The 57,671-nt window shown below is 49.6% G+C and carries 60 protein-coding genes and 1 pseudogene (2 of these 61 cut by a window edge); 36 read left to right on the plus strand and 25 right to left on the minus strand.

What is annotated here, in order from left to right:
- On the plus strand, positions 1-199 hold the 3' end of the coding sequence (locus R3B84_14285; protein ID MEZ6141736.1) for an SLBB domain-containing protein. 542 nt of this gene lie to the left of the window's left edge; only the last 199 of its 741 coding nucleotides appear in the window; its start codon lies beyond the left edge, outside the window; its stop codon occupies positions 197-199.
- Between the two features lie 9 nt (positions 200-208).
- Here R3B84_14285 and R3B84_14290 read toward each other — a convergent pair whose 3' ends face one another.
- A complete protein-coding gene (locus R3B84_14290) occupies positions 209-1,612 on the minus strand; it encodes a 3' terminal RNA ribose 2'-O-methyltransferase Hen1 (GenBank protein ID MEZ6141737.1) in 1,404 nt (467 codons plus the stop codon).
- Positions 1,613-2,069: 457 nt separating this feature from the next.
- Between R3B84_14290 and R3B84_14295 the strand changes: the two genes are divergently transcribed.
- The gene (locus R3B84_14295; protein ID MEZ6141738.1) at positions 2,070-2,960 is read left to right on the plus strand and encodes a hypothetical protein; all 891 of its coding nucleotides are present in this window, start codon (positions 2,070-2,072) and stop codon (positions 2,958-2,960) included.
- 248 nt (positions 2,961-3,208) lie between these two features.
- Here the strand turns inward: R3B84_14295 and R3B84_14300 are convergent, their stop codons facing one another.
- From R3B84_14300 to R3B84_14315, 4 genes are all read right to left on the minus strand, one after another.
- The gene (locus tag R3B84_14300) at positions 3,209-4,303 is read right to left on the minus strand and encodes a hypothetical protein (protein ID MEZ6141739.1); all 1,095 of its coding nucleotides are present in this window, start codon (positions 4,301-4,303) and stop codon (positions 3,209-3,211) included.
- 140 nt (positions 4,304-4,443) lie between these two features.
- Positions 4,444-4,902 carry a hypothetical protein gene (locus tag R3B84_14305; GenBank protein ID MEZ6141740.1) on the minus strand — a complete coding sequence of 153 codons (459 nt, stop codon included), beginning with the start codon at positions 4,900-4,902 and terminating at the stop codon, positions 4,444-4,446.
- A gap of 165 nt (positions 4,903-5,067) precedes the next feature.
- On the minus strand, positions 5,068-5,622 hold the full coding sequence (locus R3B84_14310; protein ID MEZ6141741.1) for a hypothetical protein: 555 nt from the start codon (positions 5,620-5,622) through the stop codon (positions 5,068-5,070).
- A gap of 137 nt (positions 5,623-5,759) precedes the next feature.
- Positions 5,760-6,182, minus strand: coding sequence for a hypothetical protein (locus tag R3B84_14315; protein MEZ6141742.1), 423 nt, complete (start codon positions 6,180-6,182; stop codon positions 5,760-5,762).
- A gap of 180 nt (positions 6,183-6,362) precedes the next feature.
- On the opposite strand from R3B84_14315, the gene R3B84_14320 reads away from it, so the two are divergent.
- Both R3B84_14320 and R3B84_14325 read left to right on the plus strand, forming a co-directional pair.
- Positions 6,363-6,812 carry a hypothetical protein gene (locus R3B84_14320; GenBank protein ID MEZ6141743.1) on the plus strand — a complete coding sequence of 150 codons (450 nt, stop codon included), beginning with the start codon at positions 6,363-6,365 and terminating at the stop codon, positions 6,810-6,812.
- The gene (locus tag R3B84_14325; protein MEZ6141744.1) at positions 6,787-7,761 is read left to right on the plus strand and encodes a transposase; all 975 of its coding nucleotides are present in this window, start codon (positions 6,787-6,789) and stop codon (positions 7,759-7,761) included. The genes R3B84_14320 and R3B84_14325 overlap by 26 nt, the downstream gene beginning before the upstream one ends.
- Positions 7,762-7,808: 47 nt before the next feature.
- Here the strand turns inward: R3B84_14325 and R3B84_14330 are convergent, their stop codons facing one another.
- A complete protein-coding gene (locus tag R3B84_14330) occupies positions 7,809-7,988 on the minus strand; it encodes an aldehyde dehydrogenase family protein (GenBank protein ID MEZ6141745.1) in 180 nt (59 codons plus the stop codon).
- Positions 7,989-8,095: 107 nt separating this feature from the next.
- Positions 8,096-10,785 (minus strand): annotated as a pseudogene (locus R3B84_14335) (proline dehydrogenase family protein).
- Positions 10,786-10,871: 86 nt separating this feature from the next.
- On the opposite strand from R3B84_14335, the gene R3B84_14340 reads away from it, so the two are divergent.
- From R3B84_14340 to R3B84_14350, 3 genes are all read left to right on the plus strand, one after another.
- Entirely contained in the window at positions 10,872-11,717 is an 846-nt protein-coding gene (locus R3B84_14340; GenBank protein ID MEZ6141746.1) for a serine/threonine-protein kinase, read from the plus strand.
- A gap of 74 nt (positions 11,718-11,791) precedes the next feature.
- On the plus strand, positions 11,792-13,000 hold the full coding sequence (locus R3B84_14345) for a DUF3754 domain-containing protein (GenBank protein ID MEZ6141747.1): 1,209 nt from the start codon (positions 11,792-11,794) through the stop codon (positions 12,998-13,000).
- Positions 13,001-13,069: 69 nt separating this feature from the next.
- Positions 13,070-13,510: a VOC family protein gene (locus R3B84_14350; protein MEZ6141748.1), complete on the plus strand. Its 441-nt coding sequence runs from the start codon at positions 13,070-13,072 to the stop codon at positions 13,508-13,510.
- A 42-nt stretch (positions 13,511-13,552) separates the two neighbouring features.
- Here the strand turns inward: R3B84_14350 and scpB are convergent, their stop codons facing one another.
- Both scpB and R3B84_14360 read right to left on the minus strand, forming a co-directional pair.
- On the minus strand, positions 13,553-14,260 hold the full coding sequence (gene scpB, locus R3B84_14355; protein ID MEZ6141749.1) for an SMC-Scp complex subunit ScpB: 708 nt from the start codon (positions 14,258-14,260) through the stop codon (positions 13,553-13,555).
- Positions 14,261-14,267: 7 nt separating this feature from the next.
- A complete protein-coding gene (locus R3B84_14360; GenBank protein MEZ6141750.1) occupies positions 14,268-14,663 on the minus strand; it encodes a hypothetical protein in 396 nt (131 codons plus the stop codon).
- Positions 14,664-14,751: 88 nt separating this feature from the next.
- Between R3B84_14360 and R3B84_14365 the strand changes: the two genes are divergently transcribed.
- Both R3B84_14365 and R3B84_14370 read left to right on the plus strand, forming a co-directional pair.
- Positions 14,752-15,690: a hypothetical protein gene (locus R3B84_14365; protein MEZ6141751.1), complete on the plus strand. Its 939-nt coding sequence runs from the start codon at positions 14,752-14,754 to the stop codon at positions 15,688-15,690.
- Between the two features lie 4 nt (positions 15,691-15,694).
- Entirely contained in the window at positions 15,695-16,285 is a 591-nt protein-coding gene (locus R3B84_14370; GenBank protein MEZ6141752.1) for a sigma-70 family RNA polymerase sigma factor, read from the plus strand.
- 6 nt (positions 16,286-16,291) lie between these two features.
- On the opposite strand, the gene R3B84_14375 is transcribed toward R3B84_14370, so the two are convergent.
- The 3 genes from R3B84_14375 to R3B84_14385 all read right to left on the minus strand — a co-directional run bounded on the left by R3B84_14375 (position 16,292) and on the right by R3B84_14385 (position 20,349).
- Complete coding sequence (locus tag R3B84_14375) at positions 16,292-17,413, minus strand: WD40 repeat domain-containing protein (GenBank protein ID MEZ6141753.1); 1,122 nt, start codon at positions 17,411-17,413, stop codon at positions 16,292-16,294.
- A 490-nt stretch (positions 17,414-17,903) separates the two neighbouring features.
- On the minus strand, positions 17,904-18,875 hold the full coding sequence (locus tag R3B84_14380; protein MEZ6141754.1) for a prolyl oligopeptidase family serine peptidase: 972 nt from the start codon (positions 18,873-18,875) through the stop codon (positions 17,904-17,906).
- A gap of 40 nt (positions 18,876-18,915) precedes the next feature.
- Positions 18,916-20,349, minus strand: a complete 1,434-nt coding sequence (locus R3B84_14385; protein ID MEZ6141755.1) for an alkaline phosphatase D family protein — start codon at positions 20,347-20,349, stop codon at positions 18,916-18,918.
- Positions 20,350-20,472: 123 nt separating this feature from the next.
- On the opposite strand from R3B84_14385, the gene pabB reads away from it, so the two are divergent.
- Genes pabB through R3B84_14405 form a run of 4 tightly spaced genes read left to right on the plus strand, consistent with a single transcriptional unit; the run spans position 20,473 to position 23,388 of the window.
- Positions 20,473-21,921, plus strand: a complete 1,449-nt coding sequence (gene pabB / locus R3B84_14390; protein MEZ6141756.1) for an aminodeoxychorismate synthase component I — start codon at positions 20,473-20,475, stop codon at positions 21,919-21,921.
- Positions 21,918-22,076, plus strand: a complete 159-nt coding sequence (locus R3B84_14395) for a hypothetical protein (GenBank protein MEZ6141757.1) — start codon at positions 21,918-21,920, stop codon at positions 22,074-22,076. Before pabB ends, R3B84_14395 begins: the two co-directional genes overlap by 4 nt.
- Complete coding sequence (locus tag R3B84_14400) at positions 22,019-22,504, plus strand: DUF447 family protein (GenBank protein ID MEZ6141758.1); 486 nt, start codon at positions 22,019-22,021, stop codon at positions 22,502-22,504. Before R3B84_14395 ends, R3B84_14400 begins: the two co-directional genes overlap by 58 nt.
- A complete protein-coding gene (locus R3B84_14405) occupies positions 22,501-23,388 on the plus strand; it encodes a hypothetical protein (protein MEZ6141759.1) in 888 nt (295 codons plus the stop codon). Before R3B84_14400 ends, R3B84_14405 begins: the two co-directional genes overlap by 4 nt.
- Positions 23,389-23,491: 103 nt before the next feature.
- On the opposite strand, the gene R3B84_14410 is transcribed toward R3B84_14405, so the two are convergent.
- Positions 23,492-24,526, minus strand: coding sequence for a helix-turn-helix domain-containing protein (locus tag R3B84_14410; GenBank protein MEZ6141760.1), 1,035 nt, complete (start codon positions 24,524-24,526; stop codon positions 23,492-23,494).
- A gap of 148 nt (positions 24,527-24,674) precedes the next feature.
- On the opposite strand from R3B84_14410, the gene R3B84_14415 reads away from it, so the two are divergent.
- From R3B84_14415 to R3B84_14450, 8 genes are all read left to right on the plus strand, one after another.
- The gene (locus R3B84_14415; protein MEZ6141761.1) at positions 24,675-24,953 is read left to right on the plus strand and encodes a hypothetical protein; all 279 of its coding nucleotides are present in this window, start codon (positions 24,675-24,677) and stop codon (positions 24,951-24,953) included.
- Positions 24,860-25,132 carry a helix-turn-helix domain-containing protein gene (locus R3B84_14420; protein MEZ6141762.1) on the plus strand — a complete coding sequence of 91 codons (273 nt, stop codon included), beginning with the start codon at positions 24,860-24,862 and terminating at the stop codon, positions 25,130-25,132. The genes R3B84_14415 and R3B84_14420 overlap by 94 nt, the downstream gene beginning before the upstream one ends.
- Entirely contained in the window at positions 25,113-25,619 is a 507-nt protein-coding gene (locus R3B84_14425) for a transposase (protein MEZ6141763.1), read from the plus strand. The genes R3B84_14420 and R3B84_14425 overlap by 20 nt, the downstream gene beginning before the upstream one ends.
- Before the next feature lie 58 nt (positions 25,620-25,677).
- Positions 25,678-25,803, plus strand: a complete 126-nt coding sequence (locus R3B84_14430) for a hypothetical protein (GenBank protein MEZ6141764.1) — start codon at positions 25,678-25,680, stop codon at positions 25,801-25,803.
- Between the two features lie 22 nt (positions 25,804-25,825).
- A complete protein-coding gene (locus R3B84_14435; protein MEZ6141765.1) occupies positions 25,826-26,773 on the plus strand; it encodes a sulfatase-like hydrolase/transferase in 948 nt (315 codons plus the stop codon).
- The gene (locus R3B84_14440; protein MEZ6141766.1) at positions 26,766-27,521 is read left to right on the plus strand and encodes a sulfatase-like hydrolase/transferase; all 756 of its coding nucleotides are present in this window, start codon (positions 26,766-26,768) and stop codon (positions 27,519-27,521) included. Before R3B84_14435 ends, R3B84_14440 begins: the two co-directional genes overlap by 8 nt.
- 412 nt (positions 27,522-27,933) lie before the next feature.
- On the plus strand, positions 27,934-28,302 hold the full coding sequence (locus R3B84_14445; protein MEZ6141767.1) for a hypothetical protein: 369 nt from the start codon (positions 27,934-27,936) through the stop codon (positions 28,300-28,302).
- Between the two features lie 36 nt (positions 28,303-28,338).
- Positions 28,339-29,220 (plus strand): SMP-30/gluconolactonase/LRE family protein, encoded by an 882-nt coding sequence (locus R3B84_14450; GenBank protein MEZ6141768.1) that lies wholly within the window; start codon positions 28,339-28,341, stop codon positions 29,218-29,220.
- 60 nt (positions 29,221-29,280) lie between these two features.
- Here the strand turns inward: R3B84_14450 and R3B84_14455 are convergent, their stop codons facing one another.
- Complete coding sequence (locus R3B84_14455; protein ID MEZ6141769.1) at positions 29,281-29,913, minus strand: hypothetical protein; 633 nt, start codon at positions 29,911-29,913, stop codon at positions 29,281-29,283.
- 167 nt (positions 29,914-30,080) lie between these two features.
- Between R3B84_14455 and R3B84_14460 the strand changes: the two genes are divergently transcribed.
- On the plus strand, positions 30,081-30,908 hold the full coding sequence (locus R3B84_14460) for a sugar phosphate isomerase/epimerase family protein (protein MEZ6141770.1): 828 nt from the start codon (positions 30,081-30,083) through the stop codon (positions 30,906-30,908).
- 85 nt (positions 30,909-30,993) lie between these two features.
- Here R3B84_14460 and R3B84_14465 read toward each other — a convergent pair whose 3' ends face one another.
- The 6 genes from R3B84_14465 to nagB form a co-directional block, all read right to left on the minus strand.
- Positions 30,994-31,266: a redoxin family protein gene (locus R3B84_14465; protein MEZ6141771.1), complete on the minus strand. Its 273-nt coding sequence runs from the start codon at positions 31,264-31,266 to the stop codon at positions 30,994-30,996.
- A 430-nt stretch (positions 31,267-31,696) separates the two neighbouring features.
- Positions 31,697-33,139 (minus strand): hypothetical protein, encoded by a 1,443-nt coding sequence (locus R3B84_14470; GenBank protein ID MEZ6141772.1) that lies wholly within the window; start codon positions 33,137-33,139, stop codon positions 31,697-31,699.
- Between the two features lie 278 nt (positions 33,140-33,417).
- Positions 33,418-34,608 carry a DUF1080 domain-containing protein gene (locus R3B84_14475; GenBank protein ID MEZ6141773.1) on the minus strand — a complete coding sequence of 397 codons (1,191 nt, stop codon included), beginning with the start codon at positions 34,606-34,608 and terminating at the stop codon, positions 33,418-33,420.
- A gap of 168 nt (positions 34,609-34,776) precedes the next feature.
- Positions 34,777-35,790: a hypothetical protein gene (locus R3B84_14480; GenBank protein ID MEZ6141774.1), complete on the minus strand. Its 1,014-nt coding sequence runs from the start codon at positions 35,788-35,790 to the stop codon at positions 34,777-34,779.
- A 208-nt stretch (positions 35,791-35,998) separates the two neighbouring features.
- The gene (locus tag R3B84_14485) at positions 35,999-36,463 is read right to left on the minus strand and encodes a DUF2203 family protein (GenBank protein ID MEZ6141775.1); all 465 of its coding nucleotides are present in this window, start codon (positions 36,461-36,463) and stop codon (positions 35,999-36,001) included.
- A 126-nt stretch (positions 36,464-36,589) separates the two neighbouring features.
- Positions 36,590-38,509, minus strand: a complete 1,920-nt coding sequence (nagB, locus tag R3B84_14490) for a glucosamine-6-phosphate deaminase (protein ID MEZ6141776.1) — start codon at positions 38,507-38,509, stop codon at positions 36,590-36,592.
- A 174-nt stretch (positions 38,510-38,683) separates the two neighbouring features.
- On the opposite strand from nagB, the gene R3B84_14495 reads away from it, so the two are divergent.
- The 5 genes from R3B84_14495 to R3B84_14515 all read left to right on the plus strand — a co-directional run bounded on the left by R3B84_14495 (position 38,684) and on the right by R3B84_14515 (position 42,663).
- On the plus strand, positions 38,684-40,051 hold the full coding sequence (locus R3B84_14495) for a DUF4832 domain-containing protein (protein MEZ6141777.1): 1,368 nt from the start codon (positions 38,684-38,686) through the stop codon (positions 40,049-40,051).
- A gap of 43 nt (positions 40,052-40,094) precedes the next feature.
- Entirely contained in the window at positions 40,095-40,610 is a 516-nt protein-coding gene (locus R3B84_14500; GenBank protein ID MEZ6141778.1) for a dual specificity protein phosphatase, read from the plus strand.
- Between the two features lie 250 nt (positions 40,611-40,860).
- Entirely contained in the window at positions 40,861-41,223 is a 363-nt protein-coding gene (locus tag R3B84_14505; protein ID MEZ6141779.1) for a hypothetical protein, read from the plus strand.
- Between the two features lie 77 nt (positions 41,224-41,300).
- Positions 41,301-41,603: a hypothetical protein gene (locus tag R3B84_14510; GenBank protein MEZ6141780.1), complete on the plus strand. Its 303-nt coding sequence runs from the start codon at positions 41,301-41,303 to the stop codon at positions 41,601-41,603.
- A 148-nt stretch (positions 41,604-41,751) separates the two neighbouring features.
- Positions 41,752-42,663, plus strand: coding sequence for an LCCL domain-containing protein (locus R3B84_14515; GenBank protein MEZ6141781.1), 912 nt, complete (start codon positions 41,752-41,754; stop codon positions 42,661-42,663).
- 12 nt (positions 42,664-42,675) lie between these two features.
- Here the strand turns inward: R3B84_14515 and pyrF are convergent, their stop codons facing one another.
- From pyrF to R3B84_14530, 3 genes are all read right to left on the minus strand, one after another.
- The gene (gene pyrF / locus R3B84_14520; protein MEZ6141782.1) at positions 42,676-43,581 is read right to left on the minus strand and encodes an orotidine-5'-phosphate decarboxylase; all 906 of its coding nucleotides are present in this window, start codon (positions 43,579-43,581) and stop codon (positions 42,676-42,678) included.
- A gap of 49 nt (positions 43,582-43,630) precedes the next feature.
- Positions 43,631-44,224 carry a hypothetical protein gene (locus R3B84_14525; GenBank protein ID MEZ6141783.1) on the minus strand — a complete coding sequence of 198 codons (594 nt, stop codon included), beginning with the start codon at positions 44,222-44,224 and terminating at the stop codon, positions 43,631-43,633.
- Between the two features lie 192 nt (positions 44,225-44,416).
- Positions 44,417-44,809, minus strand: a complete 393-nt coding sequence (locus R3B84_14530) for a hypothetical protein (protein ID MEZ6141784.1) — start codon at positions 44,807-44,809, stop codon at positions 44,417-44,419.
- Positions 44,810-44,980: 171 nt separating this feature from the next.
- Here R3B84_14530 and R3B84_14535 point away from each other — a divergent pair, with 171 nt between their 5' ends.
- Positions 44,981-45,868 carry a hypothetical protein gene (locus tag R3B84_14535; protein MEZ6141785.1) on the plus strand — a complete coding sequence of 296 codons (888 nt, stop codon included), beginning with the start codon at positions 44,981-44,983 and terminating at the stop codon, positions 45,866-45,868.
- On the opposite strand, the gene R3B84_14540 is transcribed toward R3B84_14535, so the two are convergent.
- A complete protein-coding gene (locus tag R3B84_14540; protein MEZ6141786.1) occupies positions 45,822-46,394 on the minus strand; it encodes a hypothetical protein in 573 nt (190 codons plus the stop codon). The genes R3B84_14535 and R3B84_14540 overlap by 47 nt on opposite strands.
- A 97-nt stretch (positions 46,395-46,491) precedes the next feature.
- On the opposite strand from R3B84_14540, the gene R3B84_14545 reads away from it, so the two are divergent.
- From R3B84_14545 to R3B84_14580, 8 genes are all read left to right on the plus strand, one after another.
- Positions 46,492-47,904, plus strand: coding sequence for a DUF1501 domain-containing protein (locus tag R3B84_14545; GenBank protein ID MEZ6141787.1), 1,413 nt, complete (start codon positions 46,492-46,494; stop codon positions 47,902-47,904).
- A gap of 31 nt (positions 47,905-47,935) precedes the next feature.
- Entirely contained in the window at positions 47,936-49,897 is a 1,962-nt protein-coding gene (locus R3B84_14550) for an FG-GAP-like repeat-containing protein (protein ID MEZ6141788.1), read from the plus strand.
- Positions 49,898-50,133: 236 nt separating this feature from the next.
- Entirely contained in the window at positions 50,134-50,769 is a 636-nt protein-coding gene (gene pdxH / locus R3B84_14555) for a pyridoxamine 5'-phosphate oxidase (protein MEZ6141789.1), read from the plus strand.
- Positions 50,770-50,822: 53 nt separating this feature from the next.
- Positions 50,823-52,028 carry a polysaccharide pyruvyl transferase family protein gene (locus R3B84_14560; protein MEZ6141790.1) on the plus strand — a complete coding sequence of 402 codons (1,206 nt, stop codon included), beginning with the start codon at positions 50,823-50,825 and terminating at the stop codon, positions 52,026-52,028.
- Positions 52,029-52,181: 153 nt separating this feature from the next.
- Positions 52,182-54,650, plus strand: a complete 2,469-nt coding sequence (locus R3B84_14565; protein MEZ6141791.1) for a hypothetical protein — start codon at positions 52,182-52,184, stop codon at positions 54,648-54,650.
- Positions 54,647-55,561: a hypothetical protein gene (locus R3B84_14570; protein ID MEZ6141792.1), complete on the plus strand. Its 915-nt coding sequence runs from the start codon at positions 54,647-54,649 to the stop codon at positions 55,559-55,561. The genes R3B84_14565 and R3B84_14570 overlap by 4 nt, the downstream gene beginning before the upstream one ends.
- A 101-nt stretch (positions 55,562-55,662) precedes the next feature.
- Positions 55,663-56,379, plus strand: a complete 717-nt coding sequence (locus R3B84_14575; GenBank protein ID MEZ6141793.1) for a hypothetical protein — start codon at positions 55,663-55,665, stop codon at positions 56,377-56,379.
- Entirely contained in the window at positions 56,268-57,065 is a 798-nt protein-coding gene (locus tag R3B84_14580) for a right-handed parallel beta-helix repeat-containing protein (protein MEZ6141794.1), read from the plus strand. The genes R3B84_14575 and R3B84_14580 overlap by 112 nt, the downstream gene beginning before the upstream one ends.
- A 10-nt stretch (positions 57,066-57,075) precedes the next feature.
- Here the strand turns inward: R3B84_14580 and R3B84_14585 are convergent, their stop codons facing one another.
- Positions 57,076-57,671, minus strand: partial view of a DnaA/Hda family protein gene (locus R3B84_14585; protein ID MEZ6141795.1) — the final stretch only. It continues 901 nt past the right edge of the window; 596 of the gene's 1,497 nt are visible here — the last part of the coding sequence; its start codon lies off the right edge, out of view — the gene reads right to left on this strand; its stop codon occupies positions 57,076-57,078.

Below are 57,671 nucleotides of genomic sequence, written 5' to 3' on the forward strand. Positions count from 1 at the left end.
AGATCGTTCCTCCTGGCGAGATATCATTCTGGTGCGGCCGGCAGGTGATGGCCCCGGCCAGGTAATGCAAATCGACTATGGCGAAATCGTCCGTCTAGGTGCTGGTGCCAGTAATTACCAGCTTCGCCCAGGCGATCGGATCTATGTGGGTTCTCGAAGTATGCTGGATTCCTTCTTCAACTTTGATCGCTGGCGATAACAATCGAACCTAACCAGCTTCATTAATCTTCAGCCTGGTAAAGATTGCCATTTGGCTGGGTGCTCCCACCCGTTCATCTTCAGGGCCAATCGGATGTATCTCGCTGGTGTAACCGAATTGCTCCGATACACGATTCACCCACTGTTCGAATTCCCCGCGAGTCCATTCAAATCGGTGGTCTGTGTGCCTCAGTTTGCCTTCCGGTAACTGTTGATACAGTTGGTTGTATTCTCGGTTGGGTGTGGTTATCAGCACATGGCGTGGTGCTGTCATGCGAAATGTCACTGCTTCAAATGCCCCCACCTGAGTAGGTTCCAGGTGCTCAATTACTTCGACAGCAACTAAGGCATCGTACCCCTGCAAACGCTCGTCGCAAAACGTGGCACTTCCCTGCAATAACTGCAGGCGATTCGCTTCACTTCGCACCAGATGCCGACATCGTTTTTGGGCAATGGTCAGTGCTCGAACCGAATAATCAACACCCACTACTTCAGTAATCTGTGGGAGTGCCAACAGGCGTTTCAATAACTTCCCTTCCCCACAGCCCATGTCGACTAATCGTTGAATGCCCAGTCGCTGTAGATGGTGCGTAATCGTATCCAGGCGAAGATCGTGCAGATACAATTTATCTTTCTGCACTTCTGCAGGAGCGTCCTGACGTTCCTCGGTGCCTTCTTCAGACTCAGAAGATTCGATTGCGGCATTTACCAAACGTGTGTGGTTACCCAGGTAACGCCGCACGATCTGTTCGTAGTGGGGATGATTTTCCAGCCAGCCTGCACCGTGACGCTTGATCTTGTCGATCTCGTCTTCGCCAATCCAATAGTGCTTCCGCACATCCAGTACGGGAATCAGAATATACAAATGACTAAGCAGTTCCCGAACAGTCGTCACTGCACGCATCGTAATGGAAACATACGGCGACACCCCATATTCCGGGTGGTTATCGTCCATCAGATGCTGCACCAATTCCAGTTCATAACCCAGTGGAGCAAACAATTCATGGACACGGTCTGGTCCACCTCGACATGGTACCGTGGATAGCTTTGCTTCCAGTCTGAATGGTTGTTCCACCAGCTCTGGGCGTTGTTTACACTGGCCGTTCAGAGCAGAACCCAGCACCTGAGCAATCGCCACGCTCATCAGTGATGAACTGACATAAGGGCGATCATTGACGTAGTTTTCAAAGACCTCCTTACCTACTGGATTTTCCCGGAACATATTCACCAGTAAAATCGGGTCGATATCCAGCACCAGGTGGGCAGTAATCTGAGTTGCCGTCTGGTTGCTGAAAAACAGGTGGGCAAGCACCGCCCGGGAAACTTGAAACTGTTGGACGCGGGCGGGGTGTTTTTGCAGCAGATATCCCAGGTCGCCCGGATTATCCATATGTACGGTAATGGTCAGGTGCATCTTTTCTCTTCCATTTCATTACTTCCGGTTGAGCAGGCTGTTACAAGGACGTCAAACGTTGCCAGTTGTTCGCTTGCACCAAGGTTTCAGAATCCTTGATGGTGGATTCAGGAAATAAACATGTAATTTATTTCACATATAATATATATCCACGAACACCCACAAATGCTCCAGAATTTTTCACAAAATTAGAAAAAGGTGGGAAAAAGCGTGAAATGGCGGAGAAAAAAATGAAAATTAACTCATCAATTTAGAACTTCTTTTCGCAGTAATTTGGCAATTACAGGCAAATTGCAACGATTTTGCATTTTGATCCGCTTCAAAGCAGATCGCCCATCTCATTCGCATTGGAGAACGGAAATTGCAGCAACCGATGGAAAAAGTCAACTACCAAAAAAGTGGGCTGGTAAATTTCGGATTGGTAGTTATTACAATCCTGCTTCCGTGGTAAGAACCCTTGAAAAGCTTCCCCCACCTACCGTGCCGCATGTTCACCTTCGCTTTGATGGTGATCGTGGGATGCTCATTTGGCTGTTCGAACAACAAATGGTCAAAAAATGGTGCAGACCAGCGGATTGAAGCCCCCACATTTCGTGGCAGTGTGCCAGATGAACCCGGCAAAGCAGGTGCCCTGCGTGCCTCGCAATTTATCTTCCACAGCGACGTACCAATCAATCCTAACTCCCCACTGATTCAGGAGTTAAGCGAATTACGCGAACAGGTTTTCCGAGAATTACGCCTGCCACCTTCGAATAATCTGGTGAATATCTATCTGTTCAGCGATCGGGCGGGATACGAAAATTACATGTCCCACCATTACAATGGTTATCCACTACGGCGGGCGTTTTTTGTGAAGAAAAAACGCACTGCAGGTGCGGATCCAGAGTTGATGGTGTATGTTTACCACAGCGAAAAGATTCGGCAGGATCTGCGACACGAAGTCACCCACGCACTGCTGCACAGCACGCTCAAATCGGTGCCCATCTGGCTGGATGAGGGACTGGCAGAATATTACGAACTACCCGATGCCGCCCACGGTAACAATGTGAACCACCTGTTTGAATTGGCCCACCAGCAGGCGGGTGCGAATCTGCCGGAACTGGAATCGCTCAGCACCGTCGACCAGATGGGGCGATTACAGTACCAGCAATCGTGGGCCTGGGTACACTGGATGCTGCGTGGCAATGAAAAAGCCAAAAATATCCTGCTGAGTTACCTGCGAGAGTTCCAGGATGAAGATTTTAATGGCCAGTTGTGGCCACGCCTGAAGACCCACGTGCCAGATGCGTTGCCCCACTTCCGCCAGCACATGACCCTGATGTACCAGTCCCAAACCGTCGGCCGGTAAGTGCTTGTTCAGATACGAATTCGTACTCGCCTAAGAATCTATTGAAAAAATTATTGAACTTTGTTCATAATCTTGAAACAAAAAATCCTTTAACAATCCACCGGGTTAAAGATCCAGAAAAAATTGCAATTCACAATAATTCTCAATTGAAATTGAGACAATATCGCTCGCAATGGCATTTGAACATATTTTAATTTCATAAGCACATGCTTCCGAGGCACACTGTGTAGCATAGTATTAAATTAGCTCTATTCAGCGTACTCCACAAACTCGTCTAGCACGGAATCGGTTGTGTGAGACAAGTATTGCAAATCTACAAGTTCACGCACACTACCATACGACAAATATGTGCATCGTTCAGACAGCGGCGAATGTTCGAGCAGAGAAAATACAGGGCGAGTAATTTCTTGGAATACTTTGTCGCGTCTTGATTCAGGTGCGACTATATGAAGTGACACGTTAATATTTGGCAACAACGCGCATAAATCCGCCATACGTAGTAGTCCTGAATAAATAGCAGTAGTGTGTTCAACCTCGAAAGCGCGAGTGATAGAACGACCTTTTAGCCAGAGGACATCGATTCGCTTGACTGTATCAAGCGTCGTCTCATCATAATTCAACGGTAGGCGATCCAGCAGCACACCTGTTTGGGGTTTCCAATGTTCGGCAACACGTGATCGATCACCGGCAGGAAGCCAAATTTTTAGTCCCATTGCTTCACCGATTCGGCAAAGATCTGCCTGGACGCGAATGGACTCGCGATCAGTTGTAGTTTGGGCAACTTCTTCAGTTTCTAAGTTGTCATCGGGAACAGTGACAACTACGGAACCTTCAGGACGCTGGATACGCCGTTTGAGAGCGCGTTCATAATGTTCAAGGTCAACGTCGAATGGGAGTTTCTCCTTAGCTTGCCGAATCAGAAGTTCATTCAGAAATTGACCATCTTGAACGTCAAGTTTCTGCAGACTTCTGCGTAGGGGGCCGAGCCAATATCCACCATCTTCGACGTTCCGCGTGAACGTGAGCCGAGAAAAGACACTGTCATCCTGGATAGGTATGGTTTGTTCAAGTGGAAGCCAAACGGTGGGTGACACTTTGAATCGGATGATGAAAGGATCATCTTCAGGCAAGAATAGTGGTGTCTTATCGACAAAAGGGCCTTCAAGCACTTCCAGAACACCAATCCAACGTGACATACGAACCATGTAGCAGACAAACTTGTCTCCAATACGAACACGTTCAGCCATGCCACGTTGTGTCTCGCGAAACCCAGATACCATCCTATCTGATTGAGTGAAGGCTTCATAAGTTTCGGGAGTGAATAAATCGGTCCAGTAGTTCATGCAGCCTCAATTGATAGCGGTGTTAATTTCCATGTTAGTAATTCGCGATTGAGCAGAGTTGCGGATTGAATAAAAGCGATTCCTGCTCCAATCGCTCACCTTTAGCCGTCAACTTTAGTTTATCCTGGATCGCAAATCTGTTAAGCCTGCTTTTTTCGCTTTGCGTTAACATTGGGTTTGGCCACAATGGTCCCTCTCAATTCCTTGCGTACGACCAACTTGAGGGCAGACCAGACCTCTGAAACGGCACAGACCTTGATGTCCACAAAACCAAGTGGAAGTGCCACATCTCGGATGACATTTTCCGTAATAGTCGTTGGTACTTTGGATGACTTCTTCGGCCATGAGATCCAAACAGGAACCGTGTCTGCCAGTTCTTCGAGCAGTTGTTTCAACAGAGATTCGAGGTCGAGACGTTCAGTGACAAAGGCATGTACAAGTGTTGTATCAGTGTTCGGCTCGGACTGAATCACGCTGTCTGGTGGCAACTCGCCAAGTAGCGACTCGTACTCTTTGGGTTTACCTAACACTGCGAGCTGCGTTCCTGGCCCAATGCCAAGTTTCTTAAGTAAGGGTGTCCCTGAATAACCGACTGGCATGGTGCCTCCTGTGCGGACTGGTGCGGTCCGGGATTAAGTATAGCGTGGAGTGCTTACAATGCGACCCGGACCAATAACAGGTTAGGCGCCTGCGGCCGTAAAACTTAGTTTATGCTCAATCGCGGACCCGTTAATCCGGCCTGTGGCTGGCTTTGCTCTGTAGTGCTACCCCAGATACCCCACCAAATAATCCCGAATGATGTCCTTCTCCTTCGTCGCGAGGTTGATCCCAGCGGTGAAAGACACCACATCGCGTGTGTTTATCAACTTTAGCTCCTTGATAGTGAGTGGCTTGCCCCCGAAGGGATTAGCGATTTCCCTCGCCGGGACGTTGAGCGAACATTTTGGGTCTCTGGCCTCAATGGCCCCAACGGTTGTCGTGAGTGCGACGGGAAACGTGTCCTCCGCGATTGCGAAGTGATCACCCATCTCGATGGTAATCGTTGCGGAGCGAGATCGACGCAGGATGGCCAGCAACTCACTTGCATACTCCGGGAGTTGTGAAAACTCCGGGAATAGTCCTTCAAAGAAGGGCAGCGCGGTAGTCAACCGTTTAACCGCTTCCGCCCGTTGGGATTCGATACAACCAGTCTTGATGCCACGGGCAACATCGTCTGCCGACGGCAGAGCCAACCAGAGTAAGGGAAGCCAAGTTTTCGCTTCGGAGACCGCCTTAGCTTTAGCTCCAGAACCAACATACAGAGAGGCACGGATCGACATTTTCTACACCCAATGGAAGCCATATACGGCCGAACTAATCCGCAACTGAGCAGAATCGCGAAAGTGAATACGAAGCGATTCCTGCTCCAATCGCACACTTTGAAGGCTATAGATATAAATAAAGATTTCAGCAAGTGTTATTTGTTAGGCTGTAATTGGCTTAAAAAATATTCCATAGCCATCTTTTCTAATCCTGTACTTGAAGAATATAATCGGTAAATTGTATTTAGTTCTTTTTCAGTGATCAATTGTAATACTTGCTCCAGAGGAAATTCTTTAAGTGAGTCAATTATTTCAAACCCAACCCTATCAGGTGCCTTGCAAATAAATTCTAGCAATAATGGCAAGGCCTTATTTGAATCACTAAAACCTAGCAGATTTGCAAATCTGAGCTGCCATTCGGGATTTGCTTGGTACCAGTTCTTGTGAAATCGATTCCAATCATCATCTTCAATATTTTTGCATGATTCTATGCAAACATCCAAGCCAATTTCTGACCAGAATAAAGGATTATCATGATGTAAATTAAGTACATGATTGATTTTATTAAATGTAAACATACTTCAATTTAACTAAAACTTTTGCATCTCGAACACTTGCATACGCTGCGGCTATGGATTCGGGCCTGCGTGAGAATGACGGGGTGGGTATAAGCCATTGGTGTGAAGGTCTTGAACTGCTGGGAGGATTTGGCTAAGTTCTTTAAGAGTAAGGTTTTATGTTTTGTCAAGGATTGACAGATGACTTCAAATTCATTCGCTTCAGAGGCTTTATCACGCCTACCTTTAGCCGAAGCCGCTTTCCTCATGCTTGATGACATTTTCCAAAATAATACGCTTGAAGCGATCTATCAATCAAATCGTGGACGCACCTACACTCGTATTTTGACATTCTCTTCATTTTTCCAATTGTTGCGAGATTCACTGATTTCTCCCGATCACTCTGCCAGGGCTCGTCTGATCGATGCATCTGAAAACGGTGAATTGCCTACATCGCTCAAAGCGTTTTATGACAAATTAGCGCATATGCCGCCAGAGGTTGGGGCGGGGCTCCTTTCGCATTCCTATCGGGCTATTTCAAAGCTTTTGCCAAGAAAAATGACTTCTAAATTAAAATCTCTTTGCAAACTTACTGTTGTCGCCGTTGATGGCAAAGTAATTAAGCATACGATGCGGCGCTTCTTCCTTTAAGAATAAGCAAGCAAAATGCATCAAAATTGCTTGGAGGAAAGCACTTGTTGCAGTGAATCTGAGTACTGGTCTGGTAATGGAAATGGCTTCGGAATTGGATGGAGAAGCAAGTGAAACTACCTTGTTAGCTCCACTTTTGCAACAGCTGAAAGACCATTGCGGCGAGAAATTAATTGTGGCGGATCGATGCTATGGTTTCTACAAGCATATTGCAATGATCAAGGATGACGGGTGCCATTTTGTTTTACGAGTTGCAAGCATTACCCAATTTATTCAAGATCCGGAAAAACCAGCGAGAATTGGCAAAGACCGATATGGCCGAAAACTTATCGAAGAACATGGCTGGATCACAAGTCAAAAGAATACGAAATTGATCGCAGTACGCCGACTGAGCATTATCCGCGATAAAGTGCAGATACAACTACTAACAGACCTGACCGATTCGAAACGATACCCTGCAGACGACATCGCAGAGATATATCGCTATCGTTGGGATATTGAGCGTGTATACGCGACGATTACAAAAGTGTTTCAGTTGCGTCACTTGATAGGTACCAGTCCAGAGGCTGGTTTAATACAAGCATCGCTTTGCCTCATTTTATTTAACATTACAGAAGCAATCAAATGGCATATTTCGGTCGGAAACGGAAAGAAAATAGATGAAGTATCTGGCGAAATGCTCTGGCGAGATATCCGAGATGAGGTGATGGCCGCAACGCGATTGCTTCGAACGCGCGATGTGCAGATGCTGCTTCAAGGGATCAAACAAGAAGTGGGGATATTAGAAAGACTAACTGAATTATTGGGCAATCTGTGGAAAAAGAAGTGGGCAAAAAGCAAAGTAGGGCGTACAGATCCTACAAAAATTCCAAATCCAAAACCCCAAAAACTGAAACAGACAACTTGCCACGATTCAGTCTTTAGGGTGATGAAGCGAGCAAAAAAATGATGTCCAAGACCTTCACATCAATGGTGGGTATAAGCTGCATGGTTTACCTATTCCGGGGCGAAGCCTCGGCGCATGGTGTTTTCCGTAATGGTGCGTGGGAGCAGGAATTGCAGTAAATAATCCGGGCCGCCGGCCTTAGAACCAATTCCTGACAGTTTAAACCCACCGAATGGCTGGCGGTCGACCAGGGCACCGGTGATTTTGCGATTGATATACAGATTGCCCACGCGGAAACGCTGCTTGATCGTTTCGATATTCCGTGGGCTGCGGGAATAAAGCCCCCGGTCAGCGCGTATTTGGTGCCGTTTGCCACCTTTAACGCTTCTTCAAGGTCCTTCACGCGGATAATGGACAGCACCGGGCCAAAGATCTCTTCCTGTGCAATCCGTGCGGTGGGGGGCACATCCACAAAAACGTGGGGAGCAACGTAAAAGCCCTTTTTGTCCCAATCGCCAGTTTCTGGTGCAAAAAAAGATTTGGCTTCGGATTTGCCTACTTCGATCATCCCCAGTATCCGCTGGCGGGCTTCTTCATCGATCACTGGGCCAATTGCCGATCCGGCATCGCTGGCGGGGCCCATCGTCAGGCTTTTTGTGGCTTCAATCACCCGTTGCACAAAAATGTCGTAGTTTGCTTCCAGCACAATCGCCCGACTACCCGCAGAACATTTCTGCCCCTGGTAGCCAAAGGCACTGTCGACGACGCCTTTCACCGCTTCGTCCAGATCGGCATCGGAATCGACAATGATCGCGTTTTTGCCACCCATTTCGGCAATGACCCGTTTCACAAAGTGCTGTTCCGGCAAAATCTGTGCGGCAGACTGGTTGATATTTAAGCCCACTTGCAGCGAACCGGTGAATGCAATCACCGCCACGTCGGGGTGGTTGACCAGAACCGGCCCCACCACTTCGCCCTGCCCAGGGAGAAAATTGACAACTCCTGCCGGAAACCCTGCCTCAGTAAAGACTTGCATCAATTGTGCGGCGACCACCGGGGTTTGTTCGGCGGGCTTCATGATGGTGGTATTGCCCGCTGCCAGTGCGGCAGCAGTCATCCCACACAGGATTGCCAGTGGGAAGTTCCACGGGAAATGATCGCCGCCACCCCACGTGGTTCGTAAATCATGTAATTGTCTTCGCCAGGCACATCCCGCCGATGATGGTGTTCCAGGCGTTCCATTTCCAGTGCGTAGTAATTGCAGAAATCGATCGCTTCTGCCACATCGGCGTCGGCTTCGCGCCACGATTTGCCAGATTCGAACACAATCCAGGCCGATAACTCGAAGTGGCGTTTCTGCATGACCTTGGCCGCACTGCGAAGCAGATCTGCGCGGGCGGCAACTGGCGTGGTTCGCCATGATTCTAACGCTTGTTCGGCTGTTTGAACAGCTAGATTGGCCTGTTCCACCGTTGCCAGTGCGACTCTGCCCACCAGATCTTCCTGCTGGGACGGATTTTTCGAATCCAGCCACGCACCCGATTCGAGTGGCTTCCCACCAATCACAATGGGGTATTGCTTGCCAAACTGGTTCCGGACCTGTTGCAAGGCGGATGCCATGGCCAGGCGGGGCTTTTCCAACGAAAAATCCCGCAGGGGTTCGTTGCGAAAAGTGGTGCTATGGTGGGCATTTGCCGCACCGTGGGAGTCGAATTCGGTAGTTTTCTTCTGTTTTGCTTCAGTGGGATTCATCAGTAACCTATGTTCCGGGATCGACCCGGCCTGACTGACACGGATAAATGATTCGTTAGAGGTATTTTCAAGCAGCCGGCGGACGAGATAAGCCATACCGGGCAACAGTTCGCCATAAGGTGCATAAATGCGAACGCGACGGTCAAAAGAGGCAATGGAATCCTTAAACTCCTCGCCCATGCCATAGAGCATCTGGTATTCATAGGCGTTCGGTGGGACATTTAGCTTTTCTGCGGTCGCCAGTGTGTAGGCGATACTACGCACGTTGTGGCTGCCAAAAGCGGGTCGCAACCATTCATAATTTTCTAATAAAAAGTGGGCACACCGCTCAAAACAAGCATCGGATTCCCACTTCTGGCCCCAAACGGGCACCGGCCAATCGTTTTGGGCGGCGATAATCGTTTCGTAATCCCAGTAGGCACCCTTCACCAGCCGAATCCAGACACTGGTGCCCCGCTGTTTCACCCACGAGAGCAGTTCCTGCAGATCATGTTCGGTATCCCGCAGGTAAGCCTGCATGGCGATCCCCACGTGGGGCCAATCGCGAAATTCCGGCTCATCCAGAACTGTGCGGAAAATATGTAGCGTGGTATCTTTGAAGCTGTGCTGCTCCATGTCGAAATTGACAAATGCACCCTGATTTTTCGCCTGTTTCATAATCGGTCGCAGGCGGCTCAGCACCGCACGGGTGGTGCCTTCCGGATCAATCGGGTCGAACTGGCTGTACAGTGCGGACAATTTCACAGAAACGTTCACCCGTGGGATCGGCCCAAGATGATCGCGATCGATGATTTCAATTTCGGGAAGTTGGTTGATGCAATCGGTCAGGCCGTGCAGCAGGTCGACATATTGCTGCTGCACTGCATCCGCTTCTGCCTCGGTGATGGTGGCTTCACCCAGCAAATCGACAGTGAAGGCAAATTTCAGATCCCGCAGAGACTTGACGGCCTGGATTGCTTCCGGAACACTGGAACCCACAATAAACCGGCGTGCCAGGTGGCGGGCGTTTGCTTTCGCAAACCAGGCCAATAAACGGGCTGCAGGGCCACGTGACGGCAGCCATTTGACACCATGACGAATAAGCCACGGCACCTCATCGCCCGCCTCGCCCAGATCTTCCTTCAGGTGGGATGTTATTGCGGCGGGGTCTGTCAATCGAGGTAAGGCATCCACAAAACGAAACAACTGAACTTTCAGCCCTTCGGCACTCATTGTCCAGTTCATCAATTGCTGGTCGAACCAGCCAGGCGTGAACACAGCGGCACCACTGGCATCCACGCGGGCAAAGATTTCCCTGCCATACGCCTGGGTGCGGTGTTCCAAATCAGCGGACATTCTTACCTCATTCTTTCTACTTGCTTCGATCTGCTATACACTGTCTTAGCTAATTAATAGTTTTCACCGAGTGGGGAATACGTCGAATGAGTGCGAAAAAAATTGGAAAATACCAAATTATCGCGCCTTTAGGAAAAGGAGCAAACAGCACCATCTTTCACATTCGGCGGGAAGAGGACAACCGGGAATACGCTCTGAAAATGATTCCGATCGAGGATGCGGATGATGCTAAGTACATTGAACAGGCCAAACACGAGTATAAAGTGGCCCAGATGCTTTCTCATCCAAATCTCATTAAGATTTACTCATTAGAATTCCGCAAAAGCCTCTTCATTAAAATCAAGAAAGTCGAATTATTGATTGAATATCTGAATGCCAAACCACTGGACACCACCATCGTGCCACTGGGACAATTAGGGGCGATCTTTGCCCAGGTGGCTGCGGGGTTGGTTCACATGCACCGACGTGGCGTTTTTCACGCCGATTTGAAACCGGGCAACATTCTTTACGGTAAGCGTGGCGAAGTCAAAATCATCGATTACGGCCTTTCCTGGATTAAAGGGGAGACCAAAGACCGGATTCAGGGAACGCCGGAGTACATGGCACCCGAAACGGCAGCCGAAAAAACGATTAACGAAACGACCGATATTTACAATTTCGGTGCGACAATGTATCGCCTGACCACCCACGAATTGCCCCCACTGTCGTTATCGTCTGATCCGAACATGATTTTGTCGGCAAAAACATTCCACACGATGCTGAAACCGGTACAGGAATTAAACAAAGCGGTGCCCAAATCGCTGTGCGACCTGATTCATGCCTGTTTGAAGTTCAAACCTGAAAAACGCCCACAGCGAATGGTGGATGTTTTTGAAGAATTAAAGAAGATTGCAGATGAAATGGGAACTCCGATCTACGAAACAGAAGAATAATCCGCGAAAATTGTGGTAAATCGCTCTGCGAAATATCAGAATGACTTAGAGAAACGCTAATTTAGGGTGCCTCCATGGCTGAGTATCTCGACCGCGAACATTTCATTCCCATTCGTTTGCCGGAACTGGTTGATTTTCTTGTTACGGGACGCGGCAGCACCGAACCACAAAGCTTGCCAGCAGATCAGGCAGAAGACTTTCGGCGATTCGCGAAGCTGCTGGAAGTGCACTACACCAACTTATTCCGTGATCAGATGGCGGAAGTCAGCGAATCGTACGCACCGTTCGATCCAGATGCAGATACTGTGCCATTGGTGCCGATGAGCGATTCAGAACGGGATCAATTGCAGCCAAAATTTTATGAATCGGTACGCCATTTGCTCGAAAAAGCAAACTATCGTCTACTCCCACGTGAAAATGCTGCAGAATTGTTCAAAGGCCGCAGCTTCTGGGGCCTCGACATGCACGTGAACTGGGATATTTTCGACCACATCGAAATTTATTACCGTGGCGATACCGTGGGCACCCGCGAAATCCGCAAGTGGTACCGCCTGTGGTTTCCGAAAACCGTGAAGGTGGAACAGTATTCCCGCCTAGTGGTCATGCTGAAGCTCAAGCCCAATTCACGCTACAAAAAGTATGCAGATACCAACTCGGTATATCTGAAAATGTTGAAAGATATGCCCAAGATGGACATTGAAATGGTGATGCCAGGCACCCGCATCCGCCTGACCAAACTGGACAAGGGGCTGATCGTTTATCCCATTGCCTCTGGGGTGGGGCTGATCCTTTACAAAGTCCTAACAAAACTACTTGGAATTAAAGATTATCTTGCACTGGGCACATCCATATCACTAACCTGGGGCCTTGCGGCAATGTTTGCCGGCTACAGCTACAAATCGTTCATCAGTTATACCAACAAGAAAACGGCTTACACCCTTCAACTGACCCAGAATTTGTACTACCAGGGGATCGATAATAACGCGGGCGTCTTCCACCGACTGTTTATTGAGGCGATGGAACAGGAAATTCGCGAAGCAATGCTGGCTTATTATTACTTGTGGAAAACAAAACGCACCCTGACTGAAGAACAACTGGATGACCTGGTGGAAGAGGAACTCGAACGTCAATTGAAGATGAAAGTGGATTTTGAGATATCGGATGCAATCCAAAAATTAGAGAATCTTCATCTTGTTGAAAAAGACGGGTATGCTTACCGAGCGATTCCAATGGAAAAGGCTTTACAACAGATGGATAAGCTCTCGATCAGTGTCCACCAATAATTCATTAATTTTTCATTAAATAATAATACTGTTATATATTTGATTCTTTCTTTTCATTGAGAATTTCACATGGCTCGAGTCAGCACGTATTTGAACTTCCCACGCCACACAGAAGAAGCGTTTGAATTTTACCGCACCATCTTCGGTGGGGAGTTTGAAGGCGGAATTAATCGTTTTAGTGACATCCCACCTTCACCTGATATGCCACCTATCGCAGATGCTGATAAAGATCTGGTCATGCACGTGCAGCTTGTGATTTTAGGTAGTCATGTTCTGATGGGCACCGATGCACCGGAATCGATGGGTTTTCAGGTGACCCGCGGCAACAATATTCACATTAATCTGGAACCAGACACCCGCGTAGAAACGGAACGGATTTTCAATGCGCTGGCAGCAGGTGGTGAGATACTTATGCCTTTGACAGAAATGTTCTGGGGTAGCTACTTTGGCAATCTGGTCGACCGCTTCGGCATCAATTGGATGTTCAACTGCGCTGAACAGAAAGCATGATCAAAAAGTGAATGTAATTACGCCCGTTCGCCTGGTGCGGGTTTAAGATACTTTTTTCGGCTCGCCCAGTGTGGGAAGGTCATCAAGGCTGTTCAGGTGGAAAATTTCCAGAAATCGATTGGTGGTTTCATATTCCATCTGTCCACGTCGGTCGTGGGTGCGGATCAGTCCTAAGCGGAGGAGTTGCCGCACAATATTCGTGGTATCGGTGCCACGAATTTTATCGATGGCTGGCTTGTCGATCGGCTGGCGATAGGCAATAATCGATAACACATCCAGTGCATTCTGGTGCAGGCGGGCTTCGCGTGGGCCGCCGTGAATCTTGTCGCGAATATCGCTGAAACGGGGCAAAATCCGCAGCGTCAGCCCCCCACGGGTATCTACAATGCGGTACGGGCGGTTCTGGCGAAGATAACTGTTGTTCAACTGTTTGATCATCGAATCGAGAATCGTGGCATCCAGCCCACGGATCAGTGAAATCAGCTCCGGGGGGGTGACAGGCTGCCCACCTGCAAAGAGAATTGCTTCAATAATCCGCTCCACCGAAGGTGGGGTCTCTGCCACAGGGACTGGATTGATGAGAGGCTTCTCATCAAGTGGGGGAATTTTTGGTGCTGGCACCACCTCATCGGTGGGAATTGGCTCATCAAACTCATAACTTGGCTGCAGCAAATCATCCAGTTGATCGATCTGCCACAGATCATCAGGTGACGTCGATGGATCAGATTCAGGACGTTCCTTGTCCGGCATGGCACACCTAAAAACTGTGGGGCAGTCGCATTCCCGTGATGAATGTCCCCACCCAGATCAGAAAAAACACCATCCCCAGGCGAGGGTGCCACTTGCGGTGCCGAGCACCGCTCCAGAGCATGATGGGCAGAATCAATGCTGAAGGGATCGCAAAACAGAGATGAATATTCAACGCTCGGCGGGCTTCAGTAGTAAATCCTGCGGTAAGTTGAGGTTCAATAAAGCGAATAATTACCTCAAAAAACACAACTGTGGTGATTGTCAGCAGAAAAAACACCAGATTGATGCGACCATGCAGTTGTTTTCGCCCAAAGGCGAGGGCAACCAGGGAACAAAGCAGTAGCACTGTCACTGATGCTACCGCAACTTTCAAACCCAGAATCACATTGGTGGGGGTAAACAAAAACAGGCTCCTGCAAGTTACAGTTTAGTTTAGGCACTGAATCGTGTACAATCAATTGCATCAACGGATTTGAACAAGGGAGTTAAGAATGCTGCACACTTCTACGGCACTGGTGCTGGCGATGGTTCTGGGTGCCCCGATCCCCAAGCAGAAGCCAAAATCGGAATATATCGGATATTATGTGTGTTGCAAAGAATCGAACGTGCAGACCTATCGCCTGCGGGCAGATCAGGTATTTGTGCCTGATGAAGAGCCCTCCTATCTAAGGTATATTGATGTACGAGTGGTGGATGAAAAAGAGCAGTACGTTGCGGTGCAGGCCGATTCAGAAGTCATCTGGCTAAAGAAGAGCGATGTGCTGAAAGCAAAGGATGCGGTCGATCACTTTTTGAAAGTACTGGAAACAGAAAAGAACGATCAGCGGGCCGTGGCAGTGATTTGCTGGGCATATATGGCGATCCACGACTATGACAACGCGTTAAAATTCGCCAATCGCTGTGTGGAACTGAGCCCCAACAGCATCGCCTGGAAGAATAATCGTGGCGAAGTGTACAACAAACGGAAAGAATACTCCAAGGCAATCGAAGAGTTCACCAGCATCCTCAATAAGTCCCCCACCTACTTCTTTGCGTTGTACAATCGTTCGGAAGCCTACATGCGAACAGGGAAGTTTCAGGAAGCTCTGGACGATATTAACAACGCACTGGAAAATCATGCTGATGTGCCAGGCTTGTTTGTCAATCAGGCCCGCGTGCTCTCGATCGCCAGCGATGCCAAGCTCCGTGATGGGAAAAAAGCGATTGAGATTGCCCGCAAAGCTGGTGAAGTACTGAAGTTTAAGGATGGCTATTACTTCGATACATTGGCTGCAGCGTATGCCGAAGTGGGCGATTTTGAGAAAGCAGTCGACCTGCAGACAAAAGCGATGGCCGATCCGGATTGGATGAAACGCGAAGAAAAAGAGATTCGTTTGCGGCTGGATTTGTATCGTAACAAAAAGCCGTACCATTTCAGTATTCAAAAATAATGCCATGAATCAGACTTCGATCAGTCTGCTTGATCGCCTGCACCAGGACCCACAAGAAGCTGATTGGCGACGACTGGTGGAGATTTACACCCCACTGATCCGGACCTGGTTGCGGAAATACACCGTACCCACCACCGATACGGATGATCTGGTGCAGGAAGTTATCGCCGTTCTGGTGCGTCGACTGCCCGATTTTGAACACAACTCCCGCACGGGTGCCTTCCGCACCTGGTTACGATCGATTACCTTCAATTGTCTGCGGGATTTCTGGAAAGCAAAACGAATCAAGCCCCAGCCCGGTGGGGGGAGTGATTTTCAGGATTTTCTGCAGCAAATGGCCGATCCGAACAGTTTTGCCAGCAAACTGTGGGATGCAGAGCACGACAAGTTTGTGCTTCGGCGGCTGATGACTATCTTGAAAGGAGAATTTTCCGATACCACCTGGCGGGCGTTTGAACTGGTTGCTCTAGAAGGAAAATCCGCCGATGAAGTCGCTGAAATGCTGGGCATTTCCACCAATGCGGTCTTTATCGCCAAATCCCGCATACTGACCCGCCTACGCCAAGAAGCGAAAGGCATGTTGGAAGAAGAGTAACAACCGTTATTTCGCAGCAGTAACTTTCCAAAGCTGGATTTCGTTATCTCCTTGACCAACGCGTAGGAAGGTAATTGCGAAGGTTCCACCATCTGGTGAAAATGCCATCGCACTGAGAAGGCTTGTTCGACCCGGTTGTATCGGTACCCCCACCGTGTTGCGAGTTTCCACATCATAAACGGTGATGATCGGTCGAAAATGTTCAGGATTGCTATAGCGAACCATTCGGACAACTGCAATTCTGTCGCTATTTGGCGAAAACAACAGTGCGTCTTCCATGATCTGCAGATTTTCAGCTTTCGTCAGCGGTTTACCAATTGGCTTGCCATTGGCGTAATCCCAGATGATGACCGTGCCATTGCACCCACTGCTGACGGCAAGTTTGCGATTGGGGCTGATCGCACAAGCGGTGGGACCACCACAGTTCTCGGAATCGTCTGGTACTTCCAGAGCAGTCGTTTCCGCTGCGGTGGGCAGCACTGGTCGGCCATCATTCCCAAATGCTGGGGACATGCCCTTACTCCACCCTGCTGGCTCACTGATGCGAGGCGTTGATGCGCGTTCCTCTTTCCAGAGTTCCCGTGGCCACGGTTGTGATTCTCCAACCATTTTTCCGGGTCGGGTATCCACCGTATATGCTGTGTAGGTAACCCGGCTTGCTTTAAATGGATCTGTGAATCTTTTTCGAAAGTCTGCACGAAGTGCCGTGAAAGTACCGCCATCAGGTGAAAAAGCAATACGATCGACTCGTCCTTGATACCACTCGCCTTTGTGAAGTGGCTTCAGATCAGGCAGGCTCCACAATTGCCACCCTCCAGAAAATGAACCAGTCACAGCCAATTTGCCATCGGAACTGATTGTTCCTGAAGCTGAAATGTAGTCGCTTTTTACCGGACCGGCGATCAATTTACCGTTAGTGGCATCCCAAAGTTGCAGTTCATGATCTTCCCCACCTGCACGATCGGGAAATTTACTGGCCGAAAGCAGTGATTTACCGTCAGGCGAAAAAGCAATCCAGGGAATATCCCCACGCGTCTTCAGTACCAGTGCAGGTTTTTGCTCCTGGGTGAAGCTGTCTGAGGGAAAAAAGAGCAGGAGAATTCCAGCAAATAATATCGCACTTTTCATACGAAACTCCAGGTTAGGCAACAGTATTACCTGCGGGTTTGCAGAAGAGTTTCATCAATTCCTGGAATTTTTCTCTGATATGTCGATGTCACTCAATTCAGTCCTGCTCAATCGTATCGCGTTCTTCTGGATCATAAGCTGGCATCCTATAGAAAAGAACTACCAAACCTCCATGAATCATTCCAACGCAACATCCTGCCAGTAAACCAAACAACCCTAATACGACTGCAGCAAAAGGATCAATACGTCTGTGGTAAATTGGCCCAAGAAAACCAGAAAGTGCAAACCCGATAAAAGTCTACCAGAAGACATCTCTGCCATGGATTCTGCGTTTAACCGAGCCAGAGCCAATGTCTCTACGTAGAGCAGCACCTACTCTGAAAATAACAAAAATCCCATACAGTTGAATAGCAATGAAATTAAAGTATTTTTCCATGGATTTTCTGGTGAATGTTAACTGAGGCATTAACTTGTACAGATAATCAAAATTCTACTTCTTGTGGTGCTTCAGGATTTCAGGCAGCACAGAGAACAGGTGCATCGCCGCTCCGACGTGGGTGGCTTCATACCAAATGATTTTCTGCTTACCGGTTGCTTCCCACAACATCTGCGAAGCGGAAGGTGGGACGATATCATCTTTACTGGCAGCTAACATCAAAAGATCTCGCTTGCCCAGTCGCTCTGCGTACGTAATCGGGTCGAGTGGGGCGACCTGCTCTTTGACGTAAGCCTTTGTAATACCATTATCTTCCAACTGTTTGATATACGGTGCGGCTTGTGGGTGTTTCCAGAATGCATCCACCAGTCCCCCTCCTCCCAGTAACAGCGACACTCGAGACAAGCGTGGGTCTGCTGCAGAACTGAGTGCGGCAATAAAACTGCCCAGACTGGTGCCATGGATGCCCACTCGTTTCGGATCGATTTCGGGCTGACTTTGCAACCAGGCGGTGGCCAGCCGGATATCTTTCACCGTTTGCTGAATGGCGGCCTTTGTCAGCACAATATCGGTGCTGAGCAGCCGTACCTTTTCTGTTTTGGGCCTGCGTGGGCCGTAATACGCCATATGCACATACAAGCCAGCCACGCCATTCTGGGCCAGCATTTGGGCTATTGTGCGGGAAATACTGCCATCGCCATTCAAAATGTCTAACACTATGACCGCAGGGTGGGGCCCCTTACCCAGTGGGCGAAAATATTCGCCATAGACGGTATTATTCACTTCGTAGGGCGATTTCACTGCTGATGGATACTCGATTTCGCCCACCGCAATTTTGCTGATCGGCAGTTCCCGCTTGATCTGTAGTTTCACGGAAAAATCCTGGTTTTCCATGCGAAACAGGTCGGGTACCTGCTTTTCAGTGGGCAACGAACGAAACTGGACTGTCTGTTGCACCGGTTCTGCAGCTTGGCAAATGATCGTTGCACCAAACAGGAAAACGGGAACAAATAATGAGTATTTCATGAAAAATCGATCCTAAAAATGAGCATTTAATGAGAGCCTGTTATTTTTTGCACTGATTCAATATTTTTCCCTGGTCATCGTAATGACTGATCTTTAACGTGGGCATTTTCTCATCAGTGGCTTGTTGAACGAAAATAAACCCGCCGGTGGGCTTATCGTACAGATACGGCTGTTTCAATAACCCCATTGGATCGGTGCTGTTTTTCGTGCCAGGCTTCACGCCACTAATCGCATTCTCATCATTTAACGCACCGCAGCCAAACTCTTCGATGCCACATGGGTGGATACTGTGGTACTGCCAATGGCGATCCCCACAGAAGATCAACAGATTGTTCTGTTTGTTGGCCTTGCACCAGTCAAAAAATGCCTCCGCTTCGTGGCGGTAACCATTCAGATTCGTGTGGTTGTCTTTTTTCGATGCCCGATCCGGCCCCACCATCGGGGTGGGGCTGATCAGGATCTTATACTTCGCATCACTTGCCAGTAATGTTTTTTGCAGCCAATCCCGCTGCTCCTTGCCCCAGATGCTTTTTTCCGGCCCATCCTTCATTTTAATGGGAGAACGAAAGTCTCGGCCTTCCACCAGCCAGATTTGCAGGTGCTTATTAATGCGGTGGGTCCGATAGGTAGGGGTTTTCGTATCATCTGCCGCAAAAATGGGCATTTGCTGCCGAAACAGGTCGATACCCGTTTTCGCCAAAGGCAGCCGTTGCCCTGATAAATCGGAATCATTGAAGCGAAAATCGTGGTCGTCTTTCGACCAATAAGCCGGTGTGCGGGCAAAAAATTCCATCAACCGCGGGAAACGAAACTGTTCATGCCATTTTTTGTGCAATTCCGGCAAAGTGGTTGCGGGCATATTCCCTGGGTGATCGTAATAAACAATATCACCCGTTCCAATGAAAAAATCCGGGTTCTTTAGATGCATCGTTTTGAATACACGGTAGCCGAGTTCTTTATCTTCAGCAGTGGCGGTAACAGGTCCGCCGCCATTCGCTTTTCCAGACATAAACGAGTGGTAGTTCATGCAACTACCCATGCAAAACTTCACCTGATCGGTGCTGTCGGGTGCTGGCAATGTGCGAAACTGGCCCACCTGGCCTGGTTGGGCAGTGGCTTCGGTTTTGCCCACGATCGAACGGAAGTAATATGTTGTAAATGGCTGCAGATTCGCTATTTGCGCTCGAATGATGAAGTCGTTCGGTGCGGTTGCCAGCAGCCACTCTGTTGTTTTCGTATCGGTGAATTTCGGTGACGTGCCATATTCAAATCTGCCCACGCCCGCACTGCCGGGAACATCGTTTTCTGCATCCAGTTTGGGGCCTGCAATCGCCGTCAGACGGGTTTGCAGCAGTACGCTGGTTGCGGTGGGTTCACCGATGAAAACGCCCTGAGCCTGGTGAATAGCTGGTTCGGCACCGGAAACCCCCACGGCCATTACCAGAGTGAACCAGCAAATGCGAAAGCTGTTCATTGAACCCTCATCGGTGGTGAATTGCTATGATTGATTATTGTAGTCATTTGTTGGGATCAGTAGGTGTTTTCTGCGGCCATGGTGGTTTGTTCGCACAGATTTTGAGCAACGGAATCAAATTCAGTGAATCGTTTGAATCGGATACAGACAAACGCGACGGACACCCTGGCCTGGATCTTCCTGTCAGACTGCAGCGATCCGTGGCTGACAGCCCAAAAACTGAGCGATCTGCCCCACCTGTTGTTTCTGGATAGTGCCGATCGCCATCCCCAACGTGGGCGACATTCCTACGTCACAGCCGACCCCTTAACTTGGTGGCAGCACCAGGCAGAAGATCGGACAATTGATGACACATTAGAGCATTTTCATCAATTATTACATCACAATCAATTGGAACGGGTGCCAAACCTGCCACCTTTTCAAACAGGATTGGCGGGATTGTTCAGTTATGATCTAAACCGCACCTTCGAAAAAATTCCTGCCCCACGATGGAATGAGTTTGCCACCCCCGCCCTGGCAGTGGGCTGGTACGATTGGGTTCTGGCGTGGGACCACCAGAATAGCGAAAATAGCGATGGATGCTGGCTGATTTGCAGCACCCTGCCCGGCTTTCGTCGCGAAATCTCTGCTGCAAAACGCATTCAGCAGGTGCAAGCGTGGCTACAACGGCCCTGCCAGCCTGTGAAGCAGCCGACCTTTACTAAGTTGCTTTCAGAAAAGGATTTAGCACCAACTTTCCCCCTTGAACTGTGGGGCAATGTACGTAGTAATTTTACCCCACAGGCGTTTCGGGAAATCATTCAGCAAGGCATCGAATACACCCACGCGGGTGATTGTTTTCAAGTGAATCTGGCCCAGCGGTTGCTGGTTCCAAGTGCCGGACCGTGGCAGGAGATTTATGGTCGCTTGCGGCAGGTGAATCAGGCACCTTTTGCGGGTGCTTTTGATCTTGGCCACTCACAGATTCTCAGTGCGTCTCCAGAGCGATTTCTGGCAGTTAACGACCGTACCATTGAAACGAGACCCATCAAGGGCACCCGCCCCGTGGGTGGCACATCGGCAGAAAATGAGAAGATTGTGAAAGAACTGCTCGCCTCACCCAAAGATCGTGCGGAAAATGTGATGATTGTTGACTTGCTTCGCAACGATCTGGGACGTGTGGCCGCTTATGGATCGATACACGTGCCTGAAATCTGCCAGTTGGAAACGTACCGTTATGTGCATCACCTTGTTTCGCAGGTGCGTGCCACGCTGGCACCGGAAAAATCGCTGATTGACCTGCTGCGGGCCACTTTACCGGGTGGCTCTGTGACGGGTGCCCCCAAAGTACGGGCAATGGAAATTATTGCCGAACTGGAACCCACCGCACGTGGAGCCTATTGTGGCAGTCTCGGTTTTCTTTCTGCCAATGGTGCCATGGATACCAACATTCTGATCCGCACATTCACCTATCAGGCGGGTTGGTTGCAATTCCCTGTTGGTGGGGGCATTGTTGCTGATAGCTCGCCGGAACTGGAATATCAGGAAACCCTGCACAAAGCACTGGGCTTGCTGAAGGTGTTTGTACCATGAACCACCCGGAATACACCACCGTTATTGTGGAAGGGTTGCTGACCACCAGAAATGCGGATGGATTGTTTGGCACCGATGGGCCCACGAATTTCCCCAAATTGGGAATGGCTGCTGCTGCGTCCTTTCAGGCTCTACTACTTGTGAAAATTTATTAAGAAATCGGGCGGGTGTATTCCATGTATTCGATAATGCACTGCTGATTGCCCAAACAGCCATTGGAATAAAGCTTCCCCCACCTGCCTGTCGTGGTGCAACTTCAATTTCGGGCGATGTGCTGGAAAACTGTTACAAATTTTTCGAATTCTGTGTGGAAGAGGTCGAAATGGAAGGTGAACGCTACCACCTCCATGCTCAGGTGGTGCACCACGGTCAGGTGGGGGATTTTCTGGGCTTCAATCGGGCGAAACATGCGGTCATCGAAGCAGCAATTATTGCCACCCGCCTGCACCTGCTGAGCCCAGCCGAGATTCCCACGGAACTGGCCCGTTTGCAGGTGATAGTTGATAAAACAGGTGGACCAGAGGAACACGAAGCCATGGCACTTCTTCGTAAATACTGCCACCAGCACGGAATCGACCTATGACCCGCTACCAGGCGCGCTCTCGCTTACATTTCGGCATGCTGAACCTGCAAAGCCCAGGTACCAGCAGTTACTGGGCTTCAGTAGATGGAATTGCAATACTACCGATACGTGCATTTGGTGGTGTGGGCCTGATGATTGATGAGCCCGCAATTATTGTGGAAGTAGAAAAAGCCCCCACGTGGCTGTGCAGTGGGCCATCTGCCGAACGGGCGATGGGCTTCGCACAGCAGGTAGTTGCCAGACTAGAAACTTCCCAGCCACTCCACGTGCGAGTAGTGGCCTGCCCGGAAGAGCACACCGGCCTGGGTGTGGGCACCCAGTTGGGCCTGGCCGTTGCCACAGCCACAGTGCAGGAACTTGGCTTTCCCCACGTTGCCCCACAGCAACTGGCAGCATGGATCGGACGTGGGCAGCGCTCCGCTATCGGCGTGCATGGCTTTGAACATGGGGGGCTGATCTTCGAAGCGGGCAAACTGCCCACAGAAACGCTGTCGCCAATGGTGCATGCCTACCCTTTTCCGGCAGACTGGGAAGTAAAATTACACTCCTCACCGGTGACCGATCGGTGGCACGGCCAGCGGGAACTGCAGGCTTTTCAACAGTTACAACGGGTGGAACGCTCGCTGCGGGAAACGGAAACCCTTTGCCGGATTGTACTTACGGGGTTGCTGCCCGCACTGCTGGCCCACGATTTTGAGCAGTTTTCTGAAGCAGTCTACGAGTTCAACGCCCGAAGCGGGAAATTATTTGAACCGGTACAGGGTGGCCGCTACGCCAGTCCCACGATCGAGGCTTACATTAAAGAGCTGCGATCAAATGGCATCCGTGGCGTTGGGCAAAGCTCCTGGGGCCCCACCGTGTTCAGCTTGCACAAACGGGGGTAGATCGACAAAGAATGCACTCTTACGATTATGCGAGATTCATCACTGCGTAAGTTCGGAATTCAGTCAGGTAAGAGAATCAGGTTTCAGGAATCAGTAAAGAATGTCACTCTTTGACATATTTGGGAGCAGGCGGCGATTCGCCTGGATCACGCCGAAGTGTCTCCGATGGCAACTCCCCGAAACAGGTCTTGTAGGCATGGGAAAAATCGCCGAAGTGCCAGAAGCCCCACTTGAGGGCCTCCGTCGTCACTGTGGTCAAGTTCTGGTTAGCTGCCCGCAGCGCCTGTCGCACTCGATGAAGACGGAGCCGGGTGAGGTATGCGACCGGGGTCATCCCCATTAACTCTTTGAAAGCATACTGCAAAGTCCGTTCACTCACACCCGTCACTTCACATAGGTCTGCTACATAGAGACGATCGGAGTTGTGCGCCAGTACGTAATCCTCAGCGACTTGCACAACACGGCTGTAAACCTGCCGAGTTCGGTCCTGGAGTGGAGGAGTGACCTGGAGGGCCGATCCGATGGTCATCATCAAGGTTTCAAGCAGCTCGACCTTGGCGGCGCTTCTCGTCTCGTTTTGATCGAATAGTTCGGGCTGTCTTGCAGCAAGGTCAGTTAGTCTGCGCCCAAAGCTATACAGCCCGTGAGCGGCTGCGGGACATGGTGTGAGCAGCTCAACACCGTGTGGAAGATGAAAATCGGCTTCCTGATGCCAGCTATTGAGCTGTGACTGCATTTCGTCGGGAGGCAAAAGAAAGGCCACACTCTCATAGCCAGCCGCAACTACAAACTCCACTTCAATGTTGGGCATGCAAGCAAGCATCCGATCCGGGCCAACCGGTGAACCATTCAGCGTCCCAGCAGCACTGGGGCCAAAGGCAACGTAAGCCATGAAACCGGGCAACAATCTTGTGCGCGTGCGAACCGAACAATTCGTTGAGTGATATATCACGGTGATTGCCCCCAGTCGGACGATGACTCTGCGGGCCCGCAGTGGTCTCGATTCCAGTTGCACCGCGTCCAGTTCAATTAACTCAATGTTTTCCCCGATCGCCGTGGGGTCGCATATCTCAACCACCGTAACGGTCGGCAGTGAGCCTGGATAGTCGGAATTAGCAAGAAATGGTAAGTTTTCCATGTTTTGCGGAATTTCGATAGACGGCAGTGACAGAACGAAGATAATCTACGTTAATTCAATGCGTCAAGCTAGTGCTTTGTCACATCTAAAAAGTCGGATTGGCAATTCCAGTCAAATCTGCAATACTGCATGGTACAAGGAGGTTGCCATGCGGAAGTTGTATATCATTCGACTGACAAAGCAAGAACGAGTCGAGCTTCAGAGTGTCGTCAAGAAGTTGAAGGGAACCGGGCAGAAAGTTCGACGTGCTCAGATTCTGCTGAAGGCAGATGCCGATGGTCGAATTGGACTGATGAGCGTATTGCCGAGGCGTTTTCGTGTCGGACTAGAACCGTGGAACGGCTTCGCCAGCGGTTCGTCGAGCAAGGATTTGAAGAAACACTCAACCGAGCTAAACGTCAGCAACCACCCGTGGATAAGCTATTGACGGGCGACCAAGAGGCCCGCATCATCGCGACTCGGCTTGGGCCGCCTCCGAAAGGCTACAACAACTGGACGCTTCGGTTGCTGGCACGCAAGGTCGTGGAGTTGGAAATCGTGGAGTCGGTGAGCTACGAAACGGTCCGACGCACGCTAAAAAAATGGCATGACGAATCGGAAGATTGAATATTGGGTGATTCCTCCGGAGGCGGACGCCGAGTTTGTCGCCCATATGGAAGATGTGCTGGAAACCTACGAAAAACCGTACGATCCGAACGTGCCGGTCCTGTGCATGGACGAACAACCGGTGCAGTTGTTGAAAGAAACACGCGTTCCTATTCCCGCCACGGCCCAACATGCCAAGCGGGTTGACTACGAATACGAACGAGCGGGCACGGCGGCTATCTTCATGTTTACCGAACCGCTGGTCGGTTGGCGTGAAGTCTCCGTTCGCGAACGGAGGACGAAGATTGACTGGGCCATCGAAATGGCTCGGTTGTTGGAGGGTCGCTATGCGTCATGTGCCAAAGTGATCGTGGTGTGTGACAACCTCAACACCCACACCAGGGCGCGTTCTATGAAGCGTTTGAACCCGCGTGCGCGGACCTTGGTTCGACGGATCGAATTCTGCTACACCCAAGCATGGAAGTTGGCTGAACATCGCAGAGAATGAACTGAGTTCGTTAACCCGCCAATGTGTCGCGGACCGTCGCTTTGAAGATGTTGCCACTTTGAGTGAAGAAACCGAGGCATGGTCGAACGATGTCAACACCACACAGCGTGGCGTTGACTGGCAAATGAAGATCGACGAAGCACGAACGAAATTAAAATCGGTTTACCCGACAATTAAGTCGTGACAGAGCACTAGGAGCCGCGTTAATGTTGAAGGTAAGAGCAGTGGTGGCTGCCATAACTCTGGCAACTATACTGGCTTTTGGGCCATGTCCAAGTTTATCAGCTGTTGAACCGAAAAGCAAACCAAACATTCTGCTCATCGTTGCCGACGATATGGGGTATTCGGACCTTGGCTGTTACGGTAGTGAGATCAAGACACCAAACATTGATGCCTTAGCCAAACAGGGATTACGGGCAACCAATTTTTACGTTTCACCAACCTGCTCCCCGACTCGCGCGATGCTGCTCACCGGTGCGGACAACCACGTGGCTGGCCTCGGCACCATGGCCGAGTGGATCGGCCCGATGCAGCAGGGCAAGCCGGGCTACGAAGGGCACCTCAACACACGCGTCAAAACAGTTGCGGACCTGTTGCGGGACGGGGGATACCGAACTTGGATGGCCGCCAAGTGGCACCTTGGTGAAAAGCCCGAACAGTGGCCATCCAAGCGGGGATTTGATCGTGATTTCGCGCTGTTAGAAGGGGCTGGCAGCCATTGGTCTGACATGCTCGGACTGCTCCCCTCGGAACCCAAGGTGCATTACACTCGCAACGGGAAGTTGTTAGAAGAACTACCCGACGATTTTTACTCATCAAAGTACTTCACTGATTTCATCATCGAATGCATCGATGAAAATAACAGCGATGGGAAGCCTTTCTTCGCCTACCTCGGCTACCAGGCCCCTCACGGCCCGCTGGCCGTGCCGGCCGAGTGGCGGGACAAGTACAAGGGCCGGTACGACAAGGGGTACGACGCCATCCGGGCGGAGCGACTGGAGCGGCAGAAGAAGCTTGGCATAGTTGGCAAGAAACGTGGTCACGTTTCCGCGTTTGCCAAATATTCCCGCCTGGGACAAGCTCACGAACGACCAACAGACTTTGGTTGCCCGCAAGATGGAACTCTACGCGCCCATGATCGAGTATATGGATGACCAAATCGGCCGGCTGATCGCCCAACTGAAGAAAGCAGGAAAGTACGACGATACCCTAGTTGTCTTCCTTTCCGACAACGGGGCAGCAGGCGAGGACATGGCCCAACTGGTGACCAAACTGGCCCCCACGGCAAAAGACTGGTTCGATAAGACATTCGACAACCGGCCGGAAAACTGGGGCAAGCCACGTTCAGCCACCGAATACGGGCCCTCGTGGGCACAGGTAAGCAGCGTGCCCTTACGCCTGTTCAAAGGAGTCGTTTCCGAGGGTGGCATTCGTGCCCCCCTCATCGTGTGTGGCCCTGGTGTGAAGCACGCAGGAGTCATTAATCAGTCGCTTCTGCACGTGATGGATATTACTCCTACATTCCTGGAGTCTGCTGGTATCGAGCACCCGGATAAGAAGAAAGGGGGCTTGGTCGCACCGATGCAGGGGAAGTCGATGTGGCCTCTGCTCACCGGCTGGGAGAATGCGACCCGCACAGATTCTGACTGGCTCGGCTGGGAACTGTTCGGCAATCGAGCGATCCGCCAGGGCGACTGGAAACTCCTCTATTTATTGAAAGGGGCTGGAGGAACCGGCACCTGGCAGTTGTTCAATTTGAAAGAAGACCCAGCCGAGATGCACGATCTTTCCGCAAAGTATCCCGAAAAGCGATCTGCACTCCTCAAACTGTGGGAAGAATATGTCAAGACGAACGGTGTCATTGTTACCGAGTGGGGCCCATTTGCTGGGAGCCATCCTTGAAAAGGTGCTTGGTGCAAATGATTAACTGAGCACTGGAACCACCATTCCTGTTGAGCTGTGTTGCTGGCAGAAATCTGGCAATTCCATGGCAGTATTCAAATACGCATGAGGCTCTATTCGTGAATCTGGAAAAGATAGCGGAGTACCTTATCGAGCATAACGCACGACGATATGGTGGGCGTAGTCAAGGCCAGACTACATGGAGCGCTACAACAAGTTCGCCGGTAAGATTCGCATGGCAATTGTTGCATTGCAGAGATAATCCAGGCACTACTTACAGTTGATACATAATGATGAAGCAGCATGTGAGTAATAGCTGTTTCGCAGTTTAAAATGAGAAAAATCGAGGGCGAAGTTGAATTCTGACATCTATTGAGAGATTGAGAAAACCAAAACCGAGGTAAATGCTTACATGAAATTTCCAACTATCCAAACAAATGAACAAGGTGAGACTTGTTTCGCCTTGCAGGATCTGCCCGAAAAAGAACTCGCTGTCGGCCCGCCTCCGAATCCCATGGGGCGAATGAGCGATTTAGGGAGCGTGACGACAATGAGCGTCATTCAGTTCGGCGCTGGAACTGAGGCACCTGCCCACAATGCTCCTCAACCATACGTTGTGATTGTTCTGTCCGGCGAAGGGGAGGTAGTCACGAGCGATGGGGAAGCTCGGCGATTTCATGCAGGCGAACTTCTCTTTTGCAACGATCTTACTGGTAAGGGGCATGTTACTCGGGCGATTACGGACTTGACTTTGGTTTTTGTTAACCGGGCCAAATCCTGACAAATACTTCGTTGAAATTAACTAGCACTAGAAACAATGTGGAGAACATCATGGCAATCGTTACGAAAACTCTGGTCGACACGACAAAGGGTCTCAAGTTTACAGAGAGTCCTCGCTGGTTCCAGAACAAATTGGTTTATCGATATTCACGACAAACGGATCAAAACGGTAGATCTTTCCGGATCGGTAGCCACAGCGCTGGAACTACCATTCATTCCGAATGCCTTTGGAATGACTCCTGAAGGATCTATCGTGGTTGGGGATGCTTTTCAACGAAAGATCTACCGGTCCGAAGCCGGGGGGTCCCTGCAAGAATTCGCCGACATCAGCAATATCACCAAATTTTGTTTGAGTGACGGGATTGTGGATAGCAAAGGCCGTTTGTATGTCGGGGATATCGGCTACAATTTTTTGGACCCGGCAGCTAAGCCAGTTGAAACCTGTGTCATGGTCCTCATCGACTCGCAGGGGCAAGCATCTGTTGTCGCGGACAACCTTTTCTTCCCGAACGGTATCGTGATCACACCTGATGAACGAACGCTCATTGTTGGAGAAACAATCGGCCATCGACTGACAGCATTCGATATCCAGGAAGACGGATCTCTGAGTAATCGGCGCGTATGGGCACAATTGCCACCATCTGTCGGTCCTGATGGTATATGTCTTGACGCTGAAGGAGGAATTTGGTGCGCCAACCCCGAAGGCGAGGACAGTGTTGTACGGGTTTGTGAAGGCGGGGAGATCACCCATCGAATCAAGATCGATACTCACGCTTATGCGGTGATGCTGGGCGGACCAGATCGAAAACACCTTTTCATCTCTGCATCTGCCTCCCATGACCCGGAAGAAATTCATCGAAAGGCGAGCGCGACCTTTCAGGTTGTTGAGGTTGATATCCCTGGCGCGGGAACACCCTGATTCAGTGGATGCTTCAAGGCCATCTGCCGGGTGGCAAAACAGTCATTCAATGAACTGGCGTTATTTCTGCTTCAGAATCTTTTTCAGAATTGCCTGTTCCAGTGGGATAGAACGGCCTAAATCGATCCAGCGTTCGCTATCAGCCTGCTCTGTCGTGCCAAAACCCGGGTCAACCACCGTGAACTGGGTGCGGTCGACACTGATTGCATCCTGAAACGAACTTGGTGCTGAATATGGTGCTGAAGGTATCGGAATATCCTTTAATTCTTTGTGCACGATCACCTGCACCTGGTAACCCTCTGGGCTGTCGTTCAGAATGCGGACTTCGCACCGATGTCGCATCGTTTGCAAAGTGGCGAGCTTTCGTTCGTGAAAATCGGGTGAACCAGGTCGCCAGGGCTGTTCGTAACCCGGGGCCAATGTGGGCACCGCAACGATTCGACGATCATAGCGACTGGAAGATTGAATGGGAAAATAATCGTCCACCGCATCCAGCACGCGATCAAATACATCGTTATAACTGGCTTCGGATATTTCGCAGGCATGCACCAGACACGGGTTCTCGTGGGAATGATTTGCCGAATATTCCGATACAAACGCTGGATTATCAATCAGCGGCCGTGCCAGAAAGCACCCAGAAAGTGCCAGCAGGCTAAAGCCCGAAATAAATACGCCCTGAACCCACGGCACCATGTTGCATTCCCCCGCATCCATGCATGGAATCACGTGCAATCGCAAAGTAGGAGTTTCTTGTCAAGGTCAATGTGAGTTATCGCTGGTTTCTCACCTACGGTGGGAGTCTGAACTGCTTTGGATAGAATACCCTGCAAACATAAACTTCACCTGGGGAGAACTGCACCATGACCTGGAAATATGCCATTTGTAACGAAACATTTCAGGATTGGCCGCACGAAAAAGTCTGCCAGACCGTGCGAGAAATCGGGTATACTGGTCTGGAAATTGCCCCATTTACCATCGCACCCTATATTACGGAGGTTTCTACCAGCCAGCGTCAGGAATTACGACGGGTGGCTGAAGCCAACGATCTGAAAATCATTGGGCTGCACTGGCTGCTGGCCAAAACAGAAGGTTTTATGCTGACATCGCCCGATCCAGCTATTCGGCAACGCACTGCCCTTTACCTGGGGGAACTGGCACGTGCCTGTGCCGATCTGGGTGGGGATATTCTGGTGCTGGGCTCGCCGATGCAGCGAAAGATTCCCCCCGGGGCCGATATTCCCTCGACGACCTCCTATGCACTTGATACCCTGCAACAGGTGCTGCCATTTCTGGACGAAACGAAGGTGGATCTGTGCATTGAGCCACTGGCACCCACAGAAGCAGATTTTCTGCAGACGGCTGCTGAAGGGAAGGCGATGATGGACCAACTCAATCACCCCCACGTGCGGCTGCACCTGGATGTCAAAGCAATGTCTTCCGAAGCGGTGCCAATCCCACAAATATTAGAAAAGTTTCATCAGGAAATGCGGCACTTCCATGCCAACGATGCCAATATGCGTGGGCCTGGATTTGGCGACACCGATTTCCTACCCATCTTTCAAGCATTAAAAAATATTCATTATTCAGGATGGGTATCGGTCGAAGTGTTCAATTATCTGCCCGATCCGGTAACAATTGCCCAGAAAAGCCTGGAGTATATGCACCAGGTGGCAGGGAAATTGCAATAATCTTAGGCAGAAAACATTGACGCTCGTACGAATATTGAAAATGTTCCACGTGGAACACTGATATCCGTACGAATGTCCCTACGACTTACGCCGCAGCTTTCAGTGCAGCAACTGCCGGTGCGTAATCCGGTTCGCTGGTCACTTCGCTGACATATTCCACGTAAGTCACTTTGTTCGATTTATCCACCACGAAAACCGCACGGGCCAACAGTGGGATAGCCAATCCTTCCAGCAGCACGCCATAGCTGGTGCCAAAGGAATGATTGGTGGCATCGGACAGTGTCTGCATATTGGTAATGTTCGCTTCGGTACAGAATCGCTTGTGCGAACGGTAAATCGAGGTTGATTCGTGTAACACGCCACCTTATCGCGCCCAAGTTCTGCCAGGGCTTCTTCGAATTTTGGTCTGGGTACAAGCCACAGGAGTATCCAGCGATGGCACCACGCTGAACAGCTTTTATTTCGCCGGCGTGGTCTGCCAGTGTCACTTTGCTGACTGCGGAATTGGCACAGGAAAAATCGGGGGCAGCGTCGCCCACCTTGATTTCCGGGCCAACCAGAGTCATGGGATTGCCTTTAAACGTCACCGCACTTTCGCGTTTTTGCATGTCGATCCTTAAGTTGTAATCTCGTTAGTATAGTGGGATATTCCAAAGCAAATTTTCCGATTCAGTGCAGGATAGGCAAGTGGGGAAATCAACATTCCCACCGATTTGCAGGAAATGAAAATGAAGAAAAGATGAAAAGGCGAGAAACGCACCCATCGTGGGCGTGACAGGTTGCCTGGATCAGTCGGAATCTGGGCGGAAGGTTAACGTGGTGCCATCAGCATCTTTCACCACAAGGTTACCTTTCTCATCAAAAGTTAATGTTTCTACGTGCTCTTTGCGCCCACCAAGTTCTTTTTCGAGCTTCCACTTCACTTTGTTGTCTTCCATGATTTCGTACTTACCACGATAATCATCGCCGGCAATGTCGTAAAGCATGGTACCATCTTTGTTGAACTCCAGTTTCAGCAAACCAGCGGGAATATCCTGCCCTTTCACTTTGCCGGCAATATTGGCCCACTTGGTGCCGGGGAGTTTTTCTTTGTTCCCTTTGGCTTCTTTCTTGGGCTCTTGTTTCATTGGCTCTTCTTTGGGAGCTGCTTTTTTCACCTGAGCGAACTCCAGTTTGGTGCCATCGGAATCGGTCACAATCAGATTGCCATTTTTGATCTCCATCCCTTCGATGTGATCCTTGCGTGATCCAAGGTCTTTTGTAAAGAGCCACTTCACCTTGTTTTCTTCTAGAAATTCGTAGGTTCCTTCATACAGGTTCCCACCCACATCGTAAACCATTTTGCCATCTTTGGTGAATTCCAACTTCAGCAGACCGGCCTGAATCTTCTGACCTTTCACATCACCTTCAATGTTGGCCCATTTGGTATCGGCAATCAACTCTTTGGTAGTTTTTTTAACGACAGGTTTGTTCTTGCCACCAATTTGTTCAAACTCCAAGCCAGCACCACTCGTATCCGAAGCAGTCATTTTGTTGCCATTGATGACAATTGTTTCAATATTTTCCCGGCGACCACCAATGCTTTCTTTGGTAATGAGTTTTACTTTCTTGCCTGGGAGCAATTCATATTTTCCCTCATACGCCCTGCCGTTCAGGGTATAAACCAGTGTGCCATCCTTGTTGAATTCAAACTTCATAAAACCGGCTGCAACGGGAGTGCCTTTAATCTCACCTTTTAGGTTGACCCACTTCGTACCTTCGATCAACCCCTTGTTATCACTTTTTAATTCGGGATCTTGTTTCGGTTCAACTTTCGGCTTGCCCACAATTTCAAAATCAAGTGCGGTGCCGTCCTGATCGGTGACGGTCAGGGTTTTCCCTTTGATTGCCAGTTTTTCAATGTGTTCTTTGTTGCCACCGAGTTCCTGATCGAGCTTCCATTTAACTTGCTTGCCATCAATCACTTCGTATTTGCCGGTATATACCATATCGACAATCTGGTAACGCATGGTGCCATCTTTGTTGAATTCCAGTTTCAGCACACCAGCGGGAATTTTCTGGCCATTCACCGTGCCTTCCATGCTGGTCCATTTCGTTCCGGAAAGCTGCCCTTTCAGCTTGGCAGCTTCCTTATCTTCAACCTTTTCCTCCACATCCACCTGGGCAACCGCCAGATTGAACGCGAGCAGACCTAAACAAAGTGTGTATAACCAGCGAGCACGCAGGAACATAACCAAATCTCCCACCAGGGGTTTGCGAATACGCCACTATGGCAAAGTATTTTCTACAAATTTCGACAACTCTACCAGAATACACGATTCGGACTGTTACAAAACAGGAAAATTTACTGAAAATCCGTACGGTCGCACCCAAAATACCTGAGTTAGTGGAGAATGATCAATTCATCAAATACTCATTAAAGAATAATGAGCGAACAATTGTTCCTGGCTTAGGAATCGGGCAGATGCATATCAATTAACGGGTTTCAGTCACAAAGCTGCAAATTCGACTATTCCGGGGTGGCATACATGTTCATAATCTGGATCGCACCCTTCGACGAGATGGAGAGCTTTCCTTCTTTTGAAAGCTGGCGCCAATCTTTGATGGTGCCCGCCGAGGTGTTATTCAGCAGAACCACGACAGATTGATCTTTACGAACTAACTTCAGGCGATTCCAGTTGGCACCCATCTTCCCCTGCAGTGTCTGAGGAGGGTTGGTATTGGCCGACATGTTTCCATCGGGGGAAACAGTCAGAGTCCCCATGGGTGGGCCGTACCCGTAAGAAATCTGAAAGTCGGTCTTTTTGCCCGCTTCTGGATAGCGGAAGTCAAACTGCAGTTCACCATTGGCAAGTGGGGTTTCAAAAGTCAGCGGAATTGGCCGATCAGTGGCTTTTGTTCGCAAATTGCCACCACCGTACGACCATTGTTTTGCATGCTCTTTTGAAAATTCCCAGCCAGTCATATCCAGGCCATTGAACATCAGCAAGTGATCTTTGGCCAGTTCGGCAATTTCTGTTGCTTTGGGCTGGGTGCTGGGCAGTTCTTTGATGCGAATATTGCGAAAGTGACATTCCGCACCTTCCGACTCCAGTGCAATGTACCCTTTCCGTGGGCTCGATTTCGTTACGCCAGAAACCTCTTTGCCATTCACATGAAGCTTGACGCTGCCATTGATAGCTTCCACACGGTAGTGGTTCCATTCACCACCACCTTTGCAGCGACGTTCGCTGGGCAGGCACCGTGCCCAGCCCATCGGGTGGGGACGATCCGGCACGCACGTCGCACCCCAGATACTGAAAATGTCGCCGTGGCTTGTATAGGCATTCTCTTTTTCCAGATTCACCAGCACCTGAACTTCAATGCCACGGGTATAAGGCGAACCAATTGCGGGCAGCGGATCGCCCCAGATAAACAGGCCGGAATTGCCCACTTCTTCTTTGTTAATGTGCATCCACTCCATTTCCAGAATGAAGTTTTCATAATGTTTTAATGAACGCAGAAAGCCAGTGGGCTTTCCTGTGGTGATAATTTTTCCGTCTTTCACAAAAAAAGTACTGGGGTGGCAGTTCACATTGTGCCACCCACTGAGATCTTTCCCGTTAAAAATCGAAACAAAGCCATCTTTGTCTTCTGCAGTCGCCAGTGGCACGCAGAACAGCAGTGCGGCACATGCCCACCAATTGGGTTTTGCACTCATGGTGAATCCTCTGATATTTGTTGAACTGCTATTGTCCCACAAAAGAGTGCAAAAAGCACGAAATCTTCTATCGATGGAGAAAATGGAGTCGGTTTTAAGAATTGCCTGGATGAAAAGGTACGTGCCAGCAAGAATCTTAAAAAACTCTCACACAAGCCGCAAACGGATTCAATTTGTCGCTGCAGTGGCATGAATTTCAGTAATCATTGCTGTCGGCTCAATCGGCATGAGATGTTCTCCACCAGCAAGGTGGTAATTGTGGGCAGATTCGATTGCCCCACCCTTGACAGTTTTTGCATGTACGAAAACATGCGTGTATCCTAAGGTGCGGCAAAACCATTCGAACGCAGGGTAGAAATCTGCCCATGCTGCAAGGAGTTCTCCGATATTCGCGGAATCTGGATTGCCGTCGCCCGGCGTTGAGTTCTCTTCTTCGCCCACACTCCACCAGGTATCGGCCCGTTCGCGAAAGATGAGAAGCCCTTGCCCCTTGCTGATCCAAAATGCAACCGCAGACGCAAGCTGATCGCGGAACTCTTCCAGCCACCGCAACAGAGTCGCCGCTTTAGAAAAGCCCGTAGTATCGAGCCATTCTGCCCAGTCCCGCATTGCATTTGGTTCTGCGTTAAAGCTTGCAGCGAGATCTTCGGGTCGAATTGGAACCGATGTACCCGCAGCAGGCGAGGACACTCCGGTCTTTGATTGGCTGTCATCACATTTTGCAGTGAGTCGAGAGATCGTTTCTCGCAACGACATTACGATTTCCGGCACGACATTGCTGGAATCGACGAGAGTCCGCCACACGACTAATGGGCGGGTTGCCTGGAAACCACCAGCGTTAGCCCAGGCATCAATCACAAGATCCGTCAGCACAACACAATTCAGTTCAGTGAAATTGTCGAACGACAGGTTCATCGTTGCGAACACCGTCGGTTCGAAAGGTATCGCCCCCGCTGTCACCACAAATCGAACGCTCGGCGATCTGCTGCCTTGATCCCAGTTGAAAATCACCTCATCGTATCCGAGAGAGGCAACCAGCGCGGTGGCCTTTTTGGGAATTCTGGAAGCTAAGATCTGGCGTAACACTTCCTCGAGAGCTTTGCGATCATTGTCATAGCGATGACGGATCTTACTTCGGTAGTTTTCCAGAGCTTGTAAAGCGCTTGCCTGATCGTTGGACATGCCTGATAGTCCGTAACAAAGAAACACCATGCCGCATTTTAATAGGTGATTTTAGAAAAAAATACAGCAAAGTCGGATCAGTTTTAGTGCTGCGAATGGTACAGAATTTCTGTAACCAGGAGATTAGGACAGCCAAATGGCAAAATGGGGCTACAACCCGGATTCTTTACAAAGTCGATCAATTTAGTCTGGATTGAGGCTGCCCCACTTATTTGGTGCTGTTACTTTGCCATTCCGTGGGAATCGGATGCCGGGTTTCTTCATCCTCATAATTCCAATAGCCGACATTGTCTTCGTCTGGCTGCCAGGTAAACATCGCTGGTCGCCCATGAATCTTTGTGGGAAATGCCACGCGGCCCACTTTCGCATCAATCAGCGAAATCCCAAGAGATCTCAGTTCTTCCAGAATCTTTTTGTATTCCGATTCGATACTGGATATCTGATCGTTAACGGTGTATCGGCGTTCTCTTTCCTGCCACTCCAGCTCGCGACGGTGGCTTTCCAATCGGGCTTGTTCTGGCTGCAGTCGTTCCAGTTCATCCGATTTTTCAACAATATCGCGTACGATGCTGCGCACCAAAGGAAGCATCTGTTGAGCGGTGGTCAGATCGACCGATTGTTGATTCCTTGACGCATTCTTTACAGAACCGAAAGTACGTTTTGAATCGCTCATGATAAGCCTCCCGAGAAAGTTTGTTCTCTTCCTCTATTATTGCGGCACCCCCAAATTACCCGATTAATGGTTCGGTGGGAATGTCAGTAAATTAGACAGTGAAAATTCGAAGAAGGTTCGAACTTATTAGTCGTCTTTCCACAACACAAACGCCTCCAATGCGTAAAACTCTGGCAAGCCCAGTGCGTCGTACAATTGAGCCGTAGCACGGTTTCGCTCTTCAGCCCGCTGCCAGAATTCCCGTTTATCACTACCACCTGGGAACATAGCGCGGTCTTTTTGCGATTGGTGCCTGAAAATGGCCTCCTTCTTTTTCACCACCGTTTCCGGTGACAGTGGGACTGCCCGTTCAATCTGGTGCGGTTCCCACTCTTCCCATGCACCACGATATAACCATACCTCAAATTGCTGGCCTTTGCGGCGAACTCGTCTGACAGATTCGTAAATTGCCTCCGCACATAGTCGATGGGTACCATGTGGATCGGATAATTCACCGGCAACATAGATCTGTGCTGGCTGTAAACGCTCCAAAAGGGCGACAATGTCGTCAATATCTTCCGGTTGTACCGGCATTTTTGCTTTCGTACCAGTACGATAGAAGCGCAAATCCAGAAAATCCAGTTGTTCCGGTGGGATCCCACACGCCAGTGCAGCCGTGCGAGCTTCAGTTTCGCGAATTAAAGACTTGATTTTCAGCACATCGGGGCTGTCGTTCTGCCCTGGTAGCTTGGAATCCAGAAAATCCTGAATTCCCGCAATTACTTTTGCGGTTTCTTCCGCACCAATGTTGAAAAACTCATTAAAAGAGGCAGCGAAGTCGGCAAAACGACGGGCATCGTGGTCAAAAACGGCAACATTGCCGCTGGTCATATATGCAACATGCACTTTGTGGTGCTGTTCATGCAGACGAATCATCGTCCCACCCATACTGATGACGTCGTCATCCGGGTGGGGGCTGAACACCAGCACGGTTTTGCGAATTTCACCTGCAGGAAGATGGCAGATCGTCTTTTCACGATCATTAAATACCCGCTCTCCCAGTTTTTCGGCGGGCCCATGTTCACGAATCAGTTCAAACAGGTGGTGGTTGCGAAAATCATCCTCAGAAAGTTTTAATAAAGATTTCCCCACCTTCAGACTCAGCCAGATCACCGCTTTTGTGATCATGGGTGGGGTCCAGTCGACACTGCTCACTTCCCACGGTCGGCGAAAGAAACTCAGGTCTGCGGCAGCAGGTTCATCCAGCAAAAAGCGGGCGTCCTGGTGACTTTGTAGAAAACTGGCGGCAATCGCTTCTGTTTCCGGTTCTTCCAGTGCTTTTCGCACCACAGAAGCTTTATGTTCGCCAAAAGCGAGCAAAATGACCTGGCGGGCATCCAGAATGGTGCCGCACCCCATGGTAATGGCCTGCAGTGGGACGTTTTCTTCACCAAAAAATGCACTCGCAGCATCCCGCCGTGTGACGCGATCCAGAGTTACCAGTCGGGTGCGGCTATTGCGGGAGGATCCAGGTTCATTAAAGCCAATGTGGCCCGTTCTGCCGATACCAAGCACCTGCACATCCAGCCCACCTGCAGTGCGGATGGCAGCTTCATACTCATCGCAGTACCGTGGGGCATCTCCAGGAGAAATGGTCCCATCGGGTATGTGGATATTATGCTTCCTGATATTTATATGATTAAACAAGTTTTCAAACATGAACCGGTGGTACGAGTTCTGATCGTCCGGTTGCATCGGAAAATATTCATCCAGATTGAACGTGATCACATTCGAAAAATCGAGACCTTCTTCGCGATGGAGACGAATCAGTTCGCGATAGAGTTGCACAGGTGTTGAACCAGTGGCAAGCCCCAGCACCGTGCTACGCCCCGCAGCAGACTTTTCACGGATGATCCGCTCGATCAATTGTGCCGCATGCCGCGAAACTTCGGCAGGTGTACGGAATACTTGCGTCCGAATGCGTGCATTCGGGATAAACGTTGCAGCCATGAACCTCGATGTCCTCTCTGTTTCAGATTTTTTACGCAGATGTTGCCCGAGTTCAATTCATTCGAGGTATTTCTCTTCAGAAGGTACAGATTGACTTGGTTATCGCTGAGAAATCAGAATAAATGAGAGAGAAATGAGAAAAAGGAGGCCGCCCACCATAAAATGACGTTACAGCAAAGATCTTCTCTTAGCCTTCGCTTGTTCAGATGGGCTTCAAGTTGGGTGTCAATTATGTGTCGAATCATTCTGATCAGTGGGCTATGCCTGTACTTTGTGGGCTGCCAATTTGCACTGTGCGAAACCCGCACAGAACTGGAATATGCCACCGCACCAGTGGATAATCCGTTGAAGGGGTTAGTGCCATACCAAGGTGATCGGCGACAATTTTTCCCACACAGTATGGAGTTTAACTACATCCGGTATTCCGATCTGGTGCACGGATATCAACTGTTCGATTGGAAACCATTGGAGAAAATGCTGAACGACATTGCTTCCCGTGGGCATCAGGCGGTGGTGCGGGTCTACTTGGAGTACCCAAACAAAACGGGAGCAATTCCCCAGTTTCTGCTGGATGACGGTTTGAAACTCCACAAATACACCACCGACAACGGCCGCACCATATCGGAAACACCGGATTATGAAGACAGGAATTTACGCCGTTCGTTGCGGAATTTTATCGCAGCATTCGGCAGGAAATACGATGGCGACCCCCGCCTGGCATTTATGACCGCAGGATTGTTGGGTGCTTGGGGGGAATGGCACACCTATCCCAAAGAAGAGCTCTTTGCCAGTAAAGAAGTACAGAAAGAAGTGATGGATGCCTACGAGAAAGCATTTCGTACAACTGCGGTGCTGCTGCGCTATCCCGCAAGTTCCACCCATCCGCAGTATGCAATGAACGCAGAACGCCATTTTGGCTACCACGACGATTCATTCGCATGGGCAACACTCCATACCGGAAAAAAAGGCGATGAGTGGTTCTACATGACCACCTTGAAGGCAGCAGGCACTGCAGCAGAATCGAAGTGGAAAACCAAACCAATTGGTGGGGAAATTCGACCGGAAGCATGGGGCAAGGTTTTTGATGAATTACCTGGTACGAATAAGATTCAAAACTTTCACCAGTGCGTGGAAACCACCCACGCTACCTGGTTAATGGACAGTGGGATGTTTCGGAAAAATCAGCCCCAGGAACGGATCGATAGAGCATTGAAACAGGTTCAGCGGCTGGGCTACGAATTTTATTGTCCAGTGGTCACTATTAGCGAAGTAAGCAACAACACACTCGAAGTTTCATTAGAAATAGTGAATCGTGGTGTGGCACCATTTTATTACGACTGGCGAGCGCAGTGGGGTTTGCTGCACGACGGGAAAGAAGTCAAATTGTTTCCTGCATCAGGCAAACTAACAGGTTTGTTGCCGTCAGAGCCTACGCGAGTTTGGAAAAATACGCTCGATCTTGCTGGAATCGACGCAGGAACCTACAAGCTCGCTTTGCGAGTACCAAACCCGATGAAAGGCGGGAAACCTGTGCGGTTTGCAAATCGCACGCAGCAACTAGATGGTTGGCTGTTGCTGGACAACATTCAGATCAAATAGCCATTTGGTAGTGATTCCAGCTCATCACAGCGGGGGGAGTATCGTGCGAACAAAGTGGCGGCGTTACTGGCCTGTTTACACATTAGGCCTCATCTCGACGCTTCTGGTAGCGTTTAATTTTCTTGTGGAGAGATTGACGCAGGAACCTCCTAATTATTCTCAAATAGAAGATGGTCTCTGGCTGGGTGGGTATGTTGCAGAGCCACCTGAGAATACTGAAGCGGTACTGAACCTCTGCGAGGTACCCGATCAATATCAAGTGAAAGCCCACCAGTGGGAACCAATCCGAGATGCAGCACCCGCACCCACTTTGGAATGGCTACGGGGTCAGGTGCAGTTTATCAAAAATCAACGTGCGGCAAAGCGAACTGTGTACGTCCATTGCATGAATGGTGTCAGTCGCAGTGGTATGGTGGTAGTGGCCTATTTGATGGCACGCAATCAGTGGTCCCGCGATCAGGCAATCGCCCAGGTGCGTACAAAACGCCCTGGTTTACGTCCAAATCCAGCCTTTTTGCAATTGCTTCTCGAGTGGGAACAGGCAATATTCTCGAAATAAGCGGTCCCTGAAACCAATTTGCTTCCAATCAAGATTCTTAACGAAAAGTATATTACCAGATAAATAGTTGATAAGCCAACTATTCACCGAAGCACCTTGTTGCCACTTGATTACGATTCTGTTACAACTGAAACAAAGAAATGTGGCTCAAATCACATTTCAGAATCGCCCACGTCTTATTGCACATGTGTGGAAAGTCGTGGGGTGCTTACAGGCACTAACTTCTTACCAAACAAGAGGATACCCCCACATGAGCAATTTCGAAAGCCACGATCCTTATGATGATGGCGAACCACCTTATCATGCAAAACCTGTGTTTTCTCACTACTCGGAAGTTCCGTGGTATCGAAAGAGTGACAATTGTTCTGCACTGATTGTTGCCCACCTCGTATTAATGATCATCGGTGCAGGGATTCCCTTTATTGCCTTGTTGGGCCTGTTCACCTTTTGTGGATTGATTTTCGTTTGTTTCGTTGTGTTGACAGGACCGGTTTATTACAAAAAACGGCGAAAGGATGGCACTCTCAAAACGTGGGGAGTGGAAAACAAAATTGCCGCAGTAATCCTGTTGTTGCTGTTTGGCTTAGGAACAGTCTACTCCATATTTGGTTGAACCCTTTTCATCGCTGCTATTGATGCAGTCGGGGAATCTTGCAACGATACTAAACTTATTGAAATAGGAGAAATTCAATGTTGGCATTGATAATTGGCGCTGGAATTCTTGGATTGATCATCTCGTTTATGGATGATGGCGAATTTCCAGGGTGGGGAAAAATGTTGATTTGTGTGTTCGCCGCTCTCCTGCCGGCAAGTATTATTAATTACCTATTACCACCAGAACTGTTTTTTATTGGACTCACAGTCGGGGCAATATGTGCTACATTTGCCATTATGGCCACTTGCGGCATGACAATAAAAGAAGCTGCAATTGCTGCGGGTATCTACCTTGGCATCCAGATTGCATTGACTCTCGGAATTCGATCCATGTTCTAATAATCGCACTTTCCTAGCTCTTTTCCTCAAAGCCAGTTAGTGCTTTTGGTGCCACTGTTACAATTTGTTACACCAGACAATCCCTGTTACTGCTACAATCACATGCACCATTCAGTCGTAACTTCGGCAAGTAACAGGATGCAGAACGATGTGGCAACAACTCAGTTTCATGGCATTAGTGGCGATCGTATTTCCCCTGGGTGCCCAGCCGGCAGGTCCATTCACCAGCAAACCACCCCAGCTTGTTGATGTGGTACTGACTGATAAAAGCAAAGTTCGTTTTCAGATACTGGAAGAAAAGCTGCAACTGAAAACAGAATACGGTATGCTCGAAATACCTATGAAAGACGTGGTTTCGATCAAAATAGGATTGCGGATTAGCGAAGCAGAAGAAAAAATTATTGCCAATGCGATTGCTGATCTTGGCAATGCGGAATTTCGAACGCGGGAAGGTGCTGGTAAGCTCCTGAAAGAGTTTCGGGAAAAAAGTTTGCCAGCATTAAAGGTTGCATTGAATCATGAAGATGGGGAAATTTCCAAACGTGCGGAAGAAATCCTGTTTCAAATGGAAAATCTGATTCCTGAAGAGCGTCAGCAATTACCACCTTACGATGTGGTTACCACAAAAACTTCGAAAATTGCGGGCGTACTGCAAAAAGACACCATCCAAGCCAAGTCGATTGCTTTAGGTGAAGTGACCTTAAAGCTGGATTTCGTTGATTTACTGGATACCGGCAATCGAGAAGAAGAAAACCTGGCGAAACTTGCCGAACCAGCACCCACAACACTTACCACGCACCAGCAACATGTGGGCAAAACTTTTGTTTTTAAAGTTACCGGAAAGTTGGAAGGTGGTTCCGTGTGGGGCACCGATTTCTATACGTTGGATTCCGACCTGGCACGTGCGGCGGTGCATGCAGGATTGGTCAAACCTGGCCAGACCAAAATTATCAAAGTTGCTATTCTTGGCCCTTCGGTAAACTTTCAGGGCACAGAACGCAATCGGATTGTGTCCAGTCCTTACCAGAGCTATCCAGGGGCCTACCGATTCGTTAAGTAACTGTTGAAAAACTCAAAACCCTGCAGCGGCCCGAAGTTCCGCATTGGCCTTTACGGTAGCTGTTACAATTTTCTCTTCCCACTGTGGGTCTTCCGGGTGGTAAGGAAAAGTGATCCCACGCGAACTGTTAATAATCGCCCCCAGGTGGTCTGACCGAAAGGCACTCATTAAATCTTCAGATTTACCACCCTGGGCACCATAGCCAGGCACCAAAAACCAGACCTGGGGGAGCAGCTGTCGTAATTCTGCCAATTCCGTGGGGTGTGTTGCACCGACAACGGCACCGATGGAGCCAAGCGAACGAGCACCGACAGTGGGGGCGTTCCATCTCGCAACTGCTTCTGCCACATGAACATAGAGCGGTTTTCCGTCTGCGATCAAGGATTGAAACAGGTGGGAACCTGGATTGCTTGTCCGCACCAGAATAAACAACCCACCACCAGCAGCCTGTGCGGTACTGACAAAGGGTTCCACCGCATCCTCACCCAGATAAGGATTTACGGTTAGAGCATCTGCCTGCCAAACCGGTAGCTGATTCCCTTCAAGCATCATGCCGGTAAAAGTGGCTTCGCCATAGGCCGTTGCGGTGCTGGCAATGTCCCCACGTTTGGCATCCAGAATCACAATTAATCCCGCAGCACGTGCGTAATCTATAACTTGCTGCTGTGCGGCAAATCCAGCGGGGCCGAGTAGTTCAAAAAAGGCACTTTGTGGTTTCACCACACCCACATGGGGTGCCACCAGATCAATCACTTTTTTGCAGAATTGAGAAACTCGGTGCGAAATTTCAGCTAAGTTCTTTTCTTGTAAGGATTTAGTGAAAGAAACCGGAAGTGATTCCCAGCGGGGGTCCAGCCCAACACATAGTGGGGTGCGTTTTGCCAACACCGCACCTGCAAGACGATCACCAAAACTCATGAATTTTTCACAAAATGGGTGGGCGGTGTTACGAAATTACAAAATTTGATTACTTGCCAGCTTTGTATTCAATCAATTCCAGCACTGCTTCCTGGGTGCCCAGGGTAAAGCGGAGCTTGACAATACCAACGTCTTTGGCAAACCAGTAATCCACCGTGGTCTTGGAGCTGCCAATCTTCATATCTTTGCCAGTGACGTGCAGGGTTTCGTATTCCTTGTCGCCAATTTTCACTTTTTCTTCATCAACGGTGAATGTGCCTTCAATCTCTTGCTTTTGTGCGGTGCTTTTCACTTGCCAGGTATCGCCCTTTTTGGCACCCGCTTTCAGGAAAAGGATCGGCTGATCGGGAGTCACGCCATTTACTGAGTAACGCATCACACCTTCTGCAGTAACAGCAACCAATTCAGTGGCAGCGTCTTTCCCACCCATGCTGGTAACCAGTTTCAGGCAGGAAACACCTTTCACTGTCTCTTTTCCAGCAACTTTCACTTCCACCGGCCCGCCAGCAACCTGGTATTTCCATACAGATCCTTCTTTCAGAGGATAGTACGGATTGGTGACAGGTGTATCCGCAGAACCCTGGGCAACCAGCGCCGAGGTTCCGATCAGCAGCACGGAACAGGTGAAGAACAATCGCAGCATGAACAGCTCCCTAAGCACATTATGAACCAAATTAACTACGTTATGATACACGATTTCGGTTCGCTGGCTAGAAACTTCTGATTCAGCAATCGATTGAATGTGGGGCAAAATTGTTCGAACAAATCCTGTGAATTGCAGCCAGTCCACGACATGTGAAAGGGCGGGCGATTGCATTTAGCCACATCGGGCAGATTATTTCTTCGGAGTGAGCTTTTCCAGCAGGGCATCAAACTCAGGTGCCACTTTGGTCGCTTTTTTCTTCAGATTCTGCAAAAATTTCAGTGCGACTTCTGCGAAATGCTTTGGCTTGACCACCAGTTCCTGTGCAAGCGAGGCTTCTTCTTTGGAAATGATTCCGTTGCCCAGAATGTTGTCGTGAATCGCCTGCAAATAGAATTTGTCGAATGCAGTCAGGTCGATTTTCTTACGAGCTGCAACCGCACGCAGATCGGTCAAAAACGCCACTTCATCGCGAGTCAGCATTTTGTCTGCATACAGCGACTTTTTGATCAGCTTGATCTCGTCTGCTTCAATCACACCGTCTGCCACTACCAGGTCAATCACTAATTTGCGAAAATCGGCCATGTCTTATTCTCCCTGTAATCGAGTCAAAAAACCATTAATGAAACGTAGTGTCTCAAACGGAATGATGTTAAAAAAATTTGTGCTTAACCATGAATGCACAATCATAATGTTTAAGTTATAACAATTACGTAAAACGCAACACCATCGTTATGCGAGGAAGTAAATAATACTGTGGGGAAAGATGGCCAGTTAACACCGGAGCAGTTGCATGAGGCAGCTCTACAATTAGAAAAAGGTGTGCCGACAGCAGCCCGCCTTGCTGGGATGGTGCCGCAAATTTACGCTCAGTTGTTGTGGGATCGTCAGGACCCAGGCCTTCACTCATTCTGGGGCCTCGCAGCAAACGAAGATGAGTTGGCCGGAAAAGAAATTGTCGCCCCGGCAATCTTGAGTGTGCTGGCAGAAATTGCCGATGTTCCACTGGATCAGGTGGGGGTACCTGCTGGTTTGCAGCACACGTATGGCTATCTGTTGAGCTCGCTGCTCACTGAGTATGGTTATAAGCGAAATCGGTGGTTTCTGGACAGCATCGACGACTTATTTGGTTTCCCCCACGCAGTGGTCTGTGCGGAACCAGAGCATGGGACGTTGTTGGGAAATGTGACCAGTCTCCTGTTAAGGATCATCCTTCGAGATGAGCCAGAATTATCACATGAGGTGCTGCAAATCCGCACCACAGCCGATCCGTTGATTCAACGTATCTCCATACAAAACATGCACTTAACAAGAATTGTAGAATCTGCCCGTGTGCGGGACAAACATGGCCGTTTCTGCCAGTTACGTTGCATCACCGACCTGGTTCCGTTTCCCGCTGGAGGGGCCTGGTTGATCTATGCCATTCAGCAACCAGCCACTGACCAACTGCCAAAACTGATCACTGCCTTTCCCGTTTCACAAAGCACCTACGATACAATGCGGACGGGACCTGAAATCCTGGACCCAGCGATGGTAAAACCACGCTATAACGCGGTATTCCCAGGTAGCCAGGAATGGCCAGTATTTGGTTCCCGCATCAGAATTGAATCAACACCAGGTAAACCAACGCCAGCACCGAACTGAGGCCAAGCACTTTGATTGATTTCGTAACTCGTTGATACTTCGCAGATGAAATATGAGAATCAACTAATATCCCTGAGGTTACTTCAAATTTCAATTCCTGCATGGTCAGTTGGTCGCACGCATTAGCAAATTTCTCAGGATCATCGAGTGGGTAGTGCACACTGATCGATGCGGGGTGAAAATGTTTGCAATGGCTCAGCGCGGGATGAACGCCTTTGCGGCGAAAAGGAATGATGCACAGAAAAGCCAGAATCGAGGAGTAAAGCATCACCAGCAACCACGCAAAAAAGCAGAAAATTGCCACGTAGAACTGAACTGGTTTAGGATCGGCAACAGATTTTAAATACCCATTGAGCGAAGGAATCAGCAAGCCAGCCAATGCACCGGAAACTGTCAGAACTGCGGCTGCTTTGGCATCGGCAAAACGGATCCAGCCCGCAATAATCTGATAGATATCGATGTAATTTTCCACTTCCAACGTGGTGCTGACTGCTTTGCGTTCCTGTGTTGTCGCGTCGTTACTCATTACTCGCCTGTAGAAATGGGATTTCGGACAATATTTGCTGTAAAATAACTTCAAGTGATGGTATTGTAATAACTCCAGACACTGTGGGAGGTTGGGCATGTTGTGGGGAACTCGTCGTCAATGGTTAAGCTCTGCCGGAAATGGATTTGGACTGCTGGCGTTGAACGCACTGTTGGCTCAGGAAATGACTGCTCAGGAAGTGGCAGGTCAGGCACATCCACTGGCACCCAAAAAGCCGCACCATCGCCCCACAGCTAAGGCGTGTATTTTCCTTTTCATGGAAGGTGGGCCAAGCCATCTGGACACATTCGACCCGAAACCACTGCTGAATAAATTGGCGGGCAAACCGCTTCCAGATAGTTTTGGCAAAGTAATCACTGCCATGGGGGAAACGAAAGCTCCCCTGCTGGCCAGTCCGAGAAAATGGACGCAGCACGGCAAATGTGGCACATGGGTGAGTGAATTATTGCCCCACACAGCAGAAATGGTTGATGATATTGCGGTAATTCGTTCCTGTGTGGCAGACGGGATTAACCATTCGGCAGGTGTCTGCCAGATGAATACGGGCTCGATTCTGGGTGGCAGGCCATCGTTGGGAAGTTGGGCCACATACGGACTGGGGACCGAGAACGCCAATCTGCCCGCCTTCGTGGTGATGCAGGACAATCAATCGCAGGTCACGAACGGCCCACGCAACTGGAGCGCGGGCTTCATGCCTGCCGTTTATCAGGGAATCCGCATTCAAGGTGGGCAGGAACCTATTCCCAATCTGAACACTCCTGAAGGGGTTACTTCTGCCCAGCAGCGTGGAAAGCTGGATCTGTTGAAACAGATGAATCAGCGATTTGCACAGGAATTCCCACAGCAGACTGAACTGGATGCCCGCCTCAACAGTTATGAACTGGCTTTTCGCATGCAGGCAGAGGCACCGGAAGCCGTGGATCTGAGCAAAGAGACCAAAGAAACCATTTCTCTCTACGGAATTGAGAAAAAAGAAACTGCTGCGATGGGGCGAAACTGCCTGCTTGCCCGCAGACTGGTAGAACGTGGGGTGCGGTTTGTACAGATTTATCATGGTGCAGGCAGTAAGTGGGACGCCCACAGTAAGCTGGAATCGAACCACGGTGGGCTGTGCAAAGCAATGGACAAACCCGTGGCAGCACTGCTGCAAGACCTGAAACGGCGAGGCTTACTGGAGAGCACCCTCGTCTTCTGGGGTGGGGAATTTGGCCGCACACCAATGAGCGAAAAAGGTGATGGTCGCGACCACAATCCGACTGGTTTTACGATGTGGATGGCCGGTGGTGGGGTAAAAGGTGGGCAAGTAATTGGCAACACCGACGACCTGGGCCTGCATGCTACCGAGAAACGGCTACACGTGCACGATTTGCATGCCACGGTGCTCCACATGATGGGCATTGACAACATGGAGCTTGTCTACAAGTATAAGGGACGACCGGAACGCCCTACCTTGAATGAAGGGGAAGCTTACCTGCCTATCCTCGGCTAGTTATTCACACCCTGATTATCCTCTCTCGATCATGAATAAATTCTCATTCGTTACCGTATTACTGTTCTGTCAGGCTTGTGCTGCCCAGGATCGGCTGGTCCCACTGCCGTACAACAATCCTACTCTGGTGGTAGACCTGGGCGTGGGTTTGTGGGCCTGGCCCGTGCCGTGTGACGCGGATGATGATGGCGACTACGATCTGATTGTTTCCTGCCCTGATAAACCATCCAACGGAGTTTGGCTGTTCGAAAATACCACTGGTGACACGAAAAAGCAGCCCAGACCCATATTTCAGCCTGCCCGCAAGCTGAGTGCAACAAAACACTACGTGATGCCCAGCTATCTTCCCGATGGCATGCGGGTCTGCACGCCGGGCACAGAACACCCTAATTTTGTGAAAACAGGTATCCGCGAATCCATCCCGCTGGGTGTACCCGCAAATTTTAATCGTCCCCTGAAACCCGATCAGACTCGTGGGCCAAAAATTCGCCACCGGCAATGGCGACTGGTTGATTTTGATGGTGATGGTAAGCTCGATATTGTGACTGGCATTGAAGATTGGAGCGAATACGGTTGGGACAATGCATATGACGCAAAAGGGGGCTGGCAGAATGGTCCTTTGCACGGTTTTGTATTCATCCACCGTAACATGGGAAGTAACGAGCAGCCGAAGTATGCAGCACCGCTGAAATTGCTGGCGGGTGGCAAACCGATCGATACGTACGGTTGCCCAAGCCCGAACTTTGCTGATTTCGACGGTGATGGCGACCTCGATTTGCTGTGCGGAGAATTTCTGGATCGGTTGACCTATTTTCAGAACATTGGCACCCGCACAGAGCCCAAATATGCTGCTGGTGAGCGTCTGACTGATCAGCGCAAGTTGCTTATTGCCATGGACTTACAGATGATTGTGCCCATTGCTTTTGACTGGGACCGCGATTCCCACATCGACCTGATTGTGGGAGACGAAGACGGTCGAGTTGCCTGGATTCGGCACACTGGAAAACTACACCCAGACAACACCCCCATCTTCGAACAGCCTGTCTATTTTCAACAGGTGGCCGACACCTTGAAATGTGGGGCACTGGCCACACCAGTGGCATTCGACTGGGATAACGATGGCGATCAGGATATTCTGTGCGGCAATACTGCTGGTTACATCGAATTTTTTGAGAACCTGGTTATTGATAAAGACAGTTCCTTGCCCAACTGGGCCGCACCGAAACGCCTGGAAGTGAATGGCAAACCATTTCGTGTGATAGCTGGTCCGAATGGCAGCATTCAGGGACCTGCCGAAGCCAAGTGGGGCTACACCACATTTTCTGTGGCCGACTGGGATGGAGACGGCTTACCGGATATTATTCTCAACAGCATTCTGGGCAATATTGTCTGGCTGAAGAATGTCGGTAAGTTGGGTTCGCCACAACTCTCTGCACCGCAAGCAGTTACGGTCGCATGGCAACATGAAGCTCCCCACCTGCAGTGGGGATGGCGAAAACCACACGGCAATGAATTGTTAACCCAATGGCGTACGACACCTGTGGTGTACGATTTCAATGGAGATCAATTACCCGATCTGGCCGTGCTGGATACAGAAGGCTACCTTGCACTGTTCGAGCGAAAAATGCAAGGTGGCAAACGGATTCTTCTGCCACCCAAACGTGTGTTTGTGGATGAGAACAGCCAACCACTTCGTTTGAACAGCCGCACGGCAGGTGGTAGTGGCAGACGCAAGTGGTGCGTGACCGATTGGGATGGCGATGGCACCTTCGACCTGTTGGTGAATTCCGCCAACGCCGACTGGTATCGTGGCATGGGCGTCAAAGAAGGTAAATGGCACTTCGCAAAACCAGTTACGTTGGCCAAACAGAATATTGAAGGCCACGATGTCAGCCCCGCAGTGGTAGATTTTGACAATAATGGCATCCCGGACTTTCTGGGAGGCGCTGAAGATGGACGCTTGTACTTACTGAAGAACCCGCGAAAAAAGTAACTGTAAAAGGCATCTGGGCAGTAGGGGTGATCGCTATTTTGCAAAAAAGTAGAAAATTTTTTAAATTCTTATCTGACAATAACTTATATCCGAAAACTGTTTCTAATTTTCACGAAAAATTTGCCTGAAAATCTATGACAAGGATATATTATATTAAGTGAAAGCAGTTTCACTGTCACTGTAGCACCAAATTTGTTGTTTGGTGTTGATTATGGGACTACCGAAGAGATACGACGATGACCGTTGCAGACATTCGCAAAGAATATACCCAGCAGGAACTGACCGAAGACAGCGTGCTGGAAAGCCCATTTGCCCAGTTCGATCAGTGGTTTAATCAGTCACTTGCTGCGAATGTGCCAGAGCCTAACGCAATGACGTTGGCCACAGTCAACGAAAGTGGGCAGCCATCCGCCAGGATCGTGTTGTTGAAAGGATACGATGTGCGTGGGCTGAAGTTCTTCACGAACTATCTCAGCCGTAAAGGTTTAGAACTTGCGGGTAATCCCCATGCCGCACTGGTATTTTTTTGGCCAGAACTGGAACGCCAGGTGCGTATCGAAGGCACTGTGGTAAAGGTTTCGGAAGAGGAATCGGACGAATACTACCACAGCAGGCCACGCAACAGCAGGCTGGGTGCGTGGGCATCTCAGCAAAGCGAAGTGTTAACAACCAGAGAGGAACTGGCCGCACGCCAGGAAGAATTCGACCGTCGTTACGCGGGGCAGGAAATTCCCCGCCCCCCACATTGGGGTGGGTATATCCTGCAGCCAGTGATGTTTGAATTCTGGCAGGGAAGACCAAGCCGCCTGCACGACCGCATCGTTTATCAATGGCAGGCAGGTAGTTGGCACCGACTGCGGCTATCCCCATGAGTGTTTCAAGCAATTTAGTTCAGCATCTTTCAATTGAATAAGGAACAGAACTGATGCACCGAAGAGAATTTCTAGCTGCTTCTGCAGGCATGCTCGCAGCGTTTGGGATTAGCAATACCGCAGAACCAAAACGAATTATTCTGCGCTCATCATGGCAAACGGAAAATATTGGCGACATTGCCCACACACCTGGGATGCTGACCTTACTGGAAGAACACCGCCAGCAGGATGTGGTAACTCTCTGGCCCAGTGGTCTGAGTGAAGATGTAGAGCGATTGTTGCTGAAACGTTTTCCCAAGCTAACCATCGTCAAAACTACTGCGGAAAAACAAGCCGCACTCCAGGCGTGCGACTTTTTTCTGCACGGTTCTGGCCCAGGACTGGTGGGAGCGAAAGATACTGAACTGGCACGCACCGCGGGCAAGCCTTACGGTTTTGCAGGTGTAACACTTTCCGATGCAGAATTGAAAACGCACCGCGAACTGCTGGCGAATGCCAAATTTGTTTACACTCGGGATAGCGATTCTCTGAAGGCACTGCAGGCCACAGGCATCAAAGGCCCCACAATGGCATTCGGGCCGGATGCCACCTTCGCCCTGGATATCCATGATGAGAGTGCTGCGGATAAATTGCTCAAAAAGTATCAATTGGAAGCGGGAAAGTTTCTCTGTGCCATTCCCCGCCTGCGCTGGACACCTTATTGGGAGATTCGTCCGGAACGGGTGAAGCCCAACCCAGAACGCAGTGCGGTGAACGAGGCTTTTGCCGAACGCGACCACGCCAAGATGCGGGAAGCCATAATTGCCTGGGTAACCAAGTTTGAACAAAAAGTGTTTCTGGTTCCTGAGATGACCTATGCGGTCACTCGGTTAAAGCCATTACTGTTTGATCCGTTGCCAGAAAAAATTAAGCAGCACGTGGTAGTCATGGATCGTTACTGGTTGACTGCTGAGGCTGCCAGCGTTTACGCACGTGCGGCTGCGATGATCAGTTTCGAACAGCACTCACCCATTATTGCCGTTGCGAATGGTACACCGGCGATGCTGCTGCGGCAGCCCACTGATACCAGGAAAGGGCAGATGTGGCGTGATATCGGACTGGATCGCTGGATTTTTGAAATTGATGATGCCACGGGTACCCAGATTGCTGATCGTTTGCTGGAACTAGGGAGTGATTTGCCCAAGGCACGCGAAGTAACAAAAAAAGCTCACCAATTCACTTTGGAGAAAATGGGCAAAATGGTGGCTGCGATTGGCTGAGCCAGGCATCTTGCTTCGCACCTTACTGATCAGATTCTGACACATTAGGCAAACTGGACAATCTTTCTTTAACAGTTCATCCAGTTGACCTTGCTTAACTTATCCATTTCGTTATTGTGGGGAAAATTTTCCAGCCACTCGTGGGGAAACTCGATGCGCGCACCCGTACTGATTGCTGAATCACCTCAAACATTGGGGCACGGTCCACGTTTTCTGGCCCCACCCAATCGCAAGGTGGATAGTGCCACTGCAGCCCATTACATTGGTCGGGCACGCGATGTGGAAGATGATGTAGAAGAAATTGAAGGTGACGATTTCCTGGCGGTCCGTCATACCATTGAATTGGAAGATGGCGAAAGCGGCACCGAGACACTGGTGCTGGCTGGGCTGGAAGTGGAGAAACTGGATGACGCTCAGCGTGATGAATTGCTGGAGCAACTGCACGAACGTCTGGAAGTGTTAGGTGATGCGATGGCCGCGGTGGATTGGGATATTGCCCGCCACCAGTTTGTTGTGGAAATCGGAGAATTGGAAGAATTTCACGAATCGGCCTGGGATGATCTCCCACGTGGGGGGTATTGGGCAAATTTATTACAGAACAGTCAGCGAACGCTCAATTCCAGTCCGTTGCTGCAGGAAAAAGTGGCAGAACCTGCCCCAATGATTGTGGCCATGCCGGAAAAAGAACTCGTTTCTGAACCGATCATCCCACCAGTGCTTGAACGCATTACTGCTGAAGAAACCACTTCCACGAAGACGATTATCACCCGCGAAAAAATCGTGGAAACTATTGTGGAAGAACGCACTCGGCCACACGAAACAACACCCATACTGCATATGCATGTGGAACCACCGAAAGAGGAAATTGTTGCAGAACTGGAAACTGAAGAGGAAGAACAAGAAGAACCCATCGCAGATCAGCCACCCGAAACAGTGGCGGACCTGGCGATACTTCGCCGAGTGGAGGTAAAACCACTGGTTGTAACTCCGATGACCGTGGAGCCTTTGAAGGTAAAGCCACTGGAGCAGTCACCCAAGGCAGTTGAAAAGAAACCCGTGGAAGAACCTGTCAAGCCCGCGCCCACGCCAAAGAAAGCTCCGGAGCCAGCAGCCAAACCCGAACCAGTTGCAAAGGCCCCAGTACCCATCTATCGTGGGACGGACAAGCCCAAGAAAGAACCTATTCAGTATGAAGATCGCTTACCCACAGAGCCTGTTAAACAACATGCAGAACGGGTCAGTGAGTCAATCGATCGTAGTCGCTCGCTGCTTGATCCGGTGCCGGAGCAGAAAGTCCCCGGTGTCATCGGTATTACCAATCGTGCAGATGAAACGCCCACCCCACCAAAGGTGGTGTATCGCACTCGCCTGTTTCCGTGGTACCTGGTGGTAATGCTGGCTACCGCAATCGGCATGTATCTGTGGGTGATTGATACAACGTGGAATCAGAAGGTCACGATTACATCGTACCGCCCATCGCGTGAAGTTGTTAAGCGGATTGAAGTGCCTGTCGAAAAAATCGTTGAAAAAATCGTACAGGTGCCCGTAGAGAAAATTGTCGAGAAACGAGTCGAAGTACCTGTCGAAAAAATCGTACAGGTGCCCGTAGAAAAAATTGTCGAAAAACGAGTCGAAGTACCTGTCGAAAAAATTGTCAAAGTGCCAGCTAAGGATACCAGCAAAGAAGATCAGTGGGCCTTTTTTCAGCAGCAATATTCTCAATTAATGCGAACTGAAGATATCACAGGTGCGGCATATTTACTGAATCAGTCAGCAAAATTCCTGCCCGCATGGAAAGATATGGTCCCACTTGATTTAAGTATTTTCAAGAAAACGTATGCCGATGGGATCGAAGCAGCACTGAAAAAGCGGATTGATCTGGATAATGCCACGCACCAATTCAGCCGCGCGTACGATCATCTCGATGCCTTCGCTGATTCCCCGGATGTACAGAAATTATTACCACCAGGGGAGCAGCTTCGCCTGCGTTCCAAGTTTTTGCCTGTGATCGAGACGGAAGAAGATCGCTACCACTACGAACAATTAGTCAAGCAGGTCAATGCACCAGTTGCGAATGATCAGGCACTTCAGGTGGCTTTGGCAAAGTATCTGTCGTTGCCACGTCGGGTGAAGATGCACGACCAGGCATTGAAAGTAGTGGAATACCTGCTGTGGGAGAAAAATGGCCGTCCCACCCAGACTGCAGTGACAATTCAATGGGGAAATCTGCCCGCCCGCGAAACCCAGATTCAGATGGAACTGGGCAAAAATCTGGATGGCACCCCAAAGAAACTATTGGCACGCACCGCAGTACCCGAACGTGGGAAAACCTGGACCGAAACCATCCCCTGGGATTCAGACAAGGGGGATATGACTGGTTATCGTATCTCGATTATTCGCCCCACAACTGCGGTGGAAGGGTTTGCCGAATTTACCGATTCCAAGCGTGAAGTGTTTTATTCCGAACCTGGACAATCGAAACAAACCGTGGTTGCCCAGGAACCCGCAACCGGCACCAAGGTAATGGTCGATATCATTGGTAAACTGGATAAACCGGTATTGCCACCCTGGGATAAAACCACGCTGGCTGTGCCGGTTGCTTTACCCAAGGTCGGGCCGTGAATAAGCTGGCAATCTCTGCAATCGTCGTCGCTTTCCTCTCTTTAACTGGTGCTGCTGTCACCCTCTACTGGGTTTCCAATAACGATCCCATAGATCAATCCGAAACTCAGGCCGCCGCAGCCCAGAAGGATGCATTTTTAGAACTGGTGGGCAGCCTGAAAACGGATGAACAGCAATTTCTTACTGAAATGCAGGAAATTGTGGAATCATCCAGCTTTCCGTGGTCGGTAAGTGACGCAAAGTTAGTGCTGGATGCCACTGGAAAGTTTCCCTCTCGTGAGAAGTTGTTTGCTATCGATCACGTGACTGCGTTCACGATGTCATTGCCCAATCAAACGGAAGATCCTTTCCATTTTGTCAGTGCTGAAGACAAACGCCTGATTCAACTGCATGTGGGCGGCACCTGGAATCGTACGCGGGTACTTGAAGTGCGGAATGCCCTGGCGAAAATTGCCCCCACTTTCAAGGTGCTGGCATCCCCACCGGATTGGGAAGTGGAATCTCGTGGCGGCCCACGTCCCCAGTTGGCATATCTGGAATGGTTGGAATCAGCCCACAAAGAGGTATCTGCTGGGGTGCGTCTGACGAAATTGGAACAGTGTTCGATTCCAGCATTCAGCACATTGGACGCACAGTTATTGCGGCACATGGCAGCAGTGTGGAACTGCCCGGCAGCTAAAAAGGCATTTCCCCCAGAACTGTTTGGAAATTTGTATGAGGGAAATCGCTTAGTTGCACTGCCTCCAAGTTTGAAGACGTATGAAGCACTGATCAGTCAGCGTGTCATGAATGAAAGGCAACAATTGTTCGGTGGGGAACCTTCCGAAGAAGCAATTAGTGCGTTGAACGAGATTTATGGGATCCGCATGGGCCAGTTTCTGGAAACTGTCGCCGGTTTTCCACATCAATAGTGTCAGCACTTTCTTCAGCAATCAACCGATCTTCAAAGCACAAATCGCTTTCTATTGTCTAGGATAATGAATGAGAATATATTCATGATCCTGAGGACAGGATGCATCTGATTTCAAAAACTTCAATAACGTTGCTGTTGAGTTTCCTTCCGTGTCTTCCTCTCGTTGGTGCAGAACTGATCGACGATGTTCCTACGTTACAGAAGCGATTACAATCTGCCAAGGCAGGCGAACTACTGGAGTTGGGGGCAGGAAAGTTTGTCATCCCTGGTTCAATCAGCATCCCCAGCGGTGTGCAGTTGAAAGGCGCTGGGATTGATCAGACGATCTTGCTGCCCCACCCAGATTGGCAGCCAGCCACCACAAGTTTGCCAGATCCTGAAATGAAATTACAGGGTCTGGATCGCACCGCATACCTGTTACAAATCGCGGACAAAGGGGAAAAAGTTCAGATCAGTCACCTGACATTACAGGGGCCCCAGGTGCATGGAGCCCTCTTTGCCTGGCAGCCAAAAGGACTGCATCTTCATCATGTCAAAATTGAAAACACTTTATGGTCAGGTATTCGCACATTTGGAATGTCGCAGGCAAAAATCCACGATTGTATTTTTGTCAATGCCGGTGGGAAATGGTCGAAAGGCCAGCCATCCACAAAAGGTGGTATTACAGGAGGGGCATTTTTGCTATCTGGATGTCTGATACGGAAATTTTCAACAATCGATTTCTACGGACAAAAGAGGAAAAAGGGTACGAGTACTACGGCATCAAGGTGCGACAAGCGAAACGTTGTCGCATGCATCACAATACGATTGAAGTGAATTTTTCAATGGAGTTCCCGTTCAAGAACGATGAAGATAACGAAATTGATCACAATGTTTTGCACGGTACGATTTCGATACCAAAGTATGCTGGTGGTGCAGTACCGAAAAGTGGAAAAACATTTCATATCCACCATAACTGGTTTCGCGACAGCTATTCGATTGAGTTTGTGCGAAATGGTGTTGAAATTGACCACAACCTTTTTGACTTCGACCTAAAGAAAGACCACGGCAATCTGATTTCAGGATTTGGGCAAGCTGCTGCAAAAGGCCCAGCAACTTTTCACCACAATCTTGTGAATAACCCAGGGCGTGGTGTCATCTGGATTAACGAAGTTTATAACTATCTGGCTGTTCGAAACAACCATATTCGCACCCAAACGACTGCAACTCCACGCAAGGAAGGTCTGTTTGGCTTCAATAAAGAATCCGATTTTTCTACGATCGAAATTTCTGACAACATTATTGAATGCATCGGGGAGAGTCGTCCTTTACTGCGGAATGAAGCAAGTTATCTGGCAAAGATTGAAAATAACCGACTGAGCAATGTCGCTGACAGTGGGAAGTATGAAAATAAAAAATTGAATCGTCCTGTAGGACCCGGTACCGCTACCCCTTTTCGTTGCGGTGTGGCTGGGGAATACCTGGTCGATGGTTGGAAGGTGTCTCTGATGAAAAGAGATTGAGGATTTTTGATTAGATGAGTCCCAGTTCTCGTTCAATGCGCTGGATCAGGTCTTTAATCCGCCATTCACGGTCACCACAGCGGATCCGTTCATTCTTGTCGAGCCAGCCACGTACTTTTTTCTCGGCCGCAACTGCCCCACTGTGGGTCTTGTTGCCATAGTGCCTGCTGATTTCCTGAAACGTCGCAGGAGTATGCTTACGCGACAGGTAAATCGTCAACATCCGGGCATGACTGACCGACCATGCCTTACTGCGGGAACGTAAACTACTCAGGCCAATATTCACCACACTGCAAATGGCGACTTCAATCTGCTCCAGAGTGATTGTTTTCGCTGATTGCTTTAACAGATCACCCAACGCATCTTTCGCCAGCTCCAGGTTGATCGTTTTGCCCGAGACGCGTGCATAGTGCTTCAAAGTATTGATGGCACCTTCAATCTCGCGAATATTACCCCGCAGACGGGATGCCAGGTACTTCAGCACCTTTTCCGGAATGCTGATCCCGGCGGTTGCCATTTTCGACCGCATCACCTGCAGACGCGTTTTTTCGTCGGGTGGAAGCACACCAACAATGGTGCCCCCAGTCAGACGATCCAGCAGCTCGG

It is taken from the genome of Zavarzinella sp. (assembly GCA_041399155.1).
Classification (GTDB): domain Bacteria; phylum Planctomycetota; class Planctomycetia; order Gemmatales; family Gemmataceae; genus JAWKTI01.

Bases quoted from the DNA above. Each gene is read 5' to 3' on its own strand.
- R3B84_14290 (MEZ6141737.1), bottom strand. From the start codon at position 1,612: ATGCACCTGACCATTACCGTACATATGGATAATCCGGGCGACCTGGGA.
- R3B84_14300 (MEZ6141739.1), bottom strand. From the start codon at position 4,303: ATGAACTACTGGACCGATTTATTCACTCCCGAAACTTATGAAGCCTTC.
- R3B84_14305 (MEZ6141740.1), bottom strand. From the start codon at position 4,902: ATGCCAGTCGGTTATTCAGGGACACCCTTACTTAAGAAACTTGGCATT.
- R3B84_14310 (MEZ6141741.1), bottom strand. From the start codon at position 5,622: ATGTCGATCCGTGCCTCTCTGTATGTTGGTTCTGGAGCTAAAGCTAAG.
- R3B84_14315 (MEZ6141742.1), bottom strand. From the start codon at position 6,182: ATGTTTACATTTAATAAAATCAATCATGTACTTAATTTACATCATGAT.
- R3B84_14320 (MEZ6141743.1), top strand. From the start codon at position 6,363: ATGACTTCAAATTCATTCGCTTCAGAGGCTTTATCACGCCTACCTTTA.
- R3B84_14340 (MEZ6141746.1), top strand. From the start codon at position 10,872: ATGAGTGCGAAAAAAATTGGAAAATACCAAATTATCGCGCCTTTAGGA.
- R3B84_14345 (MEZ6141747.1), top strand. From the start codon at position 11,792: ATGGCTGAGTATCTCGACCGCGAACATTTCATTCCCATTCGTTTGCCG.
- R3B84_14350 (MEZ6141748.1), top strand. From the start codon at position 13,070: ATGGCTCGAGTCAGCACGTATTTGAACTTCCCACGCCACACAGAAGAA.
- scpB (MEZ6141749.1), bottom strand. From the start codon at position 14,260: ATGCCGGACAAGGAACGTCCTGAATCTGATCCATCGACGTCACCTGAT.
- R3B84_14365 (MEZ6141751.1), top strand. From the start codon at position 14,752: ATGCTGCACACTTCTACGGCACTGGTGCTGGCGATGGTTCTGGGTGCC.
- R3B84_14370 (MEZ6141752.1), top strand. From the start codon at position 15,695: ATGAATCAGACTTCGATCAGTCTGCTTGATCGCCTGCACCAGGACCCA.
- R3B84_14375 (MEZ6141753.1), bottom strand. From the start codon at position 17,413: ATGAAAAGTGCGATATTATTTGCTGGAATTCTCCTGCTCTTTTTTCCC.
- R3B84_14380 (MEZ6141754.1), bottom strand. From the start codon at position 18,875: ATGAAATACTCATTATTTGTTCCCGTTTTCCTGTTTGGTGCAACGATC.
- R3B84_14385 (MEZ6141755.1), bottom strand. From the start codon at position 20,349: ATGAACAGCTTTCGCATTTGCTGGTTCACTCTGGTAATGGCCGTGGGG.
- R3B84_14395 (MEZ6141757.1), top strand. From the start codon at position 21,918: ATGAACCACCCGGAATACACCACCGTTATTGTGGAAGGGTTGCTGACC.
- R3B84_14405 (MEZ6141759.1), top strand. From the start codon at position 22,501: ATGACCCGCTACCAGGCGCGCTCTCGCTTACATTTCGGCATGCTGAAC.
- R3B84_14410 (MEZ6141760.1), bottom strand. From the start codon at position 24,526: ATGGAAAACTTACCATTTCTTGCTAATTCCGACTATCCAGGCTCACTG.
- R3B84_14415 (MEZ6141761.1), top strand. From the start codon at position 24,675: ATGCGGAAGTTGTATATCATTCGACTGACAAAGCAAGAACGAGTCGAG.
- R3B84_14425 (MEZ6141763.1), top strand. From the start codon at position 25,113: ATGACGAATCGGAAGATTGAATATTGGGTGATTCCTCCGGAGGCGGAC.
- R3B84_14435 (MEZ6141765.1), top strand. From the start codon at position 25,826: ATGTTGAAGGTAAGAGCAGTGGTGGCTGCCATAACTCTGGCAACTATA.
- R3B84_14440 (MEZ6141766.1), top strand. From the start codon at position 26,766: ATGGATGACCAAATCGGCCGGCTGATCGCCCAACTGAAGAAAGCAGGA.
- R3B84_14445 (MEZ6141767.1), top strand. From the start codon at position 27,934: ATGAAATTTCCAACTATCCAAACAAATGAACAAGGTGAGACTTGTTTC.
- R3B84_14450 (MEZ6141768.1), top strand. From the start codon at position 28,339: ATGTGGAGAACATCATGGCAATCGTTACGAAAACTCTGGTCGACACGA.
- R3B84_14455 (MEZ6141769.1), bottom strand. From the start codon at position 29,913: ATGGTGCCGTGGGTTCAGGGCGTATTTATTTCGGGCTTTAGCCTGCTG.
- R3B84_14460 (MEZ6141770.1), top strand. From the start codon at position 30,081: ATGACCTGGAAATATGCCATTTGTAACGAAACATTTCAGGATTGGCCG.
- R3B84_14470 (MEZ6141772.1), bottom strand. From the start codon at position 33,139: ATGTTCCTGCGTGCTCGCTGGTTATACACACTTTGTTTAGGTCTGCTC.
- R3B84_14475 (MEZ6141773.1), bottom strand. From the start codon at position 34,608: ATGAGTGCAAAACCCAATTGGTGGGCATGTGCCGCACTGCTGTTCTGC.
- R3B84_14480 (MEZ6141774.1), bottom strand. From the start codon at position 35,790: ATGTCCAACGATCAGGCAAGCGCTTTACAAGCTCTGGAAAACTACCGA.
- R3B84_14485 (MEZ6141775.1), bottom strand. From the start codon at position 36,463: ATGAGCGATTCAAAACGTACTTTCGGTTCTGTAAAGAATGCGTCAAGG.
- R3B84_14495 (MEZ6141777.1), top strand. From the start codon at position 38,684: ATGTGTCGAATCATTCTGATCAGTGGGCTATGCCTGTACTTTGTGGGC.
- R3B84_14505 (MEZ6141779.1), top strand. From the start codon at position 40,861: ATGAGCAATTTCGAAAGCCACGATCCTTATGATGATGGCGAACCACCT.
- R3B84_14510 (MEZ6141780.1), top strand. From the start codon at position 41,301: ATGTTGGCATTGATAATTGGCGCTGGAATTCTTGGATTGATCATCTCG.
- R3B84_14515 (MEZ6141781.1), top strand. From the start codon at position 41,752: ATGTGGCAACAACTCAGTTTCATGGCATTAGTGGCGATCGTATTTCCC.
- pyrF (MEZ6141782.1), bottom strand. From the start codon at position 43,581: ATGAGTTTTGGTGATCGTCTTGCAGGTGCGGTGTTGGCAAAACGCACC.
- R3B84_14525 (MEZ6141783.1), bottom strand. From the start codon at position 44,224: ATGCTGCGATTGTTCTTCACCTGTTCCGTGCTGCTGATCGGAACCTCG.
- R3B84_14530 (MEZ6141784.1), bottom strand. From the start codon at position 44,809: ATGGCCGATTTTCGCAAATTAGTGATTGACCTGGTAGTGGCAGACGGT.
- R3B84_14540 (MEZ6141786.1), bottom strand. From the start codon at position 46,394: ATGAGTAACGACGCGACAACACAGGAACGCAAAGCAGTCAGCACCACG.
- R3B84_14545 (MEZ6141787.1), top strand. From the start codon at position 46,492: ATGTTGTGGGGAACTCGTCGTCAATGGTTAAGCTCTGCCGGAAATGGA.
- R3B84_14550 (MEZ6141788.1), top strand. From the start codon at position 47,936: ATGAATAAATTCTCATTCGTTACCGTATTACTGTTCTGTCAGGCTTGT.
- pdxH (MEZ6141789.1), top strand. From the start codon at position 50,134: ATGACCGTTGCAGACATTCGCAAAGAATATACCCAGCAGGAACTGACC.
- R3B84_14560 (MEZ6141790.1), top strand. From the start codon at position 50,823: ATGCACCGAAGAGAATTTCTAGCTGCTTCTGCAGGCATGCTCGCAGCG.
- R3B84_14565 (MEZ6141791.1), top strand. From the start codon at position 52,182: ATGCGCGCACCCGTACTGATTGCTGAATCACCTCAAACATTGGGGCAC.
- R3B84_14575 (MEZ6141793.1), top strand. From the start codon at position 55,663: ATGCATCTGATTTCAAAAACTTCAATAACGTTGCTGTTGAGTTTCCTT.